The sequence below is a fragment of the Comamonas sp. Z3 genome (assembly GCF_008121565.1).
GTDB lineage: Bacteria > Pseudomonadota > Gammaproteobacteria > Burkholderiales > Burkholderiaceae_C > Comamonas > Comamonas brasiliensis.
Map to the genome: position 1 here is coordinate 793,168 of NZ_VOQU01000002.1, position 55,446 is coordinate 848,613.

Consider the following 55,446-nt stretch of genomic DNA (forward strand, 5'->3'; position numbering starts at 1 on the left):
ATGAATGCGCGTGCCGAGTATGTGGAAGGCGGCGAGCAGGGGGCCGGATTGCTCAATCCCGCCAGCCATGTGATCTGCGCCTCGGTGGGCGGGCGCATTCTGACCTTCGAGATCGCTGAACTCAAGGCCATGCCCAAGGGCGGGCGCGGCCTGATGCTGATCAGCCTGGAAGACAAGGACCAGCTGGCCGGCGCTGCCGCCTATACGCGCAGCATTCGCCTGGATGGCGTGGGGCGCGGCGGCAAGGCACGTACCGAGACGCTGGAGATCCGCAGCCTCAACAATGCCCGCGGCAACCGCGGTCGCAAGGGCAAGGCCGCAGACCTGGGCTTCAAGCCCCAGGCGGTGACGCGCGTGGAATAAGCCGGCTTCTGCCGCCTGCCGACAAGCCGCGCCAGGCCGGTCCTGGGCGGCTTTTTGTTTTCTGCGGCGCAGACATGGGCTTGAGACGACGCGCTACAAAGGGAAATTCCTGCTGCTGACCTGGGTTCGGCCTCGATACATTTTGTCTCAATGCGTGGCAATGTCTGCGCGCAGCCCTTTGCAGCTTTGTTGGCAGGATGTTTTATGCAGCGACTCAAGATGGCCCACAAACTCTGGGCGGCAGTGTTACTCATCGTGGTGGTGTTGACTGCAGTGATCGCATTTGCGGGCTACCGCTCCTCGGTCACGCAGCAGGCATCGGACCAGGCAGCGCAGCAAATGCGCTCACGCACCGAGCTGGCGATCGAGTGGATGGGCCTGACCGAAGCCAATGCCGTGCGCACGCTGGCGCTGGCACTGAGCAGCGAGACTTCGGTGGAGGAGAGCTTCAAGCCCGCGATGGCCGAGACTTCGGACCGCATTTCCACGGTGCAAAAGTCGCTGCAGGCGCTGGCGGTGTCTGCCGAGGACAAGGCCCAGATGGAGCAGGTGGCTGCAGCGCGCCAGCAGGTGCTGAAGCTGCGCCAGCAGATTGCCCAGCTCAAGGCCCAGGGGGATGCGGCCCGGGCTCTCGCGCTGGCCGAGCAAAGCTTCAAGCCCGCGATTGCGGCCTATTTGCAGTCGCTGCAGGCCTTTGTCGAGCTGCAGAAAAAAGCTGCTGCCGGCAGCCAGCTGCAGATGGCCGAGCTGCGCATGGCGACCGTGAGGATGGCCGGTGTGGCTGTACTGCTTGTGGTACTGGGCATTGCCGTCGGCGCGTTCTTTCTGATCCGCAGCATGCAGTCGCCGCTGTTGGCCGCGCAGGCCATGGCCGAGCGCATTGCCGGCGGCGATCTGCGGCTGGGCGAAACTGTGCAGCGCCATGACGAATTCGGCGCGTTGCTGCGCACGCAGCAGGACATGTGCCGGGCGCTCAACGGCATGGTGGCCCAGGTTCGCCACAGCGCCGACAGCATTGCCACGGCCAGTGCCGAGATCGCTGTCGGCAACCAGGACCTGTCGGCGCGTACCGAGCAGACGTCCAGCAATCTGCAGCAAACCGCCGCAGCCATGGAGGAGTTCACCAGCACCATCCAGAACAGCGCCAGCAGCGCAGAGCAGGCACGCAGCACGGCATCGGGCGCGGCCGCTCTGGCCCGGCGCGGCGGCGAGGTCGTGGCCTCGATGGTGGTGACCATGGAGGAGATTCGCCAGAGCAGCCAGAAGATTGGCGACATCATCGGTGTCATCGACGGCATTGCCTTCCAGACCAATATCCTCGCGCTCAATGCGGCGGTGGAGGCGGCGCGTGCCGGCGAGCAAGGCCGCGGCTTTGCCGTGGTGGCCAGCGAGGTGCGTTCCCTGGCCCGGCGCAGCGGCGATGCGGCCAAGGAAATCCGCACCCTGATCGGTACCTCGGAGGCGCGCGTGCAAAACGGCATCCGTTTGGTGCAGAGCGTGGGCGAATCCATGGACGATATCGTCAAATCGGTGCAGAACGCCAGCACCATGATTGCAGAGGTGACCGAAGCCTCGGTCCAGCAAAGTGCAGGCGTGACCCAGGTCAACCAGGCCATCAGCCATCTCGATCAGATGACGCAGCAGAACGCGGCCCTGGTCGAAGAATCGGCCGCTGCTGCGCAAAGCCTGCGCGAGCAGGCCGAGCATCTGACGCAGACGGTCAGCATGTTCCGCATGGAGGACCTCAGAAGCAGCCACGGATATTCCCAGGCTGCTCTTGCATCGGTAGCAAGAGGGTCTGCCTCGACGGCCCGGCCAGCGCCGGCTGCCGCCGCGCGCCAGCCGGCGCTGGCGCACCCGGAGTGAATCGGGTCGCGCCGCTTCAGCGCATCACCGGCACGGCGGCAAAGATTTGCGCCGCTGCCGTGATCTGATCGCGGCTGGCGACCAGGGGCAGGTCGCGCTGCCCCGATTCGGTGCGCGAGACCAGGGCATACAGGGTGCTTACGGCCCGGGACACGGCATCGGCCACGGTGCGCCCTTGAATCAGATGGCCCAGCAGCACGGCCGAGAACACATCGCCCATGCCGTTGGGCAGGGGGTGCAGGTCGATATAGGGCGTCTGTACCAGCCAGGACTTGTCGGCAGTCACGGCCAGTGTGGCCAGTTGATCGGCTGGTAGATCGTCGGTACGCAGGCTGGTGATGACGATCAGCGCAGACTGGCTGTCATGCATCTGCGCGAGCATGGTGCGTGCCGCCTGCGTGGCGGCCTGCACCGTGGTCAGCGGGCCGCCGCACAGCAGCTCGAACTCGTAATGGTTGGGCGTGATGACGCTGGCCTGGGACAGCGCGCGCTTGCGCAGAAAGTCCGGGATGCCGGGGCGCACGAACAGGCCGCGCCCCACATCGCCCATGACCGGGTCGCACAGATAGTGTGCCCCGGGCTGGGCGGCGCGCACCTCCTGCACGGCGGCCAGAATGGCTTCGCCCACGCCGGCATCGCCCAGATAGCCCGAGAGCACGGCCGTGCAGCGCGCCAGCACGCCGCGGGCGCGCAGGCCGTCCAGCACATCCTGTACATGGGCGGGCGTGAAGACCTGGCCCTTGTACTCGCCGTAGCCGGTATGGTTGGAGAACTGCACCGTATGCACGGCCACGGGCTCTATGCCCAGCAGCTGCAGCGGCAGCATGGCGGCGTCGTTGCCCACATGGCCGTAGGCGACATGGGATTGAATGCTGAGAACCAGCGGGGGGGGCTGCGTGCCGGGCATGGGGGCTCTTTCGTGAGTGGTCGGGATGCGTGCGGCAAGCATCGCGCTGAAAAGATAAAGTGAGCTGCTTGCGCTTGCCAGTCAATCAATTCAGATAGTTTTGTATCTGAAATCTATGAATAGCAAGCGGTATTAGCTCACTTTATGTGCATGAGCGAGAGTCTTAGCCCAGCTCGGCCATCAGCTCGATTTCCACGCAGCAACCCAGGGGAATCTGGGCCACGCCGAAGGCGCTGCGCGCGTGCTTGCCGGCTTCGCCGAAGACGTCGCCCAGCAGTTCGCTGCAGCCGTTGGTGACCAGATGCTGCTCGGTATAGCTGGTGCTGGAGTTGACCAGGCTCATGACCTTGACGATGCGCTTGACGCGATTCAGGTCGCCGCCGCAGGCATGCTGCAGCGTGCCCATCAGATCCACGGCCACGGCGCGGGCCGCCTGCTTGCCTTCTTCGGTCGTCATGTTCTCGCCCAGCTTGCCAACCCAGGGCTGGCCGTTCTGCTTGGCGATATGGCCGCTGAGGAACACCAGATTGCCGGTCTGCATATAGGGCAGGTAGGCGGCCGCGGGCATGGCCACTTCTGGCAGGGTGATGTTCAGTGCTTTGAGTTTCTCGTAGACGCTCATGACGGGCTCCAAAAAAGTGCGGGGGCTAAAGGGGGACAAGTTTGACACAGCAGCGCGACCGGGCCGTCATTGTCCTGGCACGGCGGCCATAGCTTTTGAACTTGGGACTTACGCAAGCAAGAAGGCCGCAACGGCCTGCCTCCTGAGGCAGCCGTCATGCCTGAACCCGTTTTGCGTAAGTCGTGGAATTGATAGCTGCTCGCGCAACGAGAGTCGGCATCCGCTGCGATTTTGGGGCCGCAAGCAGGGCAGGGATAGCCGCAATGCTGGGGGCAGGCCCTCGCTCCTAGCATGGCAGCATGTCGCACCAGCAGACTTCCGCCTCTCCGCATCGCCGCCTGTCCTGGCTGGCGCCGCTGTGGGGCTGTGTGCTGGGCGCTGCCTGGCAGGTGACCCAGGCCGGACTCTGGCATCTGGCGCTCTATCGGTTGTTACTGGCCCTAGGATTGCTGACGCTGCTGCTGGCTTGCAGATGGCGCGGCCGGCCGAGACTGGGCTGGTGGCTGCTGCTGACGGGCGCGGCCTGCTGTGTGGCGGGGCTGACGGGCTGGCGCGCCCACGCCTATCTGCTGCAGACCCTGCCCCCGGCGCTGGAGGCCGTGGATTTGCAGGTGGAGGGCCACATTGCCTCGATGCTGCAGAACCAGGCCAACGGCCAGCGCTGGCGCTTTGTGGTGGAGCACGCGGATGCCGGCGTGCCGCAAGTGCTGGAGCTGTCCTGGTACGGCCCGTTCGGGCACCTGGCGGATGCCGGCCAGGCTCTGGTTCCTGCCTGGGCCCAGGGCGTGGCGCTGAGCCCCGGTCAGCGCTGGCGTCTGACGGTGCGCATCAAGCGCCCGCATGGCTCGCGCAATCCGCATGGCTTTGACTATGAGCTGCTGGCCTGGGAGCAGGGCGTGCAGGCCACGGGCTATGTGCGCGACAAGCCCGCGCCCGAGCTGCTGGCCGTGACAGCCCGGCATCCCTTGCAGCGCTGGCGGCAGTGGCTGCGCGATCGCATCCAGGACGAGATGGGACGACTGCAGCGCTGGCTGCCCGGCGGCGATGCGGCGCGTGCCCAGGCAGCGCTGGGCGTGGTGGCAGCGCTGGCCGTGGGCGATCAGCAGGCGATAGAGCGCAAGGACTGGACGCTGTTTCGCCAGACGGGCGTGGCGCATCTGATGAGCATCTCGGGCCTGCACATCACGATATGCGCACCCCACTTTTGGGAAAGGCCGCAAGCACGGCCTTCAGTGTTTTAGCTGCTTCTGCTTGCATCTTGTCGCTTGTGTCTAGGTCTTCTACGACTTGCTCAAGCAGCGCTGTTTTGAGGTCATAGCCAGAGATCTTGCACAGCTCAATTCTTGTTGCTGTTGTGCAGTAGCGGACTCCTGTTTTCCAGGCGCTTATGTTCTGTTGCTTGATACCGAGCATTTCAGCCAATTTCACTTGGCTGCCTGCGGTTTCTATCGCCTTTTCGACAAGCTCACGTAGCGGCATTTCTAGCCTCCTTTAGTACACCAAAAACTCTTGTTGAAATACACGCAAAACTCTTGTAGCATTCGTTACAACAATTTTGCGTGTACATACATGCAGTTGTTTGATTCTAAACAGGAGCAATCAATGATCAAAATTTCGGTGAAGTCGACCGAAGTCCGCAATCAGCGCGGCAAGGCAAAAGTCTCTGGCAAGGATTACGACCTCAACTTTCAGACCGTCTGGGTTCACACCTACGACCGTTCCGGCAAGCCAAGCCCGTACCCCGAGAAGACTGAAATCATTCTCGAAAAGAACGAGCAGGGCGCAGCTCTGTTCTATCCCGAGGGCGACTACACCCTCGCACCCGAGTCGTTCTACGTCTCGCGCAATGGCGATCTGGCTCTGCAGCCCAAGCTCGTCAAGCTGACTCCCAAGCCGCAATCCGCTGCGTAAGGGGTCGCACCATGGTCGAAACCGCAGTACGCGAAGCCATGGCACAGGGGGCGCTTCTGGCGCTCCTTTTTGCATGGAATGAGCATCAGCCAGCAGGCGTCAAAGCTGACCGCGTGACGGTCACTTTGCACATTGATGACGGTGTTACCTACAGCCAGGTTTCGTACTGGGCCGGTGACCATGAAATCGGCGGGGAGGGCTTCTGATGGCTGAAACCACCCGTGAAGAACGCGTGCGCGAGCGTGTTGCCTTCTGGCTTTTCATGCCATTGGCGTTCGCTTTTGTTCTGTGCGGTGCGTGCTCTGCCGGCTGGGCCATGCTCCAGTCGTCCGGCTTGGTTGGCCCGAGCATTGCCGACTTTCAGAAGTACGTTGAATCCCAGCAGCGAGACAACAATCTTCGCTTGACGCTCAATCAGGTCAGCATTGAGCAAGCAGGCAAGCGCGATATGGCCTTGCGCGGCTCTCTGCAGATGGTGGACGAATTCGCCAGTCGCAGGCTGGAGGGCTTCTGATGGCTATCACGCTCATTCAGGCCACTCCAGGTTCTGGCATGACACTGGATATTGGCCGTCTTGCCCCAGCCCCTGATCGGCTCAAGTACGCCCCCAGCAATGGGGCGCAGTACCTCGACTATCTGCGCGCTCGCGCCCATGAGCTGGACTTCCCGCCAGCTCGCAAAAACCTCCCGCCCGACTACGACCAGCAGTGCTACCAAGCGCACTGCGCTTTGCGTCGTCATGCGGTGTACCTGATCGAAGTGGGGGTGCGCTGATGGCTGCCGATTTCTTTGTGACAGACGGTGCTCGCGTCGTGCCTGCTGAGTTCCAGGCATGGCAAGCGGCTCACGACTACTGGTATGCGTGCGTCCAGCGTGCTTTGCACTATGAAGGCTGGGACGGTACAGAGTCTGAACGTTTGGGCAGTCTGGCTATTGCTGCTAAGGGCGAGGCAGATCGTCTCGAGCAGATCGCTCGTGCTGCATTTCGGAGGGCCTTCTGATGCCTGATCGAAGTGCGGGTGCTGTGACGACCAACTGGATTCAAAGAGTCGAAGCCCTGCCACAGGGGCCATTCAAATTCGATGAGTCGAAATTTGAGCCGTGGGCGCACGTCCAGTACAAGGGTGTGTCTCCACGCATGGCGGCTGCTCGTGCGCGCTACGTGGCCCGTTCTGAGGCCAATGCGCGCGTCCAGCATGCACGCATGGCCGCGTTGCTGGGCGAGGCGCAGGCAGCGCGCGAAGCGCGCGGGCTTGTCTCACTATCAACAACTTGCAAGAGTGGAAATTCAGGTCTTTCGGCTGTTGATTTCTTGGCTCAAGAGAGCATAGAGATTGACCACCAAAAGGCCCGCATCACGCGCATGCAAAAGAGCGTGGGTATCTCGGCCAAAGCCCTGCACAACCTGGGCAAGAAAAACCAACGCGTCTGGATGCTCACGCTTACCTATCGCGGCACAAACCGCGACTGGAGAGCAGAGCACATCAGCCGGTATCTGGATGGCCTGCGCAAGTGGCACTACAGCCGCACTGGTTGCAAGAAGGTTCGCTATGTCTGGGTCGCTGAGCTGCAAAAGCGCGGCGTCATCCATTACCACGTGTGTGTCTGGCTGGACAACGGCCTGACCCCTCCGAAGCCAGATAGCGCTTGGAAGAAGAAGGGCGCATTTCAAGCGCCTATGTGGACGCATGGCATGTCGAACCGGGTACGCGCAACGCATCCCGTTGCGTACCTCATGAAGTACGCCAGCAAAGGCACATCAGAAGGGAAGTTTCCTCACGGCGCCCGCATCAGTGGTGTTGGTGGGCTTGATGAGGTTGGCCGTGGTTGCCGTCGCTGGGTTCTGTGGCCTGCGTATGTGCAGGGCAATGCTTCGATCAGGGACAAGTTCAGACCTGCGCCGGGAGGCGGCTATCTCAATGCTGAGACCGGGGAACTCCTACGGTCTGAGTTCGTGCCAACGGGCGGCGGCTTCACCCGATTTGTGCGCGTGCGTACTACCCCCAGAAGGCTGGAAAACGTGGGTGGGCCGTTTGAGTGGGTCAATTTTGAAGAAGAGGTTGCCTGTGTCGCATGAGTCGTTTATCGGTTTTGTCTTTCTGGTGGGCGCAATCGGTGGCGTTACCGGCTTTGCGGTGTGGCGAATTGTTGAGACGCTATTTGAGCTTCGCTGGCTGCGGAATTCGCTCCAGCGCGATCAGTCCCAGGCCGAGTGCGTGGCCCTCGCGGTCGCTAGCGTGCCTGCTGCCCAGCGTGCTGCTGCGCATTCGGCGATGCAACGCCTCTCCACTGCTCCCGGCCCTGCACGCGGCGAGCGGGCTGGGCCGGGGGTGGGGGAGAGGCAGGTCTCCGCATGAGAGTCATTTACTGGGTCATTGCCTTCGCTTTGCTTCTCGCGTGTGCTTCTGCATCTATGGCTCTTGAGGCTGATGGCCGCTGGTACGAATACCGAGTGAGGTGGGTTCATGGACTGGAATAACTCGTCGCACGTTCTTCAGGTTCTTGTCGTGATCGCCGTGGTGCTGGTGTTCCTCCACGGCTTTAACTCGGGGAACAAGCTGTGACTGCTGAACAGGTTGGTTATGTCGTTGTCAGTTGCTTCGGCGTATGGGCTTTGGGCTACGGAGTCGGTCAGACCGTCGCGTGGGTCCGAAAGATTCGAGACGTCGTTTAGTTTTCGCGCATATCGCGCAACGTGCGGGCGTTTACCCGTTGAAAGAAAGGTTCTCGTAATGAAAGACAAGCTCCAAAACCTGCGCCGCTTGGCGCGTGATAACGCAGCGCGCTTGAGCGTTGCTGTGATGACTTTGCCTGTGGCTATGGCCGCCAATGCACAGGCCGTGGACCCTTTTGACGCTGCCATGACTGAAGTCAAGGGCAAGGTCGGTGGCTATGGTGCATCGCTGGTCGGTCTCGCAGCTGTCGCTGTGGTGTTCTTCGTTGCAATCAAGTATGTGAAGAAGATCCCTCGCGCCTCTTAATCGGGCGCTGGGAGGCTTTTTCCCATCGGGCTGCGTGCAGCCCTTTGGAAAGGGGCCACTATGCGAAAACTTCTCTTGGCCGTTGCGCTGGGCAGTGCCCTGGCTGCTCACGCAGCCGATGCAAAATTTGACGCCTTCATGGGCACTGTCGTCGGCAACAGCACCACGGTCACTTTTGGCGGTAACGGTCAGCCAGTAGCGACATCTGCGAATCACTTAGGCACTGCACCTGCTCACACCGTAGGCAATATGGGGGTAGCTGCGCCGGGCGGTCAGCCAGCTTACGTTGGGCGTGCAGATCTACCTGTTGCAGGGACTAATAAAACTGTTCCTGTGGACGTAAAGGTTCCAATCAACAAGCGCTCTGCTTTGCGTGCGCTGGTTCTTTCTGCAAAGCTTGCGGGTCGTGTTGGTGGTGGTGTCATTGGCGGCATCGCTGTCGATGCTTTGGTTGACTACGGGCTGAAAAACGTCCAGCTCGCTCAGGACGGCTCTTTGCAGGCAGAAGTCGATGACCCTGACGCTAAATATGACGTGTCAGACGGCTTTTACTGGTCTGCTAGTCCCAATATTGCGCCTTCTCAAGGGCCAAATGCAGCATGCCGCGCATGGTGGAACGCATCCTATGGCTATCTGAACATGACCGTCCAGTCGCAGACTGTGGTCGATACCGGCCCAGGTGCAAAGCAGTGTGTCTATGAGGGCTTGGCATATGGGTGGCGGCCCGAAGCGGTGCGCTTCAATATCACGCGCGGCGGCAATACATCGTGCATTCCTGGCATGTTCATCGTGGATGACCAGTGCACCGATAAGAGGCCCTATAAGGTCATGACTGAGCAGCAGTTGCTCGATTCAATCGCAGCCCGCGATGGTTGGCCTACTTCTGCAACTCGCGCTCTTGCGGAAATGTCTGCAGATCCACGTGTTGAGCCTGTGATTGAAACTGAAAAACCTAACATTGTTGGGCCATTCAAGATTCAAGAAACGCCGACAGTTAGAACGTTTTCAGAGCCTAAGCCTGGTGCACCTGGTCAAACTCAGACAGTCACTGAAACCAAGCAAAAAACGGTCGGCCTGGACTATACCGATAACAAGGTGAAGTCTACGGTTACGGAAACAAAGCAGCGTGTGGTTGATGGCGTTGCAGAGCCTGAAGACACGACTCAGAAGGATCCTGAGAGCGATTTTTTGGTGTGTGGCCTTCCCAATACGCCTGCCTGCCGTATCGAGGAAAAAGGCACGCCAGAGCCTGTGAAGGACACGGCTCAGGATGATGCCGAGCGTGTCCATAAGCCACTTGACGACTTTCTCAAGGATCCGAAGTCCGTCCTCCCCAGCTTTCCAACGATCAATTGGACTTTTAGGCTTCCATCTGGCTGCGCGCCTCTGAGCATTCCAGCCTTTTCGCCGTTCCTACAAGAGATTGACGTCTGTCAGTTCCAGCCCATCTTTCACGACATCATGTCCATGATCTGGGTGGGCGGGGCTTTGTTCGGTGCCATCGGCACTTTCTGGCGCAACGTGTTTGCGAAAGCGGGGTAAGCCATGCCAGTGTTTGCGGCGTTTATTGGGTCTATCGGTATGGGGGTCTACAACCTCCTGGTGGCCCTGGTCGGTGTGCGTCTTGCCATGCGTGTGGCTGCGGTCATGTCGCTGGCGACGATCTACACGGCCTGCGTGATCTACTTCAGCACCATCATCGTGCCTTGGCTTGAGGCGCTTTTCATGAGTGCCTACGGCCAGTTGCTGGGCCTATTGTTCCCGCCCATTGCTGGAACCGTCCTGGCCGGCCTCGGCGCTTACTGGACCTGCGTGGCTGGCGCTCAGTACGTCGGCAACCTGATGAAAATCGCCATAGGGAAGTGACATGGCGGTCTATAGCGTTGAAGGCAAGCTCGGTACGGGCAAAACCAAGTTCGCGGTGTATCAGGCAGAGCAGGCCCTGCTTGCTGGTCGCCGTGTGGCATCCAATGTGGATCTCAAGCCGGAGATCTTGAATCCGTGGAAGGCATGTAGCTATGTGCGATTGCCTGACAAGCCCACGGCTGATGACTTTCTTGCGGCGGGCCACGGAAACCCGGACACCTACGATGAAAGCCGCAATGGTGTGCTGATCCTGGACGAGCTGGGCACTTGGCTGAATTCGCGCTCATTCCAGGACAAGAGCCGGGCTGGGGTGATCGACTGGTTGATCCATGCGCGCAAGTACGGCTGGGACGTCTTCCTGATCGTCCAGGACGCCACCATGATCGACAAACAGGTGCGCGAGGCCCTCATTGAGTACCAGTGCCGCTGCATGAACCTTTCGCGGGTTCGCATACCGTTCATCGGCAAGCTGCTGGGCTTCATGCACAAGCCCTGGGGCTACCTGCCCAAAATGCATACGGTCACGGCCAGGACGGGTTATGGTCAGAACGCGATCATTGCGGAAAAGTGGCTCTACCGTGGAGACCACCTGCACGCCGCCTATGACACGCGTCAAATCTTCACCAGTGACTACGCGCATGGCCCGCACAGCGTGCTTGTGCCATGGGACTTTGAGCGCCGCAAAACCTCTGGCGAGATCTTTCGTGAAAGGTTGGAGACCTTTCTCGGGAGATTTCGCGCTCCGCCACTGGTCAGGCCCGTGCCGCGGCAACCGGGTCGCGCCATCACACTGCTGCGCGATGTGGACATGGACCCTGACAGGAAGCTGGAGCTAGCCCGCCGCCACCTGCAAGCGCAGGAGAGGGCATGAAGTCGATAGGCATCGTCCTTGCCGTGTGGCTCGTGCTGGGCCTGCTGCAACTGGCGCAAGCTGAGCCGCCCTCGGGGTGCATAAAGTCCGCCAAGACCTGCCATTGCTTTACCGCCACTGGCAAGCGTGTGGATCAGTCACCGCAGATCTGCGAAGCGGTCATGGCGCCCAATCCAGTCAAGTTGGCCGGGGGCGACCTGGAAGCGATCGCAGTCAAGCCCAAGCGGCGTGAGCTCGAACCTGCGCCTTTTGTCAAACCACCCATTCCTTGGCTCATTGAGCGGTGAGTCTCAGCGCCTGATGCAGTGGGCGTTGAGGCTTGAGGATTTGCTCGGGGAAATCGAAGATTTTCTCGGGGAAACCGCAGGGCCGGTGCCTGAATAGGCTTGGCCGTTGAGGTGCTCTGCCGGGAGGCGGTAGCACCTGGTTGTCAGCGGTCATGGGAGGATTTCGCTGGGGAGACTGGAACAGTCTTCACGGTGAAACCGGAGCATGAAAGCAGGGCGTTCAGTGAGGAGAGGGGAGGGTCTGGGCATGGCCCAGCTCAAACGGTCTTTGGGAAACAGGAGCATGTGCGCGCATGCCTCGTTTGGGTGGCAGGCAATCGCAGTTCGCCTCATGCCGCGCGACAGACCGGACGTCAAGATGCGGGCAGCCAGGCAGCGCGCCGGTGCTAGCCCAGTTAGAACCGCAATTCCATCAGCATGCCGCGTCCCGCAGCCCTCGCAAGGCGAAGCACATAGACGGGAGGCGTGTCCCATACGAACCAATGCGGGTGGATCACTCGCCCTGAGAAACCGGTATCCCGCCGAAGGCGCTCTACCCCATGCAAGTGATTGTGCTCATTTCGCTGCACAGCATTATTGCTATGAAAAGAGAAGCTGCTCGACTAATCCAGGCTTCGCAAAATAGCTATCTCAATAGCATCACAGCTATCGAAACAAGGGAGAGAAAAGTGCTGATTGGATATGCTCGCGTCTCGACAAGGGAGCAGGAAACTTACCTGCAGATAGACGCGCTAAACAAGGCTGGCGTAGAGGTCATCTATCAGGAGAAAACTAGCTCTGTGGGGTCGCGCCCTGAGCTGCAGAAGCTTCTTGCTTCGCTGTCTAAAGGGGACTGTCTTGTCGTTTACAAGATGGATCGCATTGCGCGTTCCTTGAAGGATCTGCTCTCTATCCTGGAGCGTGTGCAAGCTGTTGGTGCAAATATTCGCTCGCTTACAGAGCCTTTGGATACCTCGGTGCCAGTTGGCATCTTTATGGTGCAAGTTCTTGGTGCAGTGGCGCAGCTTGAGCGCTCAATCATCAGGGAAAGAACTGTCGCGGGCCAGTTGGCTGCTTATCGACGTGGGGTGCCGCTTGGTCGACGCAAGCACGCTACCCCTCCTGAAACGGTGGAGAAGATGCGAGAGCTATACGCTACTGGGGAATATACCTATCCGGCTATAGGCAAGGTTTTTGGCGTTCATGCGTCCACTGCTAAGCGTCTGATTACTGGCCGGTCTGCTCGAAAGAAGATGCCTGTACTGGGTCAGTACCTTGATGATGATTCGGCTCACATGTGACGATGTTTGCCTGGCTGGCCGCCTTGCTGGTGGGCCGCTTGTGGAGGCTCAGTGCCGGCGCCTGCCGCTGGGTGCCGGCCCCGCGTGCGGCCCTGGCCGTGGGCGTGATGCTGGCGACCGCCTATGCCTTGTTCAGCGGCTGGGGGCTGCCCGCGCAGCGCACGATCTGCATGCTGGCCGTGGTGGCGCTGCTGCAATGGCTGGGTGTGCGCTGGCCCTGGGCCTGTGTCTGGCTGCTGGCGCTGGCGGTGATTGTCGTGGCCGACCCGTGGGCGCTGTGGCAGGCCGGGTTCTGGCTCAGTTTCATCGCGGTCGGGGTATTGCTGGCTTCGGGCTCGGGCGCTGCGGATGCGAAGGGACAAAGCGCTGTGCGCCGCTGGATGGCCAAGCTGCATGCCCTGTGGCGTGAGCAATGGCTGATCTCCCTGGCCCTGGCACCTCTGGGGCTGCTGCTGTTCGGTCAGGTGTCCGTCGTGGGACTGCTGGCCAATCTGCTGGCCATTCCCTGGGTGACCCTGGTGGTCACGCCGCTGGCCTTGCTCGCGGCTGCGCTGCCCATGGCGGCAAGCGCTGCCGCTGTCGCCATGCTGCCCTTGATGGGTCTGTTGCAGTGGCTGGCTGCGCTGCCCTGGGCGGTGTGGGTTCTGCCGCAGCCCGCCTGGTGGGCCAGCGCGCTGGCGATAGCTGCCGGACTGCTGGTGATCGCGCCCTTGCCGGGGCGGTTGCGGCTGGTGGCCGCGCTGTTCGCGCTGCCTGCCTTGTTCTGGCCTCAGGCACGGCCGCGTGTCGGCGAGTTCGAGCTGCTGGCGGCGGATATCGGTCAGGGAAATGCCGTCATTATCAGCACTGCCAGCCATCGTCTGCTCTATGACGCAGGGCCGCAGTACGGCCGCCACAGCGATGCCGGTGAGCGTGTGCTCTTGCCCTTGCTGGCCGCGCAGGGCATGCAGCTCGATGCCATGATGCTCAGTCACAGCGATATGGACCACACCGGCGGAGCCCTGGCCGTGAAGGCGGCTCAGCCCGGTGCCAGAGTCTGGGGTTCGGACTCGGTGATCCAGGCACCGCAACTGGCGGGCCTGGCTCCGGTGCAGCGCTGTACCCAGGGGCAGCACTGGCAATGGGATGGCGTGACGTTCGAAGTGCTGCACCCGCCAGCAGGAGAGGCCTGGCTCAATGGCCGCAAGGCCAGGCCCAATTTCGGCAGCTGCGTGCTGCGCCTGCGCTCGGCCAGAGGCCAGGTGGCCCTGCTGGCCGGAGACATCGAGGCTGCACAGGAGCAGCAGTTGCTGCAGACCCATCTGGACGAGCCCGTGGAATGGCTGCTGGTGCCGCACCATGGCAGCAAGACCTCGTCGACCAAGCCCTGGGTCGGCACGCTGCGCCCGCGCTGGGCGGTGGTCCAGGCGGGCTATCTGAATCGCTTCGGGCACCCGGTGGCGGCCGTGGTGCAGCGCTATCGGTCGGTGGGCAGCCAGCTGGTGGCACAGGATCGCTGCGGTGCGGCCTACTGGAGCTCTGCCAAGCCGGAAAAACTGGAATGCGAGCGCCTGATTCGGGCGCATTATTGGGATGTTCATGCGGTTTCGACGGGCCCGCCCTGAGAAACTGGCATGGGGCTTGCATTGATGCTGTACCGCCCTTGGGGCGGAGGCTGAGATGCAAGGTTGCGTGCGCGTTGCCAGGCAGCTTGCCTGGCGCGGCGTCGCTAAACTGAAACCCGTGGTCTGCATGCGCAGGCCATGGCAGAAATAGGGAGGACAGGATGCGCACATTCGATGAGATGTATCTGAACTCGCCCGCCGAAGGTGCAGCGGTGCGAGACCACTATCGGGACTATGCGCAGTGGCTGGGCAAGCAACCGCAGGACTATCTGCGTGCCCGCAGTGCCGAGGCGGAAATCGTGTTTCGACGCGTGGGCATCACCTTTGCCGTCTATGGCGACAAGGACGAGAGCGGTGCCGGTACGGAGCGCCTGATTCCGTTCGATCTGATCCCGCGCATCATCCCGGCGCATGAGTGGGCCGGCATGCAGGCCGGTCTGGCCCAGCGCGTGAAGGCGCTCAACTGCTTCATCCGCGACGCCTACCATGGCCAGGACATGGTGCGCGCCGGACTGATTCCGACGGAGCTGGTGCGCGGCAACAGCCAGTACCGGCCAGAGATGGAAGGCATCCAGGTACCCAACGATGTCTATGCCAATATTGCCGGCATCGACATCGTGCGCGCACCCGATGAACAGGGCAACGGCATCTATTACGTGCTGGAAGACAATCTGCGCGTGCCATCGGGCGTTTCCTACATGCTGGAGAACCGCCGCATGACCATGCGCCTGTTTCCCGAGCTGTTCGGCAAGCACGCCGTGGCGCCCGTGGCCCACTATCCCGACATGCTGCTCGACACCCTGCGTGCCAGCGCGCCGTCGGGCGTGCTGGAGCCGACGGTGGTGGTGCTGACGCCGGGCATGTACAACAGCGCCTATTTCGAGCATGCCTTCCTGGCCCAGCAGATGGGGGTGGAGCTGGTCGAAGGGCAGGATCTGGTGGTCGAGAAAGACGTGGTCTATATGCGCACCACCCAGGGCCTGCACCGTGTGGATGTGATCTATCGCCGCGTGGACGACGATTTTCTCGACCCCGAAGTCTTTCGGCCCACATCGACGCTGGGCTGCAAGGGCCTGATGCGCGCCTACCGCGCTGGCAACGTCAATATCTGCAATGCCGTGGGCACGGGCCTGGCCGATGACAAATCGGTGTACCCCTATGTGCCGGAGATGATCCGCTTCTATCTGGGCGAGGAGCCCATTTTGCAGAACGTCCCGACCTGGCTGTGCCGCAAGGAGGACGACCTCAAATACGTGCTCGACCATCTGCATGAACTGGTGGTCAAGGAGGTGCACGGTGCCGGCGGCTACGGCATGCTGATCGGCCCGGCGGCGACCAAGGCCGAGATCGAAGCCTTCCGCCGGATGCTGGTCGGCAATCCATCGGGCTATATCGCGCAGCCCACGCTCTCCCTGTCCACCTGCCCGACCATGGTGGAAAAAGGCATAGCGCCGCGTCACATCGACCTGCGGCCCTTCGTGCTCACGGGCACCGATGTCAATATGGTGGCCGGTGGACTGACGCGCGTGGCGCTCAAGCAGGGATCGCTGGTGGTGAATTCATCCCAGGGCGGGGGAACCAAGGACACCTGGGTGCTGGAAGATCAAGAGGGAGGCCATTGATGCTGTCACGTACCGCAGATCATTTGTACTGGATGTCCCGCTGCACCGGGCGGGCAGAAAAAAAGGCTGCAAGCATTTTTTCAACAGAATACGGCGTGCGCGTGCAGCGCGTGCGGGGTTCCCTGCCCAAGGAGGGCCTATGCTGAGCCGCACCGCCGATCATCTTTACTGGATGTCCCGCTACACCGAGCGGGCAGAGAACACCGCGCGCATGCTCAGCGTTGCCTATGAAACCGCCATGCTGCCGCAGGCCATCCACGATGCCCATCGTGGCTGGCAGAGCGTGCTGTCCATCAGCGAGCTGATCCCGGCCTTCAAGGCGCAGTTTCCGGTGGTGGATCGTGAATCCGTGCTGCAGTTCATGGTGTCGGACGAGGCCAATCCGTCCTCCATCTTTGCCTGCCTCAAGGCGGCGCGCGAGAACGCGCGTGCCGTGCGCGGGGCGCTGACCACGGAATCCTGGGAAACGCAGAACCAGACCTGGCTGGCGCTGCAGCGCCACTTCGGCAAGGATGCCTGGAAGAAGGATCCGGCGCAGTTCTTCGAATGGGTCAAATACCGCTCGCACCTGTGGCGCGGTGTGTCGCTGGGCACCATGCTCAAGGACGAGGCGCTGCACTTTGTGCGCCTGGGCACTTTTGTCGAGCGGGCCGACAACACGGCGCGCTTGCTGGATGTGAAGTTCCATTCCATAGAGCGCGACTACCACGGCATGCCGCGCGGTCGCGCCCTGATGAACTTCGACTTCTATCACTGGAGCGCCTTGCTGCGCAGCGTCTCGGCCTTCGAGGTCTACCGCAAGGTCTATCGCGATGTGATCACGCCCGAACGCGTGGCAGAGCTGCTGATGCTGCGCGCCGACATGCCGCGCTCGCTGCTGGCCAGCATGCATGAGGTGGTCAAGAACCTGGAGCGGGTGGCCAACGATCATTCGCAGGAAACCACGCGCAAGGCCGGGCGCCTGCTGGCCGATCTGCAGTACGGCCGCATCGACGAGATCCTGACCACCGGTCTGCACGCCTATCTGACGCAGTTCCTCGACCGCGTCAACGATCTGGGCTCGGGCATCAGCAGGGACTTCCTGATGCCGACCTGAGACAGGCGGCGCTCAAAACAAAAGCGGCCCTGAGGCCGCTTTTGTTTTTTCGACGCGAAGCCGGACTTACTCGATCTCGCCCATCAGCGACTGCAGATAGTTCTGCGTGCCGACCTTGTCGATCAGGTCGAGCTGGGTTTCGAGGAAGTCGATGTGCTCTTCGGTGTCGTCCAGGATCTTCTGCAGCAGATCGCGCGACACATAGTCGCGCACGGATTCGCAGTGCGCGATGCCGTCCTTGATGGTCTGCTGCGCGGCTTGCTCCAGGCGCAGGTCGCAGGCCAGGGCTTCCGGCACGTCCTCGCCGATCTGCAGCTTGCCCAGATCCTGCAGATTGGGCAGGCCGTCGAGCATGAAGATGCGGTCCATCAGCGCGTCGGCATGCTTCATCTCGCCGATGGATTCCTCGTATTCCTTCTTGGCCAGCTTGTCGAAGCCCCAGTGCTTGTACATGCGGTAATGCACAAAGTACTGGTTGATGGCGGTCAGTTCGTTCTTGAGCTGGGCTTGCAGCCAGGAAATGACTTGTGCATCACCTTTCATGGGGGACTCCTTCTCGGGCAGTTGTTGTTCGCGTCGATTGTCCATGCTTTATGAGGCAAATCAAACAAAGCCCATGCCCGCTCGAATTGGCTGCATCTGATGCGCGTTCTCGTTTAGCTTTGGGGTTCGCTTCCCAGCTTTGACGCAGTGATGACAACAAAAGCTATGAGCGCGATTGAAGGACTATTGGCTGGAACTGCCTGGTTTCGGCCCACAATAGAAAGCCGAGCTGCACAGCGGTGCGGCTTGACTTCAGAAGCCGGGACTCTGGTCTGATAGGTTTTATAAATCAATTTAATGAAATCAATCGATTGGTTTTATTAAGCGGGCCGCTCTAAACTTCATCCTGTCTTCAAACACCAACCACAAGGAAACAGCAAATGTCTCTGATCAACACTCAAGTTCAACCTTTCAAGACCGAAGCCTATGTGAACCGCAACGGCAAGGGTGAATTCATCACCGTGACTGAAGAGAGCCTGAAGGGCAAGTGGTCTGTGGTGATCTTCATGCCCGCCGCCTTCACCTTCAACTGCCCCACCGAAATCGAAGACGCAGCCAACAACTACGCCGAGTTCCAGAAGGCCGGTGCCGAGGTCTACATCGTGACCACCGACACCCACTTCTCGCACAAGGTGTGGCACGAAACTTCCGACGCAGTGGGCAAGGCCAAGTTCCCCCTGGTCGGCGACCCCACACACCAGCTGACCAACGCTTTCGGCGTGCACATCCCCGAAGAAGGCCTGGCTCTGCGCGGCACCTTCGTGATCAACCCCGAAGGCGTGATCAAGACCATGGAAGTGCATTCCAACGAAATCGCTCGTGACGTGTCCGAAACCCTGCGCAAGCTCAAGGCTGCCCAGTTCACCGCTGCCAACCCTGGCCAAGTGTGCCCCGCCAAGTGGAAGGAAGGCGCCAGCACGATCACTCCTTCGCTGGATCTGGTCGGCAAGATCTAAGCCTGATATCTATCGGCTGAGCGTGCAAGCGCTCTGAAAGCCGGACGACGTTCAGGCGCGTACTGCCCGTCCGTCCGGCTTTTTTTCGCCCAGTTTTTGCTTTCATGGGCGGGCAAAGGCCTCAAAAGCACTTTGCTGCATTGCATCAACAACTCTAAATTCAAAGGAATCCACCATGCTTGACGATCAACTCAAAGCCCAACTCGCCGCCTACCTGGAACGCGTGCAGCAGCCGTTTGAGCTGGTGGCTTCTCTGGATGACAGCGAGACCAGTGCACAGATGCACGATCTGCTGAAAACCATCCAGTCCCTGCGCAGCGACAAGATTTCCCTGCGCACCGACGGCAGCGATGCCCGCAAGCCTTCGTTCACGCTGCAGCGCCAGGGCACAGCCACCCAGCTGCGCTTTGCCGGTCTGCCTCTGGGCCATGAATTCACCTCGCTGGTGCTGGCCCTGCTGTGGACGGGCGGCCATCCTCCCAAGGTGGAGCAGGACGTGATCGACCAGATCAAGGCGCTCGATGGCGACTTCAACTTCGAGGTCTACATGAGCCTGAGCTGCCACAACTGCCCCGATGTGGTTCAGGCACTGTCGCTGATGGCGATTCTCAACCCCAGGGTCAAGACCACGGTGATCGAAGGCGGCGCCTTCCAGAAGGAAGTGACCGAGCGCGAAATCATGGCCGTGCCCATGGTGTTCATGAATGGCAGCGTGTTCGGCTCCGGGCGCATGAGCATCGAGGAAATCGTGGCCAAGCTGGACACCGGTGCCGCCTCGCGTGACGCCGCCAAGCTGTCGGCCAAGGAAGCCTTCGACGTGCTGATCATCGGCGGCGGCCCTGCCGGCGCGGCAGCCGCTGTGTACGCCGCTCGCAAGGGCATTCGTACCGGCGTGGCTGCCGAGCGCTTCGGCGGTCAGGTCAACGACACGCTGGCGATCGAGAACTACATCTCCGTGCTGGAAACCGACGGCCCCAAGTTCGCTGCGGCCCTGGAAGCCCACACCCGCGCCTATGACGTGGACATCATGAACCTGCAGCGCGCCGAGAAGCTGATTCCCGCAGCGCAGCCCGGCGGTCTGGTGGAGGTGCAACTGGCCAATGGCGGCTCGCTCAAGGCCAAGACCGTGATCCTGTCCACCGGTGCGCGCTGGCGCAATGTGAACGTGCCTGGCGAAGCCGAGTACAAGAACAAGGGCGTGGCCTACTGCCCGCACTGCGACGGTCCGCTGTTCAAGGGCAAGCGCGTGTCGGTGATCGGCGGCGGCAACTCCGGCATTGAAGCTGCGATTGACCTGGCGGGTTTGGTGGCTCATGTGACGGTGGTGGAGTTCGCCGATCAGCTCAAGGCCGATGCCGTGCTGGTCAAGAAGCTGCACAGCCTGCCCAATGTGACGGTCATCACCAATGCGCAGACCACCGAGATCACCGGTGCCAACGGCAAGGTCAACGGCTTGAGCTACAAGGACAGGGCAACGGGCACCGAGCACCATGTGGAGCTCGAAGGCGTGTTTGTGCAGATCGGCCTGGTGCCGAACACCGAATGGCTCAAGGGCTCGGTGGAGCTGAGCAAGTTTGGCGAAATCATTGTGGATGCCAAGGGGCAGACCAATCTGCCAGGGGTGTTCGCCGCCGGTGACTGCACCACGGTGCCTTACAAGCAGATCGTGATCGCCGCCGGTGCTGGCGCTACCGCAGCACTGTCGGCCTTTGATCATCTGATCCGTCACTGAACGGTCTTCAACGCCTGCGGGGCAAGCGTTGGCAGCTATTGAAAAGGACTGCTTCGGCAGTCCTTTTCTGCTTTTGAATGGCCGCGAAGAGGGTGACATTGCCGCCTGGGTCGTCACTTGAACGTTGGCGTTCAACACACCGGATTGGGGACATCGCAGCCCTGAAAGCAGGCAGCGATGCAAGCTGCAGCCTTACTTCAGGACGCAATTCCCGGTTTGTAACGAAGTTATTTGCGGTTGAGAATTATTCGCATATACTGAGCGCCATTCAGCCAGCCAATGCCGTGCCAGCTACAGGCCGCGAAGCCTCTGACGTTTCGACCTGTGGCCATTGACGTACCTATCAGAAGCCAGCTCTTTTCCATTTCTATGAATAAAGAGGGTTTCTGGTATGGCTTCCGCCACCGCTTTGCACGCCCGCGCCTCGCTGGCGCCACGCTCCAATCTCCGCCCGCTGGCGCTGGCCAGCGCACTGGCCTGCGCCGCCATCTCGGCCCAGGCCCAGCAGCAATCCTCCGAATCCGTCCAGGTCGCGGCGGCCCGTGCCGACCGCAGCACGCCCGTGCTGCGCGATGTGGTCATCAGTGCCTCGCGCGACGAGCAGGACGCCGACAGCCTGCCCATGACGGTGGACGTCATCGATGCCAAGCAGATGGAGGCGGAGCAGATCGGCGACATCCGCGAGCTTGCAGCCAAGCTGCCCAATGTGACCGTGCCGCGCAGTCCGGCGCGGTTCACACTGGCCGGCTCTCCTACCGGGCGTGACCAGAACAGCGGCTTCAATATCCGTGGCCTGGAAGGCAACCGTGTGCTGATGCTGGTCGATGGCGTGCGCCTGCCGCGCAGCTATACCTTCAGCGCCAATGCCTTTGGCCGTGACTATCTGGATCTGGGTCTGGTGCAGCGCGTGGAGATTCTGCGCGGCGCCGTGCCCGCGCTCTATGGCTCGGACGGCATGGGCGGCCTGGTCAATTTCATCACCGTGCAGCCCGACGATCTGCTCAAGGACGGCAAGACCATTGGCGGTCGCGTCTCGGCCAGCTATGACGGATCTGACAACGGCAAGCGCGTGGGGGCGACGTTGGCGGGCCGTGCCAGCCAGGAATGGAGCTGGCTGCTGTCGGCCGGCATGGGCCGCTCCAGTGCGCTGGAAAACATGGGCAGTAACAACAGCGTAGGTGCTTTGCGCACCACGCCCAACCCCGAAACGGACAAGAGCCATTCTTTGCTGGGCAAGTTGGTCTACACGCCATCGGCGGTGCAAAAACATGTGTTCGTCCTGGAGGGCGTGGACAAGCGAGCCGACTATGACCTGTTGTCGGCACGCAGCGCCACGGTGACGGATTCCAAGTCGAACACCTCGATGAAGCGCTGGCGCGCTACCTGGCAGGGGCAGTGGCAGCAGCTGGATACGGCACTGGCCGACGAGCTCAAGCTGATGGCCAGCTATCAAAGCACGAGTTCGCGCGAGTTCGTGACCGAAACCCGCACCCCGCCCTTGGCCTATCGCGAGCGTGATGTGACCTATGACGAGGACGCGCTGCAACTGCATGCCCAGGCCGGCAAGACGCTGCGCTGGAGCAATGGCCTGAGCGGCAAGTTCAGCTATGGCGTCGACTATCTGCGCGGCAAGGTGGTCAACGAGCAGAACGGCATCACGCCACCGGCAGGCGAGAGCTTTCCGCTCAAGCGCTTCCCCGACACCACGGAAACTTCGACGGCGCTGTTTGCCCAGGCCGAGCTGCATTATGGTGCTTTCAGCCTGACGCCCGGATTGCGGGCCGAGCACTACAGCATCAAGCCCAAGCAGCAGGGCTTTGGCGGCACGGTGGTCAGCAATTCGGACTCTGCCGTCTCCCCCAAGCTGGGCGCCATGTTCCAGATGAACGATGCCTGGTCGGTCTACGGCAACTATGCCGCCGGTTTCCGCGCGCCCAATGCAGGCCAGGTGAATGCCTTCTTCGAGAACCCGCTGGCCTTCTATCGCAGCATTCCCAACCCCGATCTCAAGGCGGAAAAAAGCAATACCTTCGAGCTGGGCCTGCGTGGCCGCGTGAATGCGCTGCGACTTGATGCCGCAGTCTTCACGGGCCGCTACAAGGACTTCATCCAGGATCAGGTGCTGGTTTCCGGCAACTATGGTGACCGCAACAATCCGGCCACCTTCCAGTCCGTCAACCTGAATCGCGTGCATATCAGCGGCTTCGAGCTCAAGGCCGACTACGACTGGGGCAAGTTTGCCGGTGGCGACTGGCGCACCAATGCCGCCTATGGCTACACCAAGGGCACGGACAAGAGCACCGACCTGCCCGTGGACACCATCTCGCCGCAGCAACTGGTGCTGGGCGTGCGCTACGACCGCTCGAATGTGGGCGTGCAGTTCAGCGCCTCGCACTGGGCCGGCAAAAAGGCCGGGGATGCAGCGGCCAATGCCTGGCTCAGCCCCAGCGCCACGGTGCTGGATCTGAGCGCTCAATGGCGCATCCGTCCCGGCACCCGCCTGAACGTGGGCGTCTACAACCTGACCGACAAGAAGTACTGGCGCTGGTCCGATGTGCGCAGCCTGACCAACACCACGCAGATTGCCGATGCCTATAGCCAGGCCGGCCGCTATGTGCGTGTGTCCCTGGTTCAGGACTTCTGATTTTGTAGCTGAAAGCGCTTGTTTGGTAAGCGCTTGAGATCTGTTTGACTCAAAAACTGCGGGAGTGTGCCATGTCTGTTTATGAGAACACCGCCAATGCCCAGAGTGCCTCTGGCAGCCGCGATGAGGAATATCTGCTGACCGAGGGCGAAGCCCAGCTGGCCACGGTGCTGGCGTTGATGACCGGTTTCAGCCAGGGCTGCTGTGCGGTGCACCGCGCGCCCATGGCCCAGCGCGTGGCGGACCAGCTGGTGCGCATGACCGAAGGCCTGGACGGCAGCGAGCGCTCTGACGACATGCGTCACTTTCTGCAGCGGCTGGGGCAGCGCTGGGCCACCGTGGCCCAGGTGCTGGCCCAGTCCGAGACTGATTCCGAAGTCCAAGCCCAGGCTTCGGCTCCCCGTTCCGATGACGAATTTTCCAACCCACAACCACACTGGCATCACAGCCCGGAGACCCTGCAATGAACGCCATCACTTCCCCTGAAATCCAGACCATGACCGCCGTGCAGATTCGTGAGCAATTTGCCCAGAAACGCCTGCAAGGCCTGCGCGCCAAGGATGCCGCCGAAGCCCTGCAGCTGAGCGAAGGCGCTGTGATTGCCGCACATGGCGGCGAGCATGAGCGCGCGCTGCAGGCGCTGCCGCTGCGCGCCGAATGGCTGGACATCCTCAAGGCCCTGGAGGCCTGCGGCCCGGTGATGGCGCTGACGCGCAACGAATCCACCGTGCATGAAAAGGACGGCATCTATCAAAACGTCTCGGCCCAGGGGCCGGTCGGTCTGGCGCTGAGCCGGGAAATCGATCTGCGCCTGTTCTTCATGCACTGGCATGCCGGCTTTGCCGTGACCGAGGAGTCCGCCAATGGCGGCCGCCCCGCCATGCGCAGCCTGCAGTTCTATGACGCGGCCGGCCGTGCCGTGCACAAGGTGTTTGCACGCGAGGGCACGGACATGGCGGCCTGGAATGCGCTGGTCGAGCGCTTTGCCGAGCCGTCGGCAGGCTATGTGTTCCGCGAGCCTGCGGCCAAGCCCGCGATCAAGGCTGACGCCCAGATCGACGTGCCCGCGCTGAGCCAGGCCTGGACCGCTATGAAGGACACCCATGAGTTCTTCGAGATGCTGCGCAGGTTCGGAGCCGAGCGCCAGCAGGCCTTCCGTCTGGTGCCCCAGTACTGCGAGCGCCTGAGCACCGACGCAGTCGCGCAGCTGCTGGGCGATGCGGCGGTGGACGGCGTCTCCATCATGGTGTTTGTGGGCAGCAGCGGCTGCATCCAGATCCACACCGGCCCCGTGAGCAATATTCAGCCCATGGACGGCAAGGATGGCGTGCGCTGGATCAATGTGCTGGACAAGGGCTTCAACCTGCATCTGCGCACCGACCTGATCGCCAATGTCTGGGTGGTGCGCAAACCCACCAGCGATGGCGTGGTGACCTCGGTCGAGGCCTTTGATGCCGAAGGCAACAACATGGCCATGTTCTTTGGCGAGCGCAAGCCTGGTCAGCCCGAGCTGCAAGGCTGGCGCGATCTGGTGGCCGGCCTGCCGCGCAAGGCAGCCGTGGCGGAGGCTGCATGAGCACGGCCAGCATTTCCCGGCGCCAGGGTCTGCAGTGGCTGGGTGCGGCTGTGGCGGGCACGGCCCTGCCGGCCCTGGCTCAGACCGCCGCTTCCGCGTCTGGAGCGAAACGGCTGGTGTCTCTCAGTGGCGCATTGACCGAGGTGGTCTATCTACTCAATGCCCAGAACCTGCTGGTGGGAACCGACACCACCAGTCTGTTTCCCGAAGCGGCGCAAAAAACCGCCAAGGTCGGCTATGTGCGCCAGCTCTCGGCCGAAGGCCTGCTCTCGCTCAAGCCCGATGCGGTGATCGCAACCAGCGAGGCCGGTCCGCCCGTGGTGCTCGATCAGATCCGCCAGGCGGGCGTGCGTGTATCGCTGGTTGCGGCCAGGCACAACTGGGCCGAAGTGCAGGAAAAGGTCAAGGTCGTGGGCCGCGAAACCGGCCGCATGGCCGAGGCCGACCAACTGCTGGCCCAGCTCGAAGCGCAGTGGAGCAGTGTGCAGGCCCAGGTGGCCAAGGCCCAGCGCAAGCCGCGCGTGCTGTTTGTGCTCTCGCACAGCGGCAGTCCGCAAGTGGCGGGCAGGGGCACGGCAGCCAATGCGCTGATCCAGTACGCGGGCTGCGTCAATGCCATCGACCAGTTCGACGGCTACAAGCCGCTGACCGCCGAAGCCATGGCCAGCGCCGCGCCCGAAGTCATCATCAACACCACCCAGGGCATCGAGGCTCTGGGCGGCGAGGCCGCCTTCTGGAAGCGGCCCGAGCTGGCCCTGACGCCGGCCTTTGCCAAGAAGGCGCTGGTGACGCTGGAAGCCAGCCATCTGCTGGGCTTCGGCCCGCGCCTGCCCAGTGCCGTGCAGGCTCTGCATATGCGCGCACTGCAGTGGGTGGCCTGATGAGCGGGCTGTCTGGTGTCATGGGCACCAAGCCGGTGCCGGGCGCGTCCGCGACTCCATCCCGCTGGCGCACGCCGGCCGGCCGGCTCAGCCGCAGTGCCACGCTGCTGCTGGGCCTGGCGCTGGTGTTGCTGGCCATGGTTTGGGGTGCGGCCAGCGGTGCCTATGCGATTGCGCCTGCGCAGTTGCCCGGCATCGTCTGGGACGGAGTTCGCAGCCTTTGGGGCGGCGATGTGCAAGCCGGGCCCGAACATCTGGTCTTTCTCAATATCCGCCTGCCTCGCCTGCTCATGGGCGTGGCGGCCGGCGCCGGACTGGGGCTGGCCGGCGCATTGATGCAGGGGCTGTTTCGCAATCCGCTGGCCGACCCCGGGCTGATCGGCGTGAGCAGCGGCGCGGCGCTGGCCGCCGGCATCACCATCGTGCTGGGCGGCCTGTATCTGCCCTGGCTGCCGCGTCATCTGGGCAGCTGGGCCCTGGTGGCCATGGCTTTTGGCGGCGGCCTTGCCGTGACCGCGGTGGTCTATGTGCTGGGTCAGGTCCAGGGCACGACCCGCATCGGCCTGATGCTGCTGGCCGGCATTGCCATCAATGCGCTGGCCGGTGCCGGACTGGGCTTTCTGAGTTTTGTGTCCACGGACGAGCAGCTGCGCAATCTGCAGATGTGGCTGCTGGGTAGCCTGGGCGCCTCGCGCTGGAGCGCGGTAGCCCTGGTGTCGGCGGCCGTGGCCGTCAGCGCGGCGGCGGCGCTGGCGCTGGCCAGGCCGCTGAATGCGATCGCTCTTGGCGAAGCCCAGGCCAATCTGCTGGGCGTGGCCGTCGAGAAAACCAAGCGCCGCGCCGTGATGGTGGCTGCGCTCGCCGTGGGCGCCGTGACCGCGACCACCGGCATCATCGGCTTCATCGGTCTGGTCGCGCCGCACTGGGTGCGGCTGATTGCCGGTCCCGATCATCGCGTGGTGCTGCCGGGATCGGCTCTGCTGGGGGCGGCGCTGGTGGTCAGCGCCGATGCCGTGGCGCGCACCATCGTCAAGCCGGCCGAGCTGCCGCTGGGCGTGCTCACCGCGTTTATCGGTGTGCCGCTGTTTCTGGCCATGCTGCGCCAGTTCAGGAGCAAGGTATGAGTGCGCACCAAGGGTTGTCCAGCCTCGAATGCCGCAATCTGGGCGTCGGCGTAGCCAAGGGGCCGCGTCTGGCGACGGTGGATGTGCGGATTCCGGCCGGGCGCTTTACCGCCATCCTCGGCCCCAACGGCGCCGGCAAGTCCACGCTGATGTCCATGCTGGTGGGCGAGCGCGCTCCGCAGTCGGGGCAGGTCCTGCTCGACGGGCAGGCGCTTTACGCGCATGCGATGGAGGGTCTGGCACGGCGTCGCTCCGTCATGCCCCAGGATTGCAGCGTGGCCTTTGACTTCACAGCTCAGGAGGTGGTGGAGCTGGGACGTTATCCGCATCGTCATCAGCCCGGCACCGGGGAGGCGCAGATTCCGGCGCAGGCCATGGAGTTGACCGGGGTCGATCATCTGGCGCAGCGCAGCATCAACACGCTGTCGGGCGGCGAGCGGGCGCGCACCCATCTGGCCAGGGCTCTGGCACAGATCTGGCAGCCGCCCGCCGACGGCGCGGCGCGCTGGCTGCTGCTGGACGAGCCCACCGCTGCTCTCGACCTGGCCCATCAGCACCATGCCATGCGCCTGCTGCGCCAGTGGGCCGGGCAGCAGGGCGCAGGGGTGGTGGCGGTGATTCACGATCTGAACCTGGCCTTGCGCTATGCCGACGATGTGCTGGTGCTGGGCGGTGATGCCGGAGTGCATCACGGCGCGGTGCTGGATGTGCTGCAGCCTGCGCTGGTGCGCCAGGTCTGGGGCATGCAGTGCGATCCGGTGCGCAGCAGCGACGGTGCATTGCAATATATTTTTGTAGCTGATACCGCTTTACCTGCTTGAGATTTCAGAAGATTGCATTGAATTCTGAAGCCAGTCATACGCAGGCTGCTTCAAATTCAATAGCTAATGACCTGGCTGTCACTGGCTGTCAATGTGTATGCACCGTCAGCGCAACCAGCTTGAGTACCAGCGGTCGCACCATCATCACGCAGAAGAACGCCACCGGCATGGCCAGCGCATAGGCGCTGAATACGCGACGGACGTAGCCGGCATCAAAGCCGGTATTGGCCGCCACGATGGTGCAGCACATCAGGAAGGCCATGATGCCGGCCATGAAAAACGCAAAGACAAATGGCGTGTAGCGCCGGTGCAGCTTGAACGTCGAAAGCCTGGATGGGGAAGAGCTGGTGGAGGAATTCATGAAAGCGATGTCGGAAATGCATTCCGCGTTGTCGCGGCGGGAGTAGGGCGCTGCCAGCGGTTCGGGCCGAATGCATGGATGGAAAACAGGGTTGAACTGTAAGCACCACAGGCGGCCTGCGGTAGAGGCCCGGGACTTGTGGAACTCATAAGCAGAACTTTCGAATGCAATTGGGGATACATTCGCAGATATGCCGAATCTGCGAGCCATAGAAACTTTTGTCAAAGCGCTGGAGGGCGGCTCCATCGCCTCGGCCGCGCGCCAGCTGGGCATTTCGCCCGCTGCCGCCAGCCAGAACATCGCGCGGCTGGAGCGCGAACTGGGCACGCGGCTGATTACCCGCACTACCCGGTCCATGGCCCTGACCGAGGCCGGCGAGCGCTATCTGGCGCGCGTTGCTCCGGTGCTCGGCGAGCTCGAAAAAGCCCAGTCCGATCTCTCGCTGATTCATGGAGAGCTGCAAGGCCGCTTGCGTATTGCCTGCATGTCCGCCTTCGGTCGCCATATGCTGGCGCCGCTGCTGCCGGCGTTTACCGCGCTGCATCCGCGGCTGGAGCTGGAGCTCCTGATCACGGACCGGCATGTGGACGTGCTCAAGGAAGACGTGGACATCAGCGTGCGCTACCGCGATGTGCTGGAGCCCGGCATGTCGGTGCGGCTGCTGGCCTCGGCGCCGCGCATTCTGTGTGCCTCGCCCCAGTATCTGCAGCAGCACGGCAGACCGCAGACGGCACAGGAGCTGCTCGAGCATGCCTGTCTGCTGTATCGGCGCGAGCGCGACGGCCGGCTCATGCGCTGGCCCTTTCTGCGCGATGGCCAGCGCACCGATCCGCAGCAGAAGATTGCGGCCATCGGCAGCGATATCGATGCCCTGGTGGAGTTCGCCGCTGCCGGTGGCGGCATCGCCTGGGCCGGCAGCTTTATCGTCCATGAGGAGCTGCGCAGAGGGCGGCTGGTGCCGCTGGCACTCAAGCCGGCGCGCAAGGGCCAGTTGCAGTTCGAGGATGTTCCGCTGGACTTCTTCGCCTGCTTCAAGGACCGCCAATATGTGCCCGCCAAGGTCCGCGCGCTGGTGGACTATCTGCTGCAGGTGCTGCCGCAGCAGGCGCAGCTGAACTGGCCCTTGCCAGACTGAGGTGGTGTAAGTGCACCTGGGGTCGGCCGGCTCTTGCGGTCCAGGCTGTTTGCGCTGGCGCAAGAAAGCAGTGTTTGTGGTGCGCTGCAGCGCCAGGGGCTCTTGATGACAATCTATAAAAAAATATACTATTTATTAATAGATTGAATCAGGCATTCCCTCCGGATGCCTGCCAAGCAGGGAGTCAGCATGAAATTCAATGTCGGCGGTCTGGACCGCATGCTTCGTATCGCTTTGGGCCTGGTCCTCATCGTCCTGGCGGCTATGGGCATCATTGGCTGGTGGGGATGGCTTGGGGTGATCCCCCTGGCCACCGGCTTGCTGCGCTTCTGCCCGCTGTATCTGCCGCTGGGCATGAACACCTGCCCGCTGGATGCGCGAAAAAAATAGGCCGCCGGTCGCTCACCCTCGAAAGGCCCAGGCGAACAAGTCGGGCCTTTCCGGGTGACGTCAACCTTCAGTGGCCCAGGTGCTGGGGCAGCACTTCCTGCAAGATGGTGGTGGCAATCTCTTCGATCGACTTGGTGGTGCTGGACAGCCACTCGATGCCGCTTCTGCGCATCATGGCCTCGGCCTCGGCCACCTCGTAGCGGCAGTTGGGCAGGCTGGCGTACTTGGAGTCGGGGCGGCGTTCGTTGCGGATGCTGGACAGGCGCTCGGGCTGAATCGTGAGGCCAAACAGCTTTTTGCGGTAGGGCTCCAGCGCGGGCGGCAACTGCTTGCGCTCGAAGTCTTCGGGAATCAGTGGATAGTTGGCCACCTTGAGGCCGAACTGCATGGCCAGGTACAGACTGGTGGGCGTCTTGCCCGAGCGGCTCACTCCCACCAGGATCACGTCGGCGCCGCTCAGGTCGGCATGGGTCTGGCCGTCATCGTGAGCCAACGTGTAGTTGATGGCCTCCATGCGCTCCAGATATTCCTTGCTCTCGCTGATATCGGCAAAGCGGCCCACGCGGTGCAGCGACTTCTGGCCCAGTTCCACCTCCAGCGGGCGCACAAAGGTGCCGAACATGTCGAACAGCTTGCCCTTGCAGTTGGCTTCAAGGAATTCCAGCATCTCCTGATTGACCAGGGTGGTGAAGATGATGGGCTTGCGCTTCTCCACCTCGGCCACATGGTTGATCTGGCGCACGGCCTGATGAATCTTGTCCATCGAGTCCACAAAGGGGATGCGAATCAGCCTCGGCTTGCTCTCGAACTGGGCCATGATGGCCGTGCCGAAGGTCTCGGCCGTGATGCCTGTGCCGTCAGAAATGACAAAAATCGTATGGGTATGCATGGTGCGCGCAGTGATTAGGTGGAGGCGGGGCTGGCAATGCCATGCCCTGAAGTCTGAAACAGGTTTGAGCCGCGCCAGGGTTCATGGCTAGGCCTACAATTGCGCCCATTATTCCCAAATTCCACCCATGCTCGTTGACGGTCAACATCCAGAACAGCAAAGCACTGCATCGATGCAGCGTGGGTTCGCGTGCCCTGGCCATTCAGCCCAGTCGCCGCAAGCGTGCCGGTTTTTTACCTTTGGAGCTTTCCCATGTCTCAACTCTTCGAAGCGACCGCATTAGTCGTTCCGTTCGAAAAACTGCGCATGACCGACGTCGAGTCGGTCGGCGGCAAGAACGCCTCGCTCGGCGAGATGATTTCGCAACTGCCTCAGGGCGTGCGCGTGCCTACCGGCTTTGCCACCACGGCCCATGCCTTCCGCGAGTTCCTGGCCTTTGAAGGTCTGGCCGGCAAGATCTCTGCCAAGCTGGCCGCTCTGGACGTGGACGATGTCCGCGCCCTCGCCGCTGTCGGCGCGGAAATTCGTGCCATGGTGGAAAGCCAGCCTTTCCCTGCCGATCTGGAACAGGCCATCCGCGAGGAATTTGTCCGTCTGCAAGGCGGCAATGCCGAGGCATCGTTTGCGGTGCGCTCTTCGGCCACTGCAGAAGACCTGCCCGATGCCTCGTTTGCCGGCCAGCAGGAAACCTTCCTGAACGTGGTGGGCATCGAAGACGTGCTGCACAAGATGAAGGAAGTGTTCGCCTCGCTTTACAACGACCGCGCCATCTCCTACCGCGTGCACAAGGGCTTCGAGCACGATGTGGTGGCCCTGTCCGCCGGCGTGCAGCGCATGGTGCGTTCCGACAAGGGCGCTGCCGGCGTGATGTTCACCATCGACACCGAATCCGGTTTCGAGGAAGTGGTCTTCATCACCTCCAGCTACGGGCTGGGCGAGACCGTGGTGCAGGGCGCGGTGAACCCCGACGAGTTCTATGTGCACAAGCCCATGCTCAAGGCTGGCAACAAGGCACTGATCCGCCGCAATCTGGGCTCCAAGCTGATCCAGATGATCTTTGCCACGCCCGAGGAAAAGGCGGCCGACGGCAAGCTGGTCAAGACCACCGATGTGGCCCACGAACTGCGCAACCGCTATTCGCTGACCGACGAGGAAGTGCAGCAACTGGCGCATTACGCGCTGGTGATCGAGCAGCATTACGGCCGTCCCATGGATATCGAATGGGGCAAGGACGGCACCGACGGCCAGCTCTACATCCTGCAGGCGCGCCCTGAAACCGTGAAGAGCCAGTCCAAGGGACAGGCCGAGCTGCGCTACAAGCTCAAGGGCACGGGCACCGTGCTGGCCGAAGGCCGCGCCATCGGTCAGAAGATCGGTACCGGCCCCGTGCGCCTGGTGTCCGACATCTCGCAGATGGATCAGGTGCAGGCCGGCGACGTGCTGGTGACCGACATGACCGATCCCAACTGGGAGCCCGTCATGAAGAAGGCTTCGGCCATCGTCACCAACCGCGGTGGCCGTACCTGCCACGCCGCCATCATTGCACGCGAGCTGGGTATCCCTGCCGTTGTGGGCTGCGGCAATGCAACCGATCTGCTCAAGGCCGAAACACTGGTTACCGTGTCCTGTGCGGAAGGCGATACCGGCAAGATCTATGATGGTCTGCTGGAAACCGAGGTGACCGAGGTCAAGCGTGGCGAGATGCCCAGCATCCCCACCAAGATCATGATGAACGTGGGCAATCCCCAGCTGGCTTTCGACTTTGCCCAGCTGCCCAACGAAGGCGTGGGTCTGGCCCGCCTGGAATTCATCATCAACAACAATATCGGTGTCCACCCCAAGGCCATCCTGGACTACCCCGCCGTTGACGCCGATCTGAAGAAGGCCGTCGAGTCCGTGGCCCGCGGCCATGCATCTCCCCGCGCGTTCTACGTGGACAAGGTGACCGAAGGCGTGGCAACGATTGCCGCCGCTTTCTGGCCCAAGCCCGTGATCGTGCGCATGTCCGACTTCAAGTCCAACGAATACCGCAAGCTTATCGGCGGCAGCCGTTACGAGCCCGAGGAAGAGAACCCCATGCTGGGCTTCCGTGGTGCAGCGCGTTACATCTCGGCCGAGTTCGGCGAAGCCTTCAAGATGGAATGCGAAGCCCTGCTCCGCGTGCGTGAGGACATGGGTCTGACCAACGTCAAGATCATGATCCCCTTCGTGCGTACCCTGGGCCAGGCCAAGCGCGTGACTGAGCTGCTGGCCGAAAACGGCCTCAAGCGCGGTGAAAATGGCCTGCAGCTGATCATGATGTGCGAAGTGCCTTCCAACGCCGTGCTGGCCGAGGAGTTCCTCGAATACTTCGACGGCTTCTCCGTGGGCTCCAACGACCTGACCCAGCTGACCCTGGGCCTGGATCGCGACTCCGGTCTGGAGCTGCTGGCCGCCGACTTCGACGAGCGCGACCCCGCCGTCAAGAAGCTGCTGGCTCGCGCCATCAAGGCCTGCCGCGATCAGAACAAGTATGTGGGCATCTGCGGCCAAGGCCCTTCGGACCACCCCGACTTCGCCAAGTGGCTGGCCGATGAGGGCATCTCCTCCATCTCCCTGAACCCTGACAGCGTGGTCTCCACCTGGCAGAAGCTGGCTGAATAAGCCTGGGCATCGCCGTGCGGACGCATCACGCGCCTATGCATGACGATGCCGCGTCGGATGCCCCGCGACAGGCATTCGATGCTTTCGGCAATCCGGTGGAGGTGACCTTCCCGCCGGATCTGCACGATACACACCACCTGAGACTCAAGGCCTTGCTGCTGAGCGTCTGGGTGGTGTCTTCATTTGGGACCGGCTACTTTGCGCGCGATATCCAGGCGCTGATGCCGGACTGGCCCGTGGCCTACTGGATGGCCGCCCAAGGGGCGGTCCTGATGTTCCTGTTGATCATCGTGGTCTATTGTGTGGCCATGGATTATTTCGAACGCCAACAGGCGCGTGACGAAGCGCGCAAGCGGGCTGCGGCTCACCAAGCCTCTCTCGCCGCAACCGACCCTCATGCCTGAGCGGCCCGTTCTGAGCCGCGCCTACCACTGGCGGCTGCATCGCATTCTGTTTCTCTATGTGCTGGGAACGGCGGCCTTTTTGCTGACCATGCTCTGGGCCGAGGAGCGCGGGCTGTCGCGGCACTGGATCGGGCCTATTTTTCTGTTCTCCACGGTGATGGTGTATGCGGCCATCGGTGTGTATTCGCGCACCAGTGATGCCGAGGAGTATTTCGTCGCCGGCCGGCGTATTCCGCCTTTCTACAACGGCATGGCTGCCGCTGCCGACTGGATGAGTGCAGCCTCGTTCATCAGTCTCTCCGGCGCGCTCTATCTGCAAGGTTTTTCGGGGACCGGCACACAGCCTGGCGGGCTGGCCTATGTGCTGGGATGGACGGGCGGGTTCTGCCTGGTCGGCATGCTGATTGCTCCCTATCTGCGGGCCATGAATCTCTATACCGTGCCGGATTTCTTCCAGGCGCGCTATGGCGGGCGCTGGCCGCGCATCATTGCCGCGCTGGCCGCCATTACCTGTTCCTTCACCTATGTGGTGGCGCAGATCTATGGCGTGGGGCTGATTGCCGCACGCCTGACCGGCGTGCAGTTCGAGATCGGCATCATGCTGGGTCTGGGCGGCGTGCTGCTGTGCTCGTTCCTGGGCGGCATGCGGGCTATCACCTGGACCCAGGTGGCGCAATACGTGGTCATATTGCTGGCCTTCATGCTGCCGGTTTCCTGGCTGGCCTACAAGCAGCTGGGCAACCCCTGGGCGCAGCTGGCCTACAGCCAGCAACTGGGCAAGATTGGCGCCATGGAGCAGCAGCTGCTGTCCTCAGAGGCTGAGCAGTCGGTGCTGGAGGCCTACCGCACCCGCGCCCAGGTGCTGCAGGCCAAGCTGCGCGATGTGCCCAATGTGCTGGCGGCGGAACGCCAAGCACTGAGCGAGCATATCCGCGAGCTGCGCACCAGCAGCGGCAATATCGGCGCCATCATGACCGCCAGCCGGGAGCTGGCCGCCATGCCCAAGGATGAGGTGGCGGCACGCGAACTCTGGAGCCGCGAGCTGCACGAGGCCTATGAGCGGGCCAAGCCGCTGGGCGGCATGCCGCTGCAAAGTCAGCCTTTTGCCGGGGATCCGGATGGTTCGCCGGCCGAGCGCAAGGCCTACGAGGAAAGCCGGCGCAATTTTCTGGCGCTGATGTTCTGCCTGATGGTCGGCACGGCCGGGCTGCCGCATCTGCTGACACGTTACTTCACGGTTCCCTCGGTGTCGGCGGCGCGTACCTCGGTGGCCTGGTCGCTGTTCTTTATCGGTCTGCTGTATCTGGGCGCACCGGCCTTGGCCGTGCTGGTCAAGTTCGAGGTCATGAGCAATCTTGTGGGCACGCATTTCGATGCCTTGCCCAACTGGATAGCGCAGTGGTCCAGGGTCGACAGCTCGTTGCTGGCCGTCGAGGACATCAATGGCGACGGCATCTTGCAGTTCGGCGAGATCCGCATGGGGGCTGACCTCATCATGCTGGCCACGCCGGAGCTGGGCGGCATGCCTTATGTGCTCTCCGGTCTGGTGGCTGCGGGCGGGTTGGCGGCGGCATTGTCCACGGCCGACGGTCTGCTGCTGACGATCAGCAATGCCCTGGTGCGGGATCTCTATTTCCAGGAGCGTCAGCGCCTGGATACGCGCAAGCGGCGTGTCTCGCCCGAGCAGCGTGTGATTCTCTCCAAGTTCGCATTGCTGCTGGTGGCGCTGTCGGCGGCCTTTGTGGCTGCCCGGCGCTCTTCGGACATTCTTCCAATGGTTTCGGCCTCGTTCTCGCTGGCCGGCTCGGCTTTTGTGCCGGCCATGGTGCTGGGAATCTTCTGGCGCGGCACCACGCGCCGTGGCGCGGTGGCTGGCATGTTGCTGGGCCTGGCCGTGACGGTGTACTACATGGTCTCCCATGTGCCGGGTCTGCAGGGTGTGCTGCCTTCGGCACTGCGCGGCGAGGCACTCTGGTGGGGCATTCAGCCCATCTCGGCCGGTGTGTTTGGCGTGCCGGCAGGCTTGCTCACCATATTGCTGGTCAGCTGGTGGGAGCAGCGGCGAACAGGCATTCGGAAGAACTCTTGATTCGATAGCTGTCAGCGCTCTTCCACGAAGGGCTTGAGATGGTTTACGGGTAGTTTTTTGGCAGAGTCTGATCTGGCTCAGCCCGGAGCAAGCTTGCAGGAAAACCCGCTTTTCAGGCGCCGCCACAGCTGCCACTCTGCATGTCTAAAAGCAATTCAATGCATAGAGGGGCGGGGGCGATGTATCTAGTCAAAACACCCGAGGGCCAGCAGGCCTTCAAGGAGCGCCATTCCGATCTGAGTCAGAGGCTGCGCTCGGCCTTTTTGCTGTTTGACGGTCAACGCAGCCTGATGCAGGTGCTGGAGGCGACCTCGGCGCTGGGAGTGGTCAAGGACGATATTCTGGCCCTGGTCGACAGAGGCTGGCTGGCCACGAGGGAGTCTTCCGCCGCAGCGCCGGCCTCGGAGAGCGGCTCCCCCTCCCTGGCCCCAGCCGAGCTCGCGTCAGGCGTCGGCCAGAAGCGCTTCCAGAAGGCCTACCCCATGGCCGTGTCCATCACGGGCGCATTGGGGCTCAAGGGCTTCAGGCTGAATCTGGCCGTGGAGGCCGCCATGGGCTATGAGCAGCTGGCGGAGCTGGCGCCGCGCATACGCGATGCGGCGGGTGAAAAAGCCTACATGCCACTGCACAGAGCGCTGTTCGAGGCCGATGCATAAGCTGCCGATGCAGGGCATTTCCCAAAGAAAAGCGGCCTTGCAGGGCCGCTTTTTCGTGGACGGAGCCTGGGGTTCAGACCGCCAGCAATTCCACATCGAACTTCAGCGTGGCGTTGGGGGGGATCACGCCGCCGGCGCCGCGCGCGCCATAGCCCAGGGCTGCTGGGATCAGCAGCGTGCGCTGACCGCCGACCTTCATGCCTTGCACGCCTTCGTCCCAGCCCTTGATGACCATGCCGGCGCCCAGGGGGAAGACGAAAGGATCGTTGCGGTCCTTGCTGGAGTCGAACTTGGCGCCTTGCACGCCATTGTTGTAGAGCCAGCCGGTGTAGTGCACGGTCACGTTCTGACCGGCCTTGGCTTCGGTGCCTTCGCCAACGACGGTGTCTTCATATTGCAGGCCGGAGGCAGTAGTGTTGAATGCCATGGTGGATTTCCTTTCAGCACAAAGCAGAAAAAGGCGATGGAAAAAAGGGCCGGCCAAGCTCGCTTGGGGCCCTTGGATGATAGTGGTGTCCGCCTGCCGCCAGTTCCCTGGCCGCAACAACGGCAAGGTTTACTTCTTGGCGCGCGCCGCAACCCAGCGGTTGGCAAAGGCCTGCACGTCGGACAGGCGCTTGAGCAGATCTTGTCCGGTCAAGGTCACGGTGTAGCCGTCGCTGCCATGTTCGAGCAGGCCGCATTCGCGCAGTTCCTTGATGCGGGTGTTCAGCGTGTTGGGAGTGATGCCGCCCACGCTGTCTTGCAGCAGTCGGAAGGTCTGGGGATGACCATCCCGCAAAGCCCACAGCACGCGCAGCGCATAGCGGCATTCGAGCTTCTCGAACAGCTGGTTGATGGCGGCGTTTTCCTTGGAGCTCATGGACGCTTCTCCTTGCGCAATGATGTTGTCGAGCTGGGCGCACTGGGCGCTTTCAGTGCCATGTCCGATGGACTATAGCGGTTAATTTATTTTGCTACAAGTTTAGTAGCTTCAAATCTTCAACTGCAACGCCTTGAGGTGATAAACGCGACAAACAGCACGCAAGTGTTGCGGGTCAGCCACGAATCCGGGCTAAGGCGCGCGTGCTTCAGGGTTTGTAGCAGTGGTGAGAGTGCTGGAGCAGCCTGCGCGACAGGCTGGCGTGGTTTGCCGGCTGTGTTAGTGCTGGCTTAGGTGTTTCCAGGTGTAAAAATGGAGTCAAGCCATTGACCTGTCGACGCAGGCAGCTATGAAAATCATAGTTCCTGTTTGGGCGCCTGTATTTGCTTGAGTTGCACCAGCACTTGCAACAGGCGATTGGCCGGCGCGGCAATGCCCAGGGCCTGGGCGCGCCGCACTACATAGCCGTTGAGATGGTCGATCTCCGTGGGCTTGCCGCGCGCCAGATCCTGGGCCGTGGAAGAGAGCTGGCCGGGCATGGTGCGTGCGATGGCCGCTACCGCCTCGTCCACGGTAGCGGGAAGGATCACGCCGTCGGCCATGGCCACAGTCTTGCATTCGGCGGCAATGTCCTGCATCACGGCGGGTATGCCCTGCTGCGCGACCAGCCAGCCATAGGGCTGCTGGGTGAGGGCGGAGAGCGCGTTGTAGACGCAGTTGATGATGAGCTTTTGCCAGAGTGCGGCCAGCACGCCATCCGAGACTTGTGTGGGAATGCCGGCGGTGCTGAACTGGCCCGCGATCGCATCGCCCTGGGGGCAGGCAGCGATGACCAGCTCGCCCCGGCCAAAGTGACGCACATGGCCCGGGCCTGCCATGGCAGTGGCCACATAGACCACGGCAGCTGCCACCGGCTGCCGACCCAGTACCTGGCGCAGGCGCTGGTCGTTGTCCACGCCATTCTGCAGGCTCAGTATCTGGGTATGTGCAGCCAGGTGGGGTTTGATCTGTGCAGCTGCTGCTTCGGTGTCGGTGGATTTCACGCAGAACAGCACCACATCGGCGCCCGCCACGGCACGGGGCTCGGTGCTGGTGGCGACGGGGAGATGCAGATCTTCTGTTGCCGTCTGCAGTCGCAGCCCGTGCTCGCTGACCGCCTGCATATGCGATGCTCTACCGATCAGCGTGACCGGGTGGCCGGCGCGTGCCAGCAGAGCTCCAAAGTAACAGCCCACCGAGCCCGCGCCCATGACGGCAACGGAAAGGCGGGAGGGGGCAGCGGTGTGGTCGACCAGGTTCATGGGGCTATCCTGCAAGGTGGCTTAGCTCTTGAGCTTGAGCAGATAGGTCATCAGCTGGGCAGTGGAGGTCTCGACCTCCAGAAACTCCTGCAGCGCCTTGCCGGTTTGCCAAGAGGAGCTCCAATTATTGCTGGCCAGGGCTTGTTTCCAGTGCTCCTGATTGCTCGCATGGTCGATAGCAGCCAGCAGTTGCTGGATGCGCTCTGCAGGCAGATTTCTGCCTGTAAAGACGGCACGCCAATTGGACATTTCGGCGTCCATGCCCTGGTCGCGCATGGAGGCGATGCCGAACATGGTGCGCCGCGAGGAAACACCGAGAGCGCGCAGCTTGCCAGCCTGCAAGGCATCCCTTAGCTCGCTGTAGCCCGAGATTCCCACCTGTACCTGTTTTTGCAGCAGGGCCTGCAGCACCTCGTTACCGCCGGGGAAGGCCTTGTACTGCAGCTGCTCCGCATTGGCCTTGGACAGGCGGGCCAGCATGCCCGCATACATATGGTCCACGCCGCCGGCGGAGCCTCCGGCAATCGCCAGTGCGGGCAGGTTTTCGCGCATGGCCTTGGCCAGTGCCTTGGGGTTGGCGATCGGTGAGTCGAAAGGCACGGCCACCACCAGGTAGTCACTGGTCAGTCGCGCCAGGGCTTGCACCTGATGCAGCTCTGCCGATTTCTTGTTCAGCGCCAGAGCGCCGACCATGACCATGCCGCCGATCAGCAGGCTGTTGGGGTCGTTGCCGTAGCGCTTGGTGTATTCGGCCAAGCCTATGGTGCCACCCTTGCCGCCGATGTTTTCATAAATGACCTTGTCCACCATGCCGCTGCCGATCAGCGCTGCGCCCAGGGCGCGACCGGTCTGGTCCCAGCCGCCGCCGGGGTTGGCGGGGATCACGATGCGCAGCTGCGTCCCCAGGCGCTGAGGCGGGTTGGCCATGGCTGCCAAAGGCGTGGCCAGCAAGGCTCCGGAATAGCCCAGCCACTGGCGCCGTGTCGGAAGGCGGTGTGCTTGGATGGTGTTCATGTCTGTCTCCGCTGTTATGTGTCTTTTGGTGTGTTTGGCCGCAAGCGAAGGCTTGCTGACCTGGGCTGCATACGAAAAAGCCCCGACCTGGAGCAGGTCGGGGCTTGGAGTCGCAGGGAGCCGGCGTGCCGGTTCCTCGGGCTGGCTTTACAGCGAGTCGATGAAGCTGCGCAGCTTGTCGGAGCGCGAAGGGTGCTTGAGCTTGCGCAGCGCCTTGGCTTCGATCTGACGGATACGCTCGCGCGTCACGTCAAACTGCTTGCCGACTTCTTCCAGCGTGTGATCGGTGGACATTTCGATACCGAAGCGCATGCGCAGCACCTTGGCTTCGCGAGGCGTCAGGCCGTCAAGGATGTCCTTTACCACATCGCGCAGACCGGCCTGCATGGCGGCATCGATGGGCGCCGTGTTGTTGCCGTCCTCGATGAAATCGCCCAGGTGGGAGTCGTCGTCGTCGCCGATGGGGGTTTCCATCGAGATCGGCTCCTTGGCGATCTTCATGATCTTGCGGATCTTGTCCTCGGGGATCTCCATCTTGGCTGCCAGGATGGACGCATCGGGCTCGAAACCAAACTCTTGCAAGTGCTGGCGCGAGATGCGGTTCATCTTGTTGATGGTCTCGATCATGTGCACGGGGATGCGGATCGTGCGGGCCTGGTCGGCGATGGAGCGCGTGATGGCCTGACGAATCCACCAGGTCGCATAGGTCGAGAACTTGTAGCCGCGACGGTATTCGAACTTGTCCACGGCCTTCATCAGGCCGATATTGCCTTCCTGGATCAGATCCAGGAACTGCAGACCTCGGTTGGTGTACTTCTTGGCGATGGAGATCACGAGACGCAGATTGGCCTCGATCATTTCCTTCTTGGCGTCACGGCTGGCGCGCTCGCCGCTGTTCATGCGCTTGTTGATGTGCTTGAGCTCTTCCAGAGGCACAACCACGCGGGCCTGCAGGTCGATCAGGTTCTGCTGCAGCTCCTGCACGGGCGGGATGTTGCGCTCCAGCACGGCGCTGTAGTTCTTGCCTGCCGCCACTTGCTTGATGACCCAGTCCAGGTTCAGCAGGTTGGGCGGGAAGTCCTTGATGAACTGCTCCTGCGGCATGCCGCACTTGTCCACGATGATCTTGCGCAGCTCGCGTTCCTTCTTGCGCACGTCGTCCACCTGGGCGCGCACCAGATCGCAGAGCTTTTCAATCGTCTTGGCCGTGAAGCGAATGGTCATCAGCTCTTCGGTGATGGCCTTCTGCACCTTCATGTATGCCTCGGTGCCGTAGCCCTCCTTGTCATACACCTTGTGCATCTTGTCGAAAAGCTCGCGCATGGAGTCAAAGCGACCCAGGGCTTCGTTCTTCAGCTCTTCGAGCTTCTTGGTCAGGGCCTTGGAGCCACCCTTGCCGTCATCGTCATCTTCTTCGTCGTATTCGTCGAAGTCTTCTTCGGCCACATAGTCGTCGTTCTCGTTGGCATTGACGAAGCCGTCCACCACGGTGGAGATGACAACCTTGCCTTCGCGGATCTCCTCGGCCATGTTGAGGATCTCGGCGATGGTCGCGGGGGAAGCCGAGATGGCTTCCATCATGTCCATCAGGCCGCCTTCGATGCGCTTGGCGATTTCGATTTCGCCTTCGCGTGTCAGCAGTTCGACGGTACCCATTTCACGCATGTACATGCGCACGGGGTCGGTGGTGCGGCCGAATTCGGAGTCCACGGTGGACAGCGCCGCTTCGGCTTCTTCTTCCGCTTCCTCTTCGGTGGTGGCTGACTGGCCGGTGTTGTTCAGCAGCAGGGTTTCCGCATCGGGAGTCTGCTCGTACACGGCTACGCCCATGTCGTTCAACATGGAGATCACGACTTCCAGCGTTTCGGCATCGACCAGCTTGTCGGGCAGGTGGTCGTTGATTTCGGCGTGGGTCAGGTAGCCGCGGGTCTTGCCCAGCTTGATCAGCATCTTCAGACGCTGACGGCGGGTGTTCATTTCCTCTTCGGTCAGAACGGTCTCGTCCAAGCCGAATTCCTTCATCAAGGCGCGTTCCTTCGCCTTGCTGATTTTCATGCGCAGAGGCTTGGCCTTTTCGGCAGGAGCAGCAGACGCTTCAGCGACTGTCTCCTCTTCGATTTCGCCTTCCAGATCGCTGTCGATATCCGACAGGTCGGCATCATCCATGTCCTCGTCGGCTTCCTTGGCCTTGGGCTTGCGACCGCGCTTGGCGGGAGTCTTGTCGGCATCGGCGCTGGCAGCGGGGGCCTTGACGGCGGCAGCCTTCTTGGCGGGAGCAGCCTTCTTGGCGACGGTCTTCTTGGCGGCAGGAGCGGCAGCTGTGTCGTCGTCTTCTTCGGCCTTCTTGCGGCCGCGCTTGGGAGTTGCCTGCGCCAGCAGCGCATCGGCCATGGCTTTGAGTTCGGCTTGTGACTTGGTAACCACGGTGGTGTCTTTCTTGGCTTCGGCTGCAGATGCAGCACTCTTCTTCACAGCAGGCTTGCTGGCACTGGCCTTTTTCGCGGACTCTGCTGCGGAAGTGGAAGTTTTAGAGGTCTTGGGCTTTGCTGAAGCTTCTGGGGCCTGCTTGGACTTCACGGACTTTGAAACGGGCATGAACACCTCTCACGGTACGAACACACACAAACACACAAAGGAAAACGGAAAATGCAAACAAACGCCATCAAAGCTGGCGCAAGAACAGGCCTAGCCTGTCCGGTGGAGCACAAAGACTCCATGGCAAGATGTTGGGGCGATCATTTGGTATGCAATCCTTGCGAGAAATGGGCCATGCAGTTGCTGCCATCACGTGATTTCTTCACGGGGCCCGGGTCGGAGGTGTTGCTGTCGCTCTTGCCTGTATCCTCTAAATTATACCTTTTTTAAAGATGTCAAGAGGTGGAGCTAATAATTACAGATAAATTTTTTCGCCGCTGTTGAAACTCGATGTAACGCCTTGCCGCCGTGGGGTCGGTGGCGATCTCCTTGAGCGCCTGGGCCTCCTCGCGCTTGAGGTGATCCACAAGGATCAGATTCAGCGTGCCGCGCAATTCCTTGCGCAACTCGTCGACTTCGCCCTCGGGGTTGGCATGGGCGCCGCTCATGAGCTTGCTGGCCAGCGGCTCGCAGGGCGAGCCTTGCAATTGCTCGCGCAGCACCGCCCAGGAGCGCGGTCCGGACTCGGTAAACTGGGCTTCCAGCCAGCGGAACAAGGGGGCATGGCTTTGGTTGCAGCGCGCCAGGGCATCGAAATCCTCATGGGTCATCTCTTCCATGAACTCCATGTGACACATCAGCAGGCGAGCGGCCTGGTCTTCGCGGCTGACCGGCGTGGGGCGCGGGCCCAGCTGCGGCGGGTTCCAGTCCTCTCCCTTCTTGCCCCAGGGCTTGCGCTGGCGGCCGAATTCCTTGCGACCCGACCAGTTGCCGCCGCCGCCCTGGCTTGGGTAGGAGGAGGGGGACGGTGCCGCGGCATCGGCCCAGTCGGGGGCGCTTTCCCAGCTGGCCGGGGGCGCATCCCATTCCGGTGCCTGAGGGCCGGAGGGCGCAGCCGCAGGCGCGCGGCGGGAAATGGGGGCTGTGCGTGCGGCTTCCTGCGCCCAGATATCGGTGAGGTCGCGCGAGTCCAGCTGGGCCAGGGCTGCGATTTCGGAGAGCAGCTGGCGCTTGAGCGCGCCGTCGGGCAGCAGTGACCACAGCGGCCGCGCGTTGCTGGCCATGTGGGCACGGCCTTCGGTCTGGCCCAGATCGCAGCCCTCGCTGGCCGATTCGATGAGAAAGCGGCTCAGTGGCGTGGCATCGCCCACATAGCGCGAGAAGGCCTCGGGGCCGAATTCGCGGATGAAGCTGTCGGGGTCGTGCTCCGAAGGCAGGAACAGGAATTTGATGGAGCGCGTGTCGGTCGCCAGCGGCAGGGCCGCATCCAGTGCCTTGCGGGCGGCGCGTCGGCCCGCACCGTCACCGTCGAAGCTGAAGACCACGGCATCGGTGAAGCGAAACAGCTTTTGAACATGCTCCGGCGTGCAGGCCGTTCCCAGCGTGGCCACGGCATTGGCAAAGCCAAGCTGGGCCAGCGCCACCACGTCCATATAGCCTTCGGTGACCAGGGCGTAGCCCATGTCGCGCAGGGCCTGGCGGGCCTCGTAAAGGCCGTAGAGTTCGCGGCCCTTGTGGAAGACCGGGGTTTCGGGGGAGTTCAGGTATTTGGGTTTCTCATCGCCAAACACCCGGCCGCCAAAGCCTATGCATTCGCCTTTGACATTGCGAATCGGGAACATCAGCCGGTCGCGGAAACGGTCGTAGCGGCGGCTGTCGTCCTCGCCCACGATGACCAGCCCGCACTCTTCAAGCTGCGGGTTGTCGTACTCGGCGAATACGCTGGCCAGGCCATGCCAGCCTGCAGGCGCATAGCCCAGGCCGAAGCGCTTGGAGACCTCGCCCGAGACGCCGCGCTTTTTCAGATACTCGATGGCCTTGGGTGCGGCCTTGAGCTGTTTGCGATAGGACTCGCCGGCTTTTTCCAGCAGGTCGCTCAGGGTCTCGGCTTTCTGCTTTTGCTGGGCCTGGCGCTGGCGCTCGGCCGGACTGATGTCGTCCTGCGGCACCTGCAGGCCGCATTGATTGGCAAGCTCCTGCACGGCTTCGACAAAGCCCATGCCGGCATGCTCCATCAGAAAGCCGATGGCATTGCCGTTCTTGCCGCAGCCAAAGCAGTGAAAAAACTGCTTGCTGGGGCTGACCGTGAAAGAGGGCGACTTTTCGCCATGGAATGGGCATAGGCCCATGAAGTTGGCGCCGCCCTTTTTGAGCTGCACATAGCGGCCCACGATGTCGACCACGTCGACGCGGGAGAGCAACTCTTGGATGAATGATTGGGGAATGGCCACCCGTGTATTTTGCCTTTTTCGGCAATGGCCGATGGCGCGGCAGGAATGAGGAGGGCGGACAAAAAAAAGCCTGCACCGATGGGTGCAGGCTCAGGTCTCCTGATGCCTGGATCATTGCCAGGCTCTCCTCTAAAACGTCTCCTCCGCCACACAGTTTTGAGGCATGTGACCGGCTCCGTGCGGGAGAGATGCCGGTCTGGCCTGCCCGCGTGGGCAGTCAGATCCTCAAAAACATGTGCGCATTCTAAAAGCGATTCACGGTCTGGGTGATTGGTCTGTCAGATAAATGATGTCTTATAGATGACTTGCATGAGATGCCACTGCTTGAGGAATGATGGTGTTTTTGATTGCTCTCATAAGTATTTGATTTTGAATTAATTTATTGATTTTCAGAAGCTGTTGAAAGTATTGGTTTGCTCAATGACCTTTTGCGTTGCTCTGGTTTCTATGTGCGAGAGCCAAGCGGAATCAGGCTTGACCTGAATCACAACAGGCTTGCATGGCGCTCGGTTGTAAGCCTGGCGTGACGGATGCTGGAGTACAAGACGCTCAGGAGACAAACATGACAAGTTCTTTCGATCTGAACCTCACCCCGAATACCGCCAACCATGCCGCGCTGACGCCGCTGGGATTTATTGCCCGCACGGCCGAGGTCTATCCCGAGCGCCTGGCCATTGTTCATGGTGACCTGCGCCAGAACTGGGCACGGACCTATGCACGTTGCCGCCAACTGGCCAGCAGTCTGCAGAAAATCGGCATTGGCAAGAACGATACCGTGGCCGTGATGCTGCCCAATACGCCGCCCATGGTGGAGGCCCACTTTGGCGTGCCCATGGCCGGTGCCGTGCTCAACACGCTCAACACCAGGCTGGATGCCGAGACTCTGGCCTTCATGCTCGACCATGGCGAAGCCAAGGCCTTGATCGTGGACCCCGAGTTCGCGCCTCTGATGGCCAGGGCGCTCAAGCTGCGCCAGAGCACCGCGCCCATCTATGTCATCCAGGTCGAAGACCCGGTTTACGGCGAGGCGGCCGAGCAAATCGGTGTCACCGACTACGAGAGCTTTGTGGCCCAGGGCGATGCCGGTTTCGACTGGCAATGGCCCGGCGACGAATGGGATGCGATTGCACTGAACTACACCAGCGGAACCACGGGCAATCCCAAGGGCGTGGTCTACCACCATCGCGGAGCGCACAACAATGCCATCAGCAATGTGCTGGAGTGGGACATGCCCAAGCACGCTGTCTATCTGTGGACGCTGCCCATGTTCCACTGCAACGGCTGGTGCTTCCCCTGGACGGTGGCTGCACGCGCGGCGGTCAATGTCTGTCTGCGACGGGTGGATGCGCAGGCGATTTTTGATGCCATCCGCAACCATGGCGTGAGCCATTACTGCGGTGCGCCCATTGTGCACAGCCTGCTGGTGAATGCGCCGGCTGTCATGAAGCAGGGCGTGCCCGCCGGCGTCAAGGCCATGGTGGCTGGGGCAGCGCCGCCCGCATCGATGATCGAGGGCATGGAGGCCATGGGCTTTGACATCACCCATGTCTACGGCCTGACCGAAACCTATGGCCCGGCCACGGTCTGCGCCAAGCATGAGGGCTGGAATGCGCTCGATATCGGCGAGCGTGCCCGCCTGAACTCGCGCCAGGGCGTGCGCTACCACCTGCAGCGCTCTGCGGCCGTGCTGGACCCCGAAACCATGCAGCCCGTGCCGCCCGACGGCCAGACCATGGGCGAGATCATGTTCCAGGGCAATATCGCCATGAAGGGCTATCTCAAGAACCCGCAGGCGACGCAGGAAGCCTTCCGCGGCGGCTGGTTCCACAGCGGCGACCTGGCCGTACAACATCCCGACGGCTATATCCAGATCAAGGATCGCAGCAAGGACATCATCATCTCGGGAGGCGAGAACATCTCGTCCATCGAAGTGGAGGATGTGCTCTATCGCCACCCCGCTGTGCTGGCTGCGGCCGTGGTGGCCAAGCCCGACCCCAAATGGGGCGAGACGCCCTGCGCCTTCATCGAACTCAAGGCCGGAGCCGAGACCACGGCCGAAGACATCATGGCCCACTGCAAAAAGCATCTGGCCGGCTACAAGGTGCCGCGCGCCGTGGTGTTTGGCGAGCTGCCCAAGACCAGCACGGGCAAGATCCAGAAGTTCGAGCTGCGCAAGCAGGCAGGCTCGGCTTCCGCCATCTCGGTCTGAGATCCCGCCGCCGCACCCAAGGTGCGATGCCTCAGCTATTTGGGCAGCGGGCTCTTCGTGTCTGCCAGTTCAGCAAATTTGATAGCTGCTAGCGCCTGTTATTCATAGAACTTGGATAACTTTTAATCTGAAATCTATGAATAGCCTGCGTAAGAAGCTCTGAATGAGATAGCGGCAACTGGTTGGTGCGTCAGGCCAATTCGGGCGGCATGCGCTGCCAGCCTTCAGGCGTCACACGCAGCACCTCGCTGCGCTGTGTCTGAGCATCGATATGCCAGTCGCTGAGCACGATGCGCCACTGCCCGTCGCCCAGCGCGTGGTCGGCGGGCTGATGGGTATGGCCGTGAATCAGCCAGGGCGCTTGCGCGGCCTGCATCCAGGTGCTGCTCATCTGCGCGTCGGCATCCGCGTAGGGCGCGCCGCCTTGCTTGCGTTGCTCGCTTTCGCTGCGTGCCGATCTGCCGATCGCGCGGCGCACGGCCAGGGGCTGGGCCAGCAACTGCTGCTGCCAGGCGGCGGAGCGCGAAACAGCGCGGAATTGCTGGTACTCCACATCGTCCAGGCACAGCGCATCGCCATGGCTGATCAGGATGCCGGGGCCTGCCCACAGCAATACCGTGGGGTCGGAAAGCCCGCTCATGCCGCTGCGGTGCAGAAATTCGTCGCCGGCCAGAAAGTCGCGGTTGCCGACCATGAAGAACAGCGGGCGCTGCTGCGCCGCCTCGCGCAGCACGGCGGCGCATTCGGCCTCGAAGCTGCCGGGTTCATCGAGCGCATCGTCGCCGACCCAGACTTCAAACAGATCGCCGAGGATGAAGATGGCATCGGCCGTGCTGCGCGCCAGATAGTCTCGCCAGGCTTCGACCGTCTGCGGCTCCGAAGGCTGCAGATGCAGATCGGAAATAAAGTCGATAGCTTGCCAGCCGGGTGCGCCTTGCAGCTGCGCCACCTGGGGAGCCGCCGTGCGGGGATCTGAAGAATCAGTCATGTGATGATGGTACGCAGCCTGAAAACAATGACGGCCCCGAGCGAGAGACGGCAAGCAAGAGCCGCCTCGCAGCGAGGCCGTCGTCCCCCTTGGGGGAAGGCGCGCAGCGCCTCCGGGATTAGATCGCGATCGCCTTGTCGATCACCACGGCGTCGAAGGGCACGTCGTCGTGGAAGCCCTTGCGTGTGGTGCGCACCTTCTTGATGGCGTCCACGACTTCTTCACCCTTGACCACCTTGCCGAACACGGCATAGCCCCAGCCCTGGCCGGTGGGAGCGGTGTGGTTCAGGAAGCCGTTGTCCACGGTGTTGATGAAGAACTGTGCAGTTGCGCTGTGGGGATCGCTGGTGCGAGCCATCGCAATCGTGTACTTGTCGTTCTTCAGGCCGTTCTTGGCTTCGTTCTCGATGGGAGCCGCAGTGTCCTTTTGCTTCATGTCGGCCGCAAAACCGCCGCCCTGGATCATGAAGTTCTTGATCACGCGGTGGAAGATGGTGCCGTTGTAGAAGCCCTGGTTCACGTAGTTCAGGAAGTTCTCGGTGGACTTGGGCGCGTTCACGGCGTCCAGTTCCAGGGTGATCACGCCCTGGGTGGCGGTATCGGCCACGTTGATGGTCACGTGCAGTTCGACTTGGGGATTGCTCATGTCTGTGCTTTCTAGAGGATGGAGTAAGGAGGCTGGCGCCGCCCGGCTTGGGCAGCGCCGCCCGGTTGTTCACTTGATTTCGGTGGCGGAGAGGATTGTTACCTGCGTCGTGGGCACATTCTGGTGCATGCCGCGGTTGCCCGTAGCCACGGCGCGGATTTTGTCCACCACATCCATGCCCTTGATGACCTTGCCGAAGACGGTATAGCCATAGCCATCGGGCTTGGGTGCGTTGAGCATGTCGTTGTTCACCACATTGATGAAGAACTGCGAGGTGGCGGAGTTGGGGTTGCCGGTGCGCGCCATGGCAATCGTGCCGCGGTCGTTCTTGAGGCCGTTGCCGGCTTCCAGCGGGATCGCGGCGCGTGTGGGCTTTTCGCTCAGATTGGCGTCCATGCCGCCGCCCTGGATCATGAAGCCGTCGATGACGCGGTGGAACACCGTTCCGTCATAGTGCTTGTCACGCACATATTGCAGGAAATTGGCCGCGCTCTTGGGGGCCTTGGCATCGTTGAGCTCGACCACGATATCGCCCATGCTGGTCTTGAGCTGCACCTTGGATTGCGCCTGGGCCAGGCCGGGGATTGCGAAAACAGTGGCTGTCAGTGCAATCGCCGACAGGGCCTTGAGGCTGTTTCGACGGAAATTCAGCATGGTCATATTCCTGGGTAAGTGGGTCTTGGGCGGGGCCGCTGGACAGCGGCTGCAAAAAACCGGCTTGAGGCAGCTGAGGGCGCCGGCCGGCTTCACAAGAGGGAGGTGGGCGGGATGACAAAAAACGGATTCAGCGGGCCGGGGCAGGTGTTGCAAGAGAGGCTGCGGGTTGCAGCAAGTCCTTGAGCTGCTTGAGCTTGGGGTTCAGGGCTGCGGGGCGGCCGCCCTTGGCCAGGGACTGTGCATAGGACTGATAGGCCAGGCGGGCATAGATATCGCCCAGGTTCTCGTGCGCCACGGCATAGTTCGGATTGTTGCGCACGGCGGCTTCGAGTGCGGAGCGGGCGCGATCCAGATCGCCCTGGCGTGCATAGATCACTGCCAGATTGTTATAGGGCTCTGGCAGCTCGGGATAGTCCTCGGTCAGCTGGCGAAAAGCCGTGATCGCGTCTTCGGTCTTGCCGTCATTGCTCAGCGCGATGCCGCGCAGAAAACGCATTTGCGGGTCGCGTGAATTCTTGGCCAGATAGGTGTCCGCTTTTTGCAGTGCCTGCTGGGTCTTGCCGCTTTTGAGCAACTGGGCAACATCCGTGTAATCGTCGGCGTGGGCGCTACCTGCAGCGAGCAAGGCAGCCAGGGCTGCCGCACGCGCTGCGGTACTGAACAAGTTGCGTACAGGCATGTAGGTGCTTTCATGGCGCCGCAAAACTGCGCTGCGGCGGGAGCTTATACTGCGGGGAATTGTAGCTGAGGGGTGTGCGGCGCTTAGGCGTCTGGCCGGACCGGGATGTGTCTGGATGCTAGTGCGCATTTTTCAGCCTCAGGGAATGGCAGGCACGGTTTATGCATCGCAGGCATGACCAGTGCTGCTGCTCGCCACCCTCTCTCCCTATTTCAAGATTCATGAGTTTGCGTATCTACAACACGCTGTCGCGTGCACTGGAATCGTTTTCGCCGCTTGAGCCGGGCCATGTGCGTATGTACGTCTGTGGCATGACGGTCTATGACCTCTGCCACCTGGGCCATGCACGCTCCATGGTGGCTTTCGACGTGGTGCAGCGCTGGCTGCGCGCCAGCGGCTACAAGGTGACCTATGTGCGCAACATCACCGACATCGATGACAAGATCATCCGACGTGCGGTGGAAAACGGCGAGACCATACGCAGCCTCACCGATCGCATGATCGATGCGCTGCACCAGGACGCGGATGCGCTCGGTATCGAGCGCCCCACGCTGGAGCCGCGCGCCACCGAATACGTGCCGCAGATGCTCGGCATGATCGCAAAGCTTCAGGACAAGGGCCTGGCCTATCAGGCCGGCAATGGCGATGTGAACTATGCGGTGCGCAAGTTTGCAGGCTACGGCAAGCTCTCGGGCAAGTCGCTGGACGAACTCAACGCCGGCGAGCGCGTGGCCGTGGCCGACGGCAAGCTTGATCCGCTGGACTTTGTGCTGTGGAAGTCGGCCAAGGCCGACGAGCCGGCCGATGTGAAATGGCAGAGTCCGTTTGGCGAAGGCCGCCCCGGCTGGCATATCGAATGCTCGGCCATGGGCTGCGAGCTGCTGGGCGAGAGCTTTGACATCCATGGCGGCGGCGCAGACCTGCAGTTCCCTCACCACGAGAACGAGATTGCCCAGAGCGAAGGTGCGACCGGCAAGCCGTTTGCCCAGACCTGGATGCACAACGGCTTCATCAACGTGGACAACGAGAAGATGTCCAAGTCGCTGGGCAACTTCTTCACTATTCGCGACGTGCTCAAGGAATACGACGCCGAGACCATCCGCTTCTTCGTCGTGCGCAGCCATTACCGCAGCCCGCTGAACTACTCCAACGTGCATCTCGATGATGCGCGTGGAGCGCTCAAGCGCCTCTACACCGCGCTGGATCTGGTGGCGCCCGCCGAGGCGCAGGTCGACTGGAGCAATCCCTATGCCGCTCGCTTCAAGGCGGCGATGGATGAAGACTTCGGCACGCCCGAGGCAGTGGCCGTGCTGTTCGAGCTGGCCGCTGAAGTCAATCGCAGCAAGTCGCCCGAGGTGGCGGGCTTGCTCAAGACGCTGGGGGCATGTCTGGGGCTGCTGCAGGCCGAGCCGCAGAAATTTCTGCAGGCGGGTTCCGAAGGTGTGGACGCTGCCGCGATCGAGGCGCAGATTGCCGCACGCGCGCAGGCCAAGGCCGCCAAGAACTGGGCCGAGGCCGACCGCATCCGCAAGGAACTGCTTGAGCAGGGCATCGTCCTCAAGGACTCTGCCGCAGGTACGACCTGGGAATCGGCCGCCAAGGGCTGAGACTGCATGCAATATTCCATCAACTGTGTGAACAGTGCGAAGGGGCGTGCATGAGCGCGGTCAAGCATCTGGACACCATGGAGTTCGAGCAGCTGCCGCTGGTTGCCGATCTGCCCGTGCCCATGGGGCCGGCAGCGCCTTTGCCTGTCGCTCCTTTGGGGGCAGCGGCCATGGTTCAGTCCGCGGGCCCTGCCGGCAAAGACCTGGCGCCAGCCAAGCTGGCTGCTGCGCCCAAGACGGTCGCGCCCAAGATCCATCTGGATCTGCCCGATGGCGTGCCCGCCTACTGGGCTGAGGCTTGCCGCCAGCTCATGCGCCGCGATCGCGTGCTCAAGCGACTGATTCCGCAGCTCGGCAGCCAGGCGCTACTGCCTTGCGGGCAGGAGCAGGCCTTTGCCACCTTGGCTCGCTCCATCATCGGGCAGCAGATCTCGGCAAAGTCGGCCAAGACCTTGTGGAACAAGTTCGCCAAGCTGCCTGCTGCCATGCAGCCCGAGCAGGTGCTCAGGCTCAAGGTGGACGATATGCGTGGCGCGGGACTGTCGGCCCGCAAGGTCGACTATCTGGTCGATCTGGCGCTGCACTTCACCGAGCATCGCCTGCACATGGATGAATGGGCCCAGATGAGCGATGAGGTCATCATTGCCGAGCTGATGTCCATACGCGGTCTCAGTCGCTGGACGGCCGAGAATTTTCTGATTTACTGCCTGGGGCGGCCCAATGTGCTGCCTCTGGACGATGCCGGTTTGATACAGGGCATCTCCCTCAATCATTTTTCGGGCGATCCTGTCAGTCGCAGTGATGCCCGTGAAGTTGCCGAGGCTTGGAAACCGTGGTGTACGGTTGCAACTTGGTATATTTGGCGCTCGCTCGAGGCGCAGCCTGTGGCTTGATGACATCTGTCCACTGGCCGATTGCAAGGATTGCAACAGGCTGGCACAAGGAGAAATACGTTGGCGAAAAAGAACTTTCTGGATTTTGAGCAGCCCATTGCAGAACTCGAATCCAAAATCGAAGAACTGCGCTATGTGCAGACTGAAAGCGCAGTAGATATCTCGGAAGAGATCGACCAGCTCAGCAAGAAAAGCTTGCAGCTGACCAAGGACATCTACAGCGACCTGACCCCCTGGCAGATCACCAAGATCGCCCGCCATACCGAGCGCCCCTATACGCTCGACTATGTGCGCGAGTGCTTTACCGACTTTGTCGAAATGCATGGCGACCGCCACTTTGCGGATGACCAGTCCATCATCGGTGGCCTGGCACGCTTCAATGGCCAGCCCTGCATGGTGATCGGTCATCAAAAGGGCCGCGATACCAAGGAGCGCACGCTGCGCAACTTTGGCATGACGCGTCCCGAGGGCTATCGCAAGGCCTTGCGTCTGATGAAGACGGCCGAGAAGTTCAAGCTGCCCGTGTTCACTTTCGTGGACACGCCCGGCGCCTTCCCCGGTATCGATGCCGAGGAGCGTGGTCAGTCCGAGGCCATCGGTCGCAACATCTACGAAATGGCGCAACTGCAGACCCCCATCATCACCACCATCATCGGTGAAGGTGGCTCGGGCGGTGCGCTGGCGATTGCCGTGGCCGACCAGGTGCTGATGCTGCAGTATTCCGTGTACTCGGTGATCAGCCCCGAAGGCTGCGCCTCGATTCTGTGGAAGACCGGTGAAAAGGCCCAGGAAGCAGCGGATGCCATGGGCATCACCGCCCACCGCCTCAAGGCGCTGGGTCTGGTGGACAAGATCGTCAACGAGCCTGTGGGTGGTGCTCACCGTGACCACAAGCAAATGGGCGCCTTCCTCAAGCGCGCGTTGGGCGATGCCTATCGCCAGTTGACCGATCTCAAGCCCAAGGAGCTGCAGGATCGTCGCTACGACCGCATTCAGAGCTACGGCAAGTTTGCCGACACCAAGGCCGACAACCGCTGATCGGGCGGGCTTGATGCCGCTTGCGCACAATGGCTCCTTCGGGAGCCATTTGTTTTTGCCGAGAGTTTATGAGCGAAATACGCCTTAAGCCCTTTCTGATTAGTCGTTGGCCGCTATTGAATTTGAAAGATGGAGTCTGTTGTTCATGCAAGCCCAGTCAGATGCTGACTTGTTGGCGGCTTCGGCCGGCCGGGTGGATGCCGCAGTGGCTGCATTCAATCCAGCACTGCCCCTGGCTGTGGCCTTCAGCGGAGGAGCCGATTCGTCGGCTCTGCTGCTGGCCTGCCATGCGCGCTGGCCGGGGCAGGTGAGGGCGATCCATGTACACCATGGTTTGCAGTCTGCGGCCGATGGTTTTCAGCAGCACTGCGAGCAACTGTGCGCCCGGCACGGCATTGCCCTCAAGGTTTGCGCCATCGATGCGCGCAATGTGCAGGGGCAAAGCCCTGAAGACGCGGCGCGCCAGGGGCGCTATGCGGCCTTGATTCAGGCGGTCGGCCAGCCTTGGCTGGCTGCAGATGGTGCGCCGCTGGATGCGGTGCGCTCCATGGCGCTGGCCCAGCATGCCGACGACCAGGTCGAGACCTTGCTGCTGGCGCTCTCGCGCGGTGCTGGTGTGGCCGGTCTGGCGGCCATGCCCGGGCATTGGCAAAGAGCGGGGCTGCAGTGGTTCCGGCCCCTGTTGGCGGTGCCGGGCCAGGCGCTGCGCGACTGGTTGCGGCTCAGGGGGGTGAGCTGGGTCGAGGATCCGACGAATACCGATCAGGGCTACACGCGCAACCGCATCCGGGCTCAGTTGCTGCCGGTGCTGGAGCAGGTCTTTCCTCAGTTCCGCAGCACGTTCGCACGCAGCTGCGCCCATTGCGCCCAGGCGTCCGAGCTGCTGGACGAGCAGGCGGCGGCAGACCTGCAGATGGTCGGGCTGCCGCCAGCCATCAAGGCGCTGCAACGTTTGAGTGAGGCACGTCTGGGCAATGTTCTGCGCTATTGGCTGCGTGTCGCACATGACACCACGCCGACGGCTGCCCAGCTTGCGCAGCTCATGGCGCAGGTCGGCGTTTGCACTACGCGAGGGCACCACATCCACATCAAGGTGGGGCGGGGTTTTGTGGAGCGCCAGGGGGTAAGTCTCGGTTGGTACAATTCCTAGGTTTTGGTTTTTTACCTGTACGAAAACCGCCGGCGCGCCAAAACCTTTGTGATCTGCGCCGTGGCTGCTGTTTCGTCACCCTTTAGTATCCAATGGCACTGATCGTTCATAAATACGGCGGCACCTCGATGGGCTCGACAGAGCGCATCCGCAACGTCGCCAAGCGTGTGGCCAAATGGGCTCGGGCAGGTCACCAGTTGGTGGTTGTGCCCAGCGCCATGAGTGGCGAAACCAACCGTTTGCTGGGTCTGGCCAGCGAACTGGCTCCCAGCCACGCCAAGAGTTCGTACTATCGTGAGCTCGATATGCTGGCCGCCACTGGCGAGCAGGCATCCTCGGCTCTGCTGGCCATTGCGCTGCAGGCCGAAGGCATGGAATCCGTCAGCTATGCAGGCTGGCAAGTGCCCGTGCGCACCGATAGCAGCTATACCAAGGCTCGTATCGAGTCCATCGACGACAAGCGCGTGCGCGCCGACCTCGAGGCAGGTCGTGTCGTGATCGTGACCGGCTTCCAGGGTATCGATCCCGAAGGCAATATCACCACGCTGGGACGTGGCGGCTCCGATACTTCGGCCGTGGCCGTGGCGGCCGCCCTGAAGGCTGCCGAATGCCTGATCTATACCGATGTGGATGGCGTCTACACCACCGACCCCCGTGTGGTGCCTGCGGCCAAGCGCCTGGGTACGGTGAGCTTCGAGGAAATGCTGGAAATGGCCAGCCTGGGCTCCAAGGTACTGCAAATCCGCTCTGTGGAGTTTGCAGGCAAGTACAAGGTGCCCATGCGCGTGCTGTCGAGCTTCACGCCCTGGGATATCGATCTGGAAGAAGAGGCCAAGTCCGGCACGCTGATTACTTTTGAGGAAGACGAAAAAATGGAAAAGGCTGTCGTATCCGGCATCGCTTTCAACCGTGGCGAGGCCAAGATTTCCGTGCTGGGCGTGCCTGATACCCCCGGCGTGGCCGCTGCCATCCTGGGTCCCGTGGCTGATGCCAACATCGAAGTCGATGTGATCATCCAGAACATCTCAAAGGACGGCAAGACCGACTTCAGCTTCACCGTGAGTCAGGGCGACTACCAGCGTGCCATGGAGCTGCTGCGTGAAAGCGTTGTTCCTGCACTGGGTGCGTCCGAAGTGGTGGGCAATCCCAATATCGCCAAGGTCAGCATTGTCGGTATCGGCATGCGCAGCCATGTGGGCGTGGCCTCCACCATGTTCCGTGCCCTGAGCAAGGAAGGCGTGAACATCCAGATGATCTCGACTTCCGAGATCAAGACTTCGGTCGTGATCGACGAGAAGTACCTGGAGCTGGCCGTGCGCTCCCTGCACACTGCCTTCGGTTTGGACAAAAGCGAATAATTTTCGCAACTTTCCAAAAACGAACAAAAAAGCTGTTTACAATAGCGTCATTCCGGAAA

General features: G+C 61.9%; 54 protein-coding genes and 1 tRNA gene (2 of these 55 cut by a window edge). 39 read left to right on the forward strand and 16 right to left on the reverse strand.

Going from position 1 to position 55,446, the window contains the following annotated elements; genetic code table 11:
- Together parC and FSY59_RS08290 are read left to right on the forward strand one after the other, a co-directional pair.
- On the forward strand, positions 1-363 hold the 3' end of the coding sequence (parC, locus tag FSY59_RS08285) for a DNA topoisomerase IV subunit A (RefSeq protein ID WP_003057665.1). 2,028 nt of this gene lie to the left of the window's left edge; only the last 363 of its 2,391 coding nucleotides appear in the window; the start codon falls outside the window, past its left edge; it ends in the stop codon at positions 361-363.
- Positions 364-567: 204 nt separating this feature from the next.
- Entirely contained in the window at positions 568-2,229 is a 1,662-nt protein-coding gene (locus tag FSY59_RS08290) for a methyl-accepting chemotaxis protein (RefSeq protein ID WP_003057663.1), read from the forward strand.
- A gap of 16 nt (positions 2,230-2,245) precedes the next feature.
- On the opposite strand, the gene pdxY is transcribed toward FSY59_RS08290, so the two are convergent.
- Both pdxY and FSY59_RS08300 read right to left on the reverse strand, forming a co-directional pair.
- Positions 2,246-3,136: a pyridoxal kinase PdxY gene (gene pdxY, locus FSY59_RS08295; RefSeq protein ID WP_029158710.1), complete on the reverse strand. Its 891-nt coding sequence runs from the start codon at positions 3,134-3,136 to the stop codon at positions 2,246-2,248.
- A gap of 163 nt (positions 3,137-3,299) precedes the next feature.
- On the reverse strand, positions 3,300-3,758 hold the full coding sequence (locus FSY59_RS08300) for a RidA family protein (RefSeq protein ID WP_003057658.1): 459 nt from the start codon (positions 3,756-3,758) through the stop codon (positions 3,300-3,302).
- A gap of 299 nt (positions 3,759-4,057) precedes the next feature.
- On the opposite strand from FSY59_RS08300, the gene FSY59_RS08305 reads away from it, so the two are divergent.
- Positions 4,058-4,999, forward strand: coding sequence for a ComEC/Rec2 family competence protein (locus FSY59_RS08305; protein ID WP_255439256.1), 942 nt, complete (start codon positions 4,058-4,060; stop codon positions 4,997-4,999).
- On the opposite strand, the gene FSY59_RS08310 is transcribed toward FSY59_RS08305, so the two are convergent.
- Positions 4,941-5,237: a YdaS family helix-turn-helix protein gene (locus FSY59_RS08310; RefSeq protein ID WP_148728779.1), complete on the reverse strand. Its 297-nt coding sequence runs from the start codon at positions 5,235-5,237 to the stop codon at positions 4,941-4,943. The two genes, FSY59_RS08305 and FSY59_RS08310, sit on opposite strands and share 59 nt — an antisense overlap.
- Positions 5,238-5,360: 123 nt before the next feature.
- Between FSY59_RS08310 and FSY59_RS08315 the strand changes: the two genes are divergently transcribed.
- The 15 genes from FSY59_RS08315 (at position 5,361) to FSY59_RS08385 (ending at position 17,276) form a co-directional block, all read left to right on the forward strand.
- Complete coding sequence (locus FSY59_RS08315) at positions 5,361-5,669, forward strand: single-stranded DNA-binding protein (protein WP_046460948.1); 309 nt, start codon at positions 5,361-5,363, stop codon at positions 5,667-5,669.
- An 11-nt stretch (positions 5,670-5,680) separates the two neighbouring features.
- Positions 5,681-5,875: a hypothetical protein gene (locus FSY59_RS08320; protein WP_148728780.1), complete on the forward strand. Its 195-nt coding sequence runs from the start codon at positions 5,681-5,683 to the stop codon at positions 5,873-5,875.
- Positions 5,875-6,183: a hypothetical protein gene (locus FSY59_RS08325; protein ID WP_148728781.1), complete on the forward strand. Its 309-nt coding sequence runs from the start codon at positions 5,875-5,877 to the stop codon at positions 6,181-6,183. The genes FSY59_RS08320 and FSY59_RS08325 overlap by 1 nt, the downstream gene beginning before the upstream one ends.
- A complete protein-coding gene (locus tag FSY59_RS08330) occupies positions 6,183-6,443 on the forward strand; it encodes a hypothetical protein (protein WP_057092281.1) in 261 nt (86 codons plus the stop codon). The genes FSY59_RS08325 and FSY59_RS08330 overlap by 1 nt, the downstream gene beginning before the upstream one ends.
- Before the next feature lie 226 nt (positions 6,444-6,669).
- On the forward strand, positions 6,670-7,746 hold the full coding sequence (locus tag FSY59_RS08335) for a hypothetical protein (protein ID WP_255439257.1): 1,077 nt from the start codon (positions 6,670-6,672) through the stop codon (positions 7,744-7,746).
- A gap of 655 nt (positions 7,747-8,401) precedes the next feature.
- A complete protein-coding gene (locus FSY59_RS08340) occupies positions 8,402-8,650 on the forward strand; it encodes a hypothetical protein (RefSeq protein ID WP_148728782.1) in 249 nt (82 codons plus the stop codon).
- A 60-nt stretch (positions 8,651-8,710) separates the two neighbouring features.
- Complete coding sequence (locus tag FSY59_RS08345) at positions 8,711-10,192, forward strand: hypothetical protein (protein ID WP_148728783.1); 1,482 nt, start codon at positions 8,711-8,713, stop codon at positions 10,190-10,192.
- A 3-nt stretch (positions 10,193-10,195) separates the two neighbouring features.
- Positions 10,196-10,516, forward strand: a complete 321-nt coding sequence (locus FSY59_RS08350) for a hypothetical protein (protein WP_145914920.1) — start codon at positions 10,196-10,198, stop codon at positions 10,514-10,516.
- A 1-nt stretch (position 10,517) separates the two neighbouring features.
- Positions 10,518-11,387 (forward strand): zonular occludens toxin domain-containing protein, encoded by an 870-nt coding sequence (locus FSY59_RS08355; protein ID WP_148728784.1) that lies wholly within the window; start codon positions 10,518-10,520, stop codon positions 11,385-11,387.
- Positions 11,384-11,674 (forward strand): hypothetical protein, encoded by a 291-nt coding sequence (locus FSY59_RS08360; protein WP_057092287.1) that lies wholly within the window; start codon positions 11,384-11,386, stop codon positions 11,672-11,674. Before FSY59_RS08355 ends, FSY59_RS08360 begins: the two co-directional genes overlap by 4 nt.
- A gap of 668 nt (positions 11,675-12,342) precedes the next feature.
- Positions 12,343-12,954, forward strand: a complete 612-nt coding sequence (locus FSY59_RS08365; protein WP_148728814.1) for a recombinase family protein — start codon at positions 12,343-12,345, stop codon at positions 12,952-12,954.
- On the forward strand, positions 12,951-14,558 hold the full coding sequence (locus FSY59_RS08370) for a DNA internalization-related competence protein ComEC/Rec2 (RefSeq protein WP_255439258.1): 1,608 nt from the start codon (positions 12,951-12,953) through the stop codon (positions 14,556-14,558). Before FSY59_RS08365 ends, FSY59_RS08370 begins: the two co-directional genes overlap by 4 nt.
- A gap of 161 nt (positions 14,559-14,719) precedes the next feature.
- Entirely contained in the window at positions 14,720-16,180 is a 1,461-nt protein-coding gene (locus FSY59_RS08375; RefSeq protein ID WP_003057655.1) for a circularly permuted type 2 ATP-grasp protein, read from the forward strand.
- Positions 16,180-16,326: an alpha-E domain-containing protein gene (locus FSY59_RS08380; protein WP_003057654.1), complete on the forward strand. Its 147-nt coding sequence runs from the start codon at positions 16,180-16,182 to the stop codon at positions 16,324-16,326. The genes FSY59_RS08375 and FSY59_RS08380 overlap by 1 nt, the downstream gene beginning before the upstream one ends.
- The gene (locus tag FSY59_RS08385) at positions 16,320-17,276 is read left to right on the forward strand and encodes an alpha-E domain-containing protein (protein ID WP_003057653.1); all 957 of its coding nucleotides are present in this window, start codon (positions 16,320-16,322) and stop codon (positions 17,274-17,276) included. Before FSY59_RS08380 ends, FSY59_RS08385 begins: the two co-directional genes overlap by 7 nt.
- A 66-nt stretch (positions 17,277-17,342) precedes the next feature.
- On the opposite strand, the gene bfr is transcribed toward FSY59_RS08385, so the two are convergent.
- Positions 17,343-17,819, reverse strand: a complete 477-nt coding sequence (gene bfr, locus FSY59_RS08390; protein ID WP_003057652.1) for a bacterioferritin — start codon at positions 17,817-17,819, stop codon at positions 17,343-17,345.
- A gap of 380 nt (positions 17,820-18,199) precedes the next feature.
- On the opposite strand from bfr, the gene ahpC reads away from it, so the two are divergent.
- The 8 genes from ahpC to FSY59_RS08430 all read left to right on the forward strand — a co-directional run bounded on the left by ahpC (position 18,200) and on the right by FSY59_RS08430 (position 27,553).
- A complete protein-coding gene (gene ahpC / locus FSY59_RS08395; RefSeq protein ID WP_003057651.1) occupies positions 18,200-18,775 on the forward strand; it encodes an alkyl hydroperoxide reductase subunit C in 576 nt (191 codons plus the stop codon).
- A gap of 175 nt (positions 18,776-18,950) precedes the next feature.
- Positions 18,951-20,507 carry an alkyl hydroperoxide reductase subunit F gene (gene ahpF, locus FSY59_RS08400; protein WP_043371183.1) on the forward strand — a complete coding sequence of 519 codons (1,557 nt, stop codon included), beginning with the start codon at positions 18,951-18,953 and terminating at the stop codon, positions 20,505-20,507.
- Between the two features lie 391 nt (positions 20,508-20,898).
- Entirely contained in the window at positions 20,899-23,151 is a 2,253-nt protein-coding gene (locus tag FSY59_RS08405; RefSeq protein ID WP_148728785.1) for a TonB-dependent hemoglobin/transferrin/lactoferrin family receptor, read from the forward strand.
- Between the two features lie 71 nt (positions 23,152-23,222).
- Positions 23,223-23,618, forward strand: a complete 396-nt coding sequence (locus FSY59_RS08410; RefSeq protein ID WP_003057648.1) for a hypothetical protein — start codon at positions 23,223-23,225, stop codon at positions 23,616-23,618.
- The gene (locus tag FSY59_RS08415; protein ID WP_003057646.1) at positions 23,615-24,727 is read left to right on the forward strand and encodes a hemin-degrading factor; all 1,113 of its coding nucleotides are present in this window, start codon (positions 23,615-23,617) and stop codon (positions 24,725-24,727) included. The genes FSY59_RS08410 and FSY59_RS08415 overlap by 4 nt, the downstream gene beginning before the upstream one ends.
- Positions 24,724-25,608 (forward strand): hemin ABC transporter substrate-binding protein, encoded by an 885-nt coding sequence (locus tag FSY59_RS08420; RefSeq protein WP_043371186.1) that lies wholly within the window; start codon positions 24,724-24,726, stop codon positions 25,606-25,608. The genes FSY59_RS08415 and FSY59_RS08420 overlap by 4 nt, the downstream gene beginning before the upstream one ends.
- Positions 25,608-26,732 (forward strand): iron ABC transporter permease, encoded by a 1,125-nt coding sequence (locus FSY59_RS08425; RefSeq protein WP_003057644.1) that lies wholly within the window; start codon positions 25,608-25,610, stop codon positions 26,730-26,732. The genes FSY59_RS08420 and FSY59_RS08425 overlap by 1 nt, the downstream gene beginning before the upstream one ends.
- Positions 26,729-27,553: a heme ABC transporter ATP-binding protein gene (locus tag FSY59_RS08430; protein ID WP_148728786.1), complete on the forward strand. Its 825-nt coding sequence runs from the start codon at positions 26,729-26,731 to the stop codon at positions 27,551-27,553. The genes FSY59_RS08425 and FSY59_RS08430 overlap by 4 nt, the downstream gene beginning before the upstream one ends.
- 88 nt (positions 27,554-27,641) lie before the next feature.
- Here the strand turns inward: FSY59_RS08430 and FSY59_RS08435 are convergent, their stop codons facing one another.
- On the reverse strand, positions 27,642-27,914 hold the full coding sequence (locus FSY59_RS08435; protein ID WP_043371188.1) for a DUF2798 domain-containing protein: 273 nt from the start codon (positions 27,912-27,914) through the stop codon (positions 27,642-27,644).
- A gap of 190 nt (positions 27,915-28,104) precedes the next feature.
- Between FSY59_RS08435 and FSY59_RS08440 the strand changes: the two genes are divergently transcribed.
- Together FSY59_RS08440 and FSY59_RS08445 are read left to right on the forward strand one after the other, a co-directional pair.
- Positions 28,105-29,049, forward strand: a complete 945-nt coding sequence (locus tag FSY59_RS08440; protein ID WP_003057641.1) for a LysR family transcriptional regulator — start codon at positions 28,105-28,107, stop codon at positions 29,047-29,049.
- Between the two features lie 189 nt (positions 29,050-29,238).
- On the forward strand, positions 29,239-29,439 hold the full coding sequence (locus FSY59_RS08445; protein ID WP_050873383.1) for a DUF2892 domain-containing protein: 201 nt from the start codon (positions 29,239-29,241) through the stop codon (positions 29,437-29,439).
- A gap of 67 nt (positions 29,440-29,506) precedes the next feature.
- Here FSY59_RS08445 and FSY59_RS08450 read toward each other — a convergent pair whose 3' ends face one another.
- Entirely contained in the window at positions 29,507-30,328 is an 822-nt protein-coding gene (locus tag FSY59_RS08450; RefSeq protein ID WP_003057637.1) for a pyruvate, water dikinase regulatory protein, read from the reverse strand.
- 252 nt (positions 30,329-30,580) lie between these two features.
- On the opposite strand from FSY59_RS08450, the gene ppsA reads away from it, so the two are divergent.
- The 4 genes from ppsA (at position 30,581) to FSY59_RS08470 (ending at position 36,120) form a co-directional block, all read left to right on the forward strand.
- Entirely contained in the window at positions 30,581-32,971 is a 2,391-nt protein-coding gene (gene ppsA / locus FSY59_RS08455) for a phosphoenolpyruvate synthase (RefSeq protein ID WP_043371190.1), read from the forward strand.
- 35 nt (positions 32,972-33,006) lie between these two features.
- A complete protein-coding gene (locus tag FSY59_RS08460; protein WP_255439260.1) occupies positions 33,007-33,375 on the forward strand; it encodes a DUF4212 domain-containing protein in 369 nt (122 codons plus the stop codon).
- Entirely contained in the window at positions 33,368-35,464 is a 2,097-nt protein-coding gene (locus tag FSY59_RS08465; protein WP_148728788.1) for a VC_2705 family sodium/solute symporter, read from the forward strand. The genes FSY59_RS08460 and FSY59_RS08465 overlap by 8 nt, the downstream gene beginning before the upstream one ends.
- 179 nt (positions 35,465-35,643) lie before the next feature.
- The gene (locus tag FSY59_RS08470; RefSeq protein ID WP_148728789.1) at positions 35,644-36,120 is read left to right on the forward strand and encodes a hypothetical protein; all 477 of its coding nucleotides are present in this window, start codon (positions 35,644-35,646) and stop codon (positions 36,118-36,120) included.
- 73 nt (positions 36,121-36,193) lie between these two features.
- On the opposite strand, the gene FSY59_RS08475 is transcribed toward FSY59_RS08470, so the two are convergent.
- The 6 genes from FSY59_RS08475 to dnaG all read right to left on the reverse strand — a co-directional run bounded on the left by FSY59_RS08475 (position 36,194) and on the right by dnaG (position 44,162).
- Positions 36,194-36,547 (reverse strand): FKBP-type peptidyl-prolyl cis-trans isomerase, encoded by a 354-nt coding sequence (locus FSY59_RS08475; RefSeq protein ID WP_003057626.1) that lies wholly within the window; start codon positions 36,545-36,547, stop codon positions 36,194-36,196.
- A gap of 129 nt (positions 36,548-36,676) precedes the next feature.
- On the reverse strand, positions 36,677-36,982 hold the full coding sequence (locus tag FSY59_RS08480) for a helix-turn-helix domain-containing protein (RefSeq protein ID WP_003057624.1): 306 nt from the start codon (positions 36,980-36,982) through the stop codon (positions 36,677-36,679).
- Positions 36,983-37,338: 356 nt separating this feature from the next.
- Positions 37,339-38,283, reverse strand: a complete 945-nt coding sequence (locus tag FSY59_RS08485; protein WP_003057622.1) for a ketopantoate reductase family protein — start codon at positions 38,281-38,283, stop codon at positions 37,339-37,341.
- 21 nt (positions 38,284-38,304) lie between these two features.
- Positions 38,305-39,297 (reverse strand): tripartite tricarboxylate transporter substrate binding protein, encoded by a 993-nt coding sequence (locus tag FSY59_RS08490; protein ID WP_148728790.1) that lies wholly within the window; start codon positions 39,295-39,297, stop codon positions 38,305-38,307.
- Positions 39,298-39,444: 147 nt separating this feature from the next.
- Positions 39,445-41,892 carry an RNA polymerase sigma factor RpoD gene (gene rpoD / locus FSY59_RS08495; protein ID WP_043371196.1) on the reverse strand — a complete coding sequence of 816 codons (2,448 nt, stop codon included), beginning with the start codon at positions 41,890-41,892 and terminating at the stop codon, positions 39,445-39,447.
- Positions 41,893-42,167: 275 nt separating this feature from the next.
- Positions 42,168-44,162, reverse strand: a complete 1,995-nt coding sequence (dnaG, locus tag FSY59_RS08500; protein ID WP_003057615.1) for a DNA primase — start codon at positions 44,160-44,162, stop codon at positions 42,168-42,170.
- Between the two features lie 562 nt (positions 44,163-44,724).
- On the opposite strand from dnaG, the gene FSY59_RS08505 reads away from it, so the two are divergent.
- The gene (locus FSY59_RS08505; protein WP_148728791.1) at positions 44,725-46,371 is read left to right on the forward strand and encodes an acyl-CoA synthetase; all 1,647 of its coding nucleotides are present in this window, start codon (positions 44,725-44,727) and stop codon (positions 46,369-46,371) included.
- Between the two features lie 190 nt (positions 46,372-46,561).
- On the opposite strand, the gene FSY59_RS08510 is transcribed toward FSY59_RS08505, so the two are convergent.
- The 4 genes from FSY59_RS08510 to FSY59_RS08525 form a co-directional block, all read right to left on the reverse strand.
- Entirely contained in the window at positions 46,562-47,359 is a 798-nt protein-coding gene (locus tag FSY59_RS08510; RefSeq protein ID WP_148728792.1) for a UDP-2,3-diacylglucosamine diphosphatase, read from the reverse strand.
- Between the two features lie 118 nt (positions 47,360-47,477).
- Positions 47,478-48,005, reverse strand: coding sequence for a peptidylprolyl isomerase (locus FSY59_RS08515; protein WP_003057608.1), 528 nt, complete (start codon positions 48,003-48,005; stop codon positions 47,478-47,480).
- A gap of 69 nt (positions 48,006-48,074) precedes the next feature.
- Entirely contained in the window at positions 48,075-48,659 is a 585-nt protein-coding gene (locus FSY59_RS08520; RefSeq protein WP_148728793.1) for a peptidylprolyl isomerase, read from the reverse strand.
- 130 nt (positions 48,660-48,789) lie between these two features.
- Positions 48,790-49,341: a tetratricopeptide repeat protein gene (locus tag FSY59_RS08525; RefSeq protein ID WP_019043728.1), complete on the reverse strand. Its 552-nt coding sequence runs from the start codon at positions 49,339-49,341 to the stop codon at positions 48,790-48,792.
- 221 nt (positions 49,342-49,562) lie between these two features.
- On the opposite strand from FSY59_RS08525, the gene cysS reads away from it, so the two are divergent.
- The 6 genes from cysS to FSY59_RS08555 all read left to right on the forward strand — a co-directional run.
- Positions 49,563-50,948, forward strand: coding sequence for a cysteine--tRNA ligase (gene cysS / locus FSY59_RS08530; protein WP_148728794.1), 1,386 nt, complete (start codon positions 49,563-49,565; stop codon positions 50,946-50,948).
- A gap of 50 nt (positions 50,949-50,998) precedes the next feature.
- A complete protein-coding gene (locus FSY59_RS08535) occupies positions 50,999-51,841 on the forward strand; it encodes a DNA-3-methyladenine glycosylase (RefSeq protein ID WP_148728795.1) in 843 nt (280 codons plus the stop codon).
- A 60-nt stretch (positions 51,842-51,901) separates the two neighbouring features.
- Positions 51,902-52,879, forward strand: a complete 978-nt coding sequence (locus FSY59_RS08540) for an acetyl-CoA carboxylase carboxyltransferase subunit alpha (protein ID WP_003057594.1) — start codon at positions 51,902-51,904, stop codon at positions 52,877-52,879.
- A gap of 139 nt (positions 52,880-53,018) precedes the next feature.
- Entirely contained in the window at positions 53,019-54,029 is a 1,011-nt protein-coding gene (gene tilS / locus FSY59_RS08545; protein WP_148728796.1) for a tRNA lysidine(34) synthetase TilS, read from the forward strand.
- A gap of 92 nt (positions 54,030-54,121) precedes the next feature.
- On the forward strand, positions 54,122-55,387 hold the full coding sequence (locus FSY59_RS08550; protein ID WP_003057587.1) for an aspartate kinase: 1,266 nt from the start codon (positions 54,122-54,124) through the stop codon (positions 55,385-55,387).
- Between the two features lie 54 nt (positions 55,388-55,441).
- A tRNA-Ser gene (locus FSY59_RS08555) sits at positions 55,442-55,446 on the forward strand (it continues 88 nt past the right edge of the window).

Excerpts from the sequence above, each read along its gene's own strand:
- FSY59_RS08290 (WP_003057663.1), top strand. The coding sequence starts at position 568 with ATGCAGCGACTCAAGATGGCCCACAAACTCTGGGCGGCAGTGTTACTC.
- pdxY (WP_029158710.1), bottom strand. The coding sequence starts at position 3,136 with ATGCCCGGCACGCAGCCCCCCCCGCTGGTTCTCAGCATTCAATCCCAT.
- FSY59_RS08300 (WP_003057658.1), bottom strand. The coding sequence starts at position 3,758 with ATGAGCGTCTACGAGAAACTCAAAGCACTGAACATCACCCTGCCAGAA.
- FSY59_RS08305 (WP_255439256.1), top strand. The coding sequence starts at position 4,058 with ATGTCGCACCAGCAGACTTCCGCCTCTCCGCATCGCCGCCTGTCCTGG.
- FSY59_RS08310 (WP_148728779.1), bottom strand. The coding sequence starts at position 5,237 with ATGCCGCTACGTGAGCTTGTCGAAAAGGCGATAGAAACCGCAGGCAGC.
- FSY59_RS08315 (WP_046460948.1), top strand. The coding sequence starts at position 5,361 with ATGATCAAAATTTCGGTGAAGTCGACCGAAGTCCGCAATCAGCGCGGC.
- FSY59_RS08320 (WP_148728780.1), top strand. The coding sequence starts at position 5,681 with ATGGTCGAAACCGCAGTACGCGAAGCCATGGCACAGGGGGCGCTTCTG.
- FSY59_RS08325 (WP_148728781.1), top strand. The coding sequence starts at position 5,875 with ATGGCTGAAACCACCCGTGAAGAACGCGTGCGCGAGCGTGTTGCCTTC.
- FSY59_RS08330 (WP_057092281.1), top strand. The coding sequence starts at position 6,183 with ATGGCTATCACGCTCATTCAGGCCACTCCAGGTTCTGGCATGACACTG.
- FSY59_RS08335 (WP_255439257.1), top strand. The coding sequence starts at position 6,670 with ATGCCTGATCGAAGTGCGGGTGCTGTGACGACCAACTGGATTCAAAGA.
- FSY59_RS08340 (WP_148728782.1), top strand. The coding sequence starts at position 8,402 with ATGAAAGACAAGCTCCAAAACCTGCGCCGCTTGGCGCGTGATAACGCA.
- FSY59_RS08345 (WP_148728783.1), top strand. The coding sequence starts at position 8,711 with ATGCGAAAACTTCTCTTGGCCGTTGCGCTGGGCAGTGCCCTGGCTGCT.
- FSY59_RS08350 (WP_145914920.1), top strand. The coding sequence starts at position 10,196 with ATGCCAGTGTTTGCGGCGTTTATTGGGTCTATCGGTATGGGGGTCTAC.
- FSY59_RS08355 (WP_148728784.1), top strand. The coding sequence starts at position 10,518 with ATGGCGGTCTATAGCGTTGAAGGCAAGCTCGGTACGGGCAAAACCAAG.
- FSY59_RS08360 (WP_057092287.1), top strand. The coding sequence starts at position 11,384 with ATGAAGTCGATAGGCATCGTCCTTGCCGTGTGGCTCGTGCTGGGCCTG.
- FSY59_RS08375 (WP_003057655.1), top strand. The coding sequence starts at position 14,720 with ATGCGCACATTCGATGAGATGTATCTGAACTCGCCCGCCGAAGGTGCA.
- FSY59_RS08380 (WP_003057654.1), top strand. The coding sequence starts at position 16,180 with ATGCTGTCACGTACCGCAGATCATTTGTACTGGATGTCCCGCTGCACC.
- FSY59_RS08385 (WP_003057653.1), top strand. The coding sequence starts at position 16,320 with ATGCTGAGCCGCACCGCCGATCATCTTTACTGGATGTCCCGCTACACC.
- bfr (WP_003057652.1), bottom strand. The coding sequence starts at position 17,819 with ATGAAAGGTGATGCACAAGTCATTTCCTGGCTGCAAGCCCAGCTCAAG.
- ahpC (WP_003057651.1), top strand. The coding sequence starts at position 18,200 with ATGTCTCTGATCAACACTCAAGTTCAACCTTTCAAGACCGAAGCCTAT.
- ahpF (WP_043371183.1), top strand. The coding sequence starts at position 18,951 with ATGCTTGACGATCAACTCAAAGCCCAACTCGCCGCCTACCTGGAACGC.
- FSY59_RS08405 (WP_148728785.1), top strand. The coding sequence starts at position 20,899 with ATGGCTTCCGCCACCGCTTTGCACGCCCGCGCCTCGCTGGCGCCACGC.
- FSY59_RS08410 (WP_003057648.1), top strand. The coding sequence starts at position 23,223 with ATGTCTGTTTATGAGAACACCGCCAATGCCCAGAGTGCCTCTGGCAGC.
- FSY59_RS08415 (WP_003057646.1), top strand. The coding sequence starts at position 23,615 with ATGAACGCCATCACTTCCCCTGAAATCCAGACCATGACCGCCGTGCAG.
- FSY59_RS08420 (WP_043371186.1), top strand. The coding sequence starts at position 24,724 with ATGAGCACGGCCAGCATTTCCCGGCGCCAGGGTCTGCAGTGGCTGGGT.
- FSY59_RS08425 (WP_003057644.1), top strand. The coding sequence starts at position 25,608 with ATGAGCGGGCTGTCTGGTGTCATGGGCACCAAGCCGGTGCCGGGCGCG.
- FSY59_RS08430 (WP_148728786.1), top strand. The coding sequence starts at position 26,729 with ATGAGTGCGCACCAAGGGTTGTCCAGCCTCGAATGCCGCAATCTGGGC.
- FSY59_RS08435 (WP_043371188.1), bottom strand. The coding sequence starts at position 27,914 with ATGAATTCCTCCACCAGCTCTTCCCCATCCAGGCTTTCGACGTTCAAG.
- FSY59_RS08440 (WP_003057641.1), top strand. The coding sequence starts at position 28,105 with ATGCCGAATCTGCGAGCCATAGAAACTTTTGTCAAAGCGCTGGAGGGC.
- FSY59_RS08445 (WP_050873383.1), top strand. The coding sequence starts at position 29,239 with ATGAAATTCAATGTCGGCGGTCTGGACCGCATGCTTCGTATCGCTTTG.
- FSY59_RS08450 (WP_003057637.1), bottom strand. The coding sequence starts at position 30,328 with ATGCATACCCATACGATTTTTGTCATTTCTGACGGCACAGGCATCACG.
- ppsA (WP_043371190.1), top strand. The coding sequence starts at position 30,581 with ATGTCTCAACTCTTCGAAGCGACCGCATTAGTCGTTCCGTTCGAAAAA.
- FSY59_RS08460 (WP_255439260.1), top strand. The coding sequence starts at position 33,007 with ATGCATGACGATGCCGCGTCGGATGCCCCGCGACAGGCATTCGATGCT.
- FSY59_RS08465 (WP_148728788.1), top strand. The coding sequence starts at position 33,368 with ATGCCTGAGCGGCCCGTTCTGAGCCGCGCCTACCACTGGCGGCTGCAT.
- FSY59_RS08470 (WP_148728789.1), top strand. The coding sequence starts at position 35,644 with ATGTATCTAGTCAAAACACCCGAGGGCCAGCAGGCCTTCAAGGAGCGC.
- FSY59_RS08475 (WP_003057626.1), bottom strand. The coding sequence starts at position 36,547 with ATGGCATTCAACACTACTGCCTCCGGCCTGCAATATGAAGACACCGTC.
- FSY59_RS08480 (WP_003057624.1), bottom strand. The coding sequence starts at position 36,982 with ATGAGCTCCAAGGAAAACGCCGCCATCAACCAGCTGTTCGAGAAGCTC.
- FSY59_RS08485 (WP_003057622.1), bottom strand. The coding sequence starts at position 38,283 with ATGAACCTGGTCGACCACACCGCTGCCCCCTCCCGCCTTTCCGTTGCC.
- FSY59_RS08490 (WP_148728790.1), bottom strand. The coding sequence starts at position 39,297 with ATGAACACCATCCAAGCACACCGCCTTCCGACACGGCGCCAGTGGCTG.
- rpoD (WP_043371196.1), bottom strand. The coding sequence starts at position 41,892 with ATGCCCGTTTCAAAGTCCGTGAAGTCCAAGCAGGCCCCAGAAGCTTCA.
- FSY59_RS08505 (WP_148728791.1), top strand. The coding sequence starts at position 44,725 with ATGACAAGTTCTTTCGATCTGAACCTCACCCCGAATACCGCCAACCAT.
- FSY59_RS08510 (WP_148728792.1), bottom strand. The coding sequence starts at position 47,359 with ATGACTGATTCTTCAGATCCCCGCACGGCGGCTCCCCAGGTGGCGCAG.
- FSY59_RS08515 (WP_003057608.1), bottom strand. The coding sequence starts at position 48,005 with ATGAGCAATCCCCAAGTCGAACTGCACGTGACCATCAACGTGGCCGAT.
- FSY59_RS08520 (WP_148728793.1), bottom strand. The coding sequence starts at position 48,659 with ATGCTGAATTTCCGTCGAAACAGCCTCAAGGCCCTGTCGGCGATTGCA.
- FSY59_RS08525 (WP_019043728.1), bottom strand. The coding sequence starts at position 49,341 with ATGCCTGTACGCAACTTGTTCAGTACCGCAGCGCGTGCGGCAGCCCTG.
- cysS (WP_148728794.1), top strand. The coding sequence starts at position 49,563 with ATGAGTTTGCGTATCTACAACACGCTGTCGCGTGCACTGGAATCGTTT.
- FSY59_RS08535 (WP_148728795.1), top strand. The coding sequence starts at position 50,999 with ATGAGCGCGGTCAAGCATCTGGACACCATGGAGTTCGAGCAGCTGCCG.
- FSY59_RS08550 (WP_003057587.1), top strand. The coding sequence starts at position 54,122 with ATGGCACTGATCGTTCATAAATACGGCGGCACCTCGATGGGCTCGACA.